At 71.7% G+C, this 57,549-nt stretch carries 51 protein-coding genes and 1 riboswitch (2 of these 52 cut by a window edge); of the genes, 7 read left to right on the top strand and 44 right to left on the bottom strand.

All coding sequences use genetic code 11. The annotated features are described in order from the left end of the window. The 4 genes in view from ribH to ACIF9R_RS01830 are tightly spaced (at most 21 nt apart) and all read right to left on the bottom strand, a layout consistent with a single transcriptional unit that may run on beyond the window. Positions 1-192, bottom strand: partial view of a 6,7-dimethyl-8-ribityllumazine synthase gene (gene ribH / locus ACIF9R_RS01845; RefSeq protein WP_399972865.1) — the beginning only. The gene continues 294 nt to the left of window position 1, outside the view; 192 of the gene's 486 nt are visible here — the first part of the coding sequence; it begins with the start codon at positions 190-192; its stop codon lies off the left edge, out of view. A gap of 21 nt (positions 193-213) precedes the next feature. Next, entirely contained in the window at positions 214-1,500 is a 1,287-nt protein-coding gene (locus ACIF9R_RS01840; RefSeq protein ID WP_399972863.1) for a bifunctional 3,4-dihydroxy-2-butanone-4-phosphate synthase/GTP cyclohydrolase II, read from the bottom strand. Then, complete coding sequence (locus ACIF9R_RS01835; RefSeq protein ID WP_399972861.1) at positions 1,497-2,138, bottom strand: nicotinamide riboside transporter PnuC; 642 nt, start codon at positions 2,136-2,138, stop codon at positions 1,497-1,499. The genes ACIF9R_RS01840 and ACIF9R_RS01835 overlap by 4 nt, the downstream gene beginning before the upstream one ends. After that, complete coding sequence (locus ACIF9R_RS01830) at positions 2,135-2,749, bottom strand: riboflavin synthase (protein WP_399972859.1); 615 nt, start codon at positions 2,747-2,749, stop codon at positions 2,135-2,137. Before ACIF9R_RS01830 ends, ACIF9R_RS01835 begins: the two co-directional genes overlap by 4 nt. A gap of 144 nt (positions 2,750-2,893) precedes the next feature. Next, positions 2,894-3,024: riboswitch (FMN riboswitch) on the bottom strand. A gap of 222 nt (positions 3,025-3,246) precedes the next feature. Here ACIF9R_RS01830 and ACIF9R_RS01825 point away from each other — a divergent pair. Continuing rightward, complete coding sequence (locus ACIF9R_RS01825) at positions 3,247-5,577, top strand: chitinase C-terminal domain-containing protein (protein ID WP_399972857.1); 2,331 nt, start codon at positions 3,247-3,249, stop codon at positions 5,575-5,577. A 215-nt stretch (positions 5,578-5,792) separates the two neighbouring features. Continuing rightward, positions 5,793-6,551 (top strand): SDR family oxidoreductase, encoded by a 759-nt coding sequence (locus tag ACIF9R_RS01820; RefSeq protein ID WP_399972855.1) that lies wholly within the window; start codon positions 5,793-5,795, stop codon positions 6,549-6,551. Between the two features lie 837 nt (positions 6,552-7,388). Here ACIF9R_RS01820 and ACIF9R_RS01815 read toward each other — a convergent pair. After that, complete coding sequence (locus ACIF9R_RS01815; protein WP_399972853.1) at positions 7,389-8,567, bottom strand: ROK family transcriptional regulator; 1,179 nt, start codon at positions 8,565-8,567, stop codon at positions 7,389-7,391. 152 nt (positions 8,568-8,719) lie between these two features. On the opposite strand from ACIF9R_RS01815, the gene ACIF9R_RS01810 reads away from it, so the two are divergent. Continuing rightward, a complete protein-coding gene (locus ACIF9R_RS01810) occupies positions 8,720-9,925 on the top strand; it encodes an MFS transporter (protein WP_399972851.1) in 1,206 nt (401 codons plus the stop codon). Here the strand turns inward: ACIF9R_RS01810 and ACIF9R_RS01805 are convergent. Next, positions 9,885-10,343: an acyl-CoA thioesterase gene (locus tag ACIF9R_RS01805; protein ID WP_399972849.1), complete on the bottom strand. Its 459-nt coding sequence runs from the start codon at positions 10,341-10,343 to the stop codon at positions 9,885-9,887. The two genes, ACIF9R_RS01810 and ACIF9R_RS01805, sit on opposite strands and share 41 nt — an antisense overlap. A gap of 174 nt (positions 10,344-10,517) precedes the next feature. Here ACIF9R_RS01805 and ACIF9R_RS01800 point away from each other — a divergent pair, with 174 nt between their 5' ends. Both ACIF9R_RS01800 and ACIF9R_RS01795 read left to right on the top strand, forming a co-directional pair. Further along, entirely contained in the window at positions 10,518-11,921 is a 1,404-nt protein-coding gene (locus ACIF9R_RS01800) for a uracil-xanthine permease family protein (RefSeq protein ID WP_399972847.1), read from the top strand. Positions 11,922-12,111: 190 nt separating this feature from the next. After that, on the top strand, positions 12,112-12,798 hold the full coding sequence (locus tag ACIF9R_RS01795; RefSeq protein ID WP_399972845.1) for a DUF5995 family protein: 687 nt from the start codon (positions 12,112-12,114) through the stop codon (positions 12,796-12,798). Positions 12,799-12,835: 37 nt separating this feature from the next. Here ACIF9R_RS01795 and ACIF9R_RS01790 read toward each other — a convergent pair whose 3' ends face one another. From ACIF9R_RS01790 to fmt, 10 genes are all read right to left on the bottom strand, one after another. Then, the gene (locus ACIF9R_RS01790; RefSeq protein WP_399972842.1) at positions 12,836-14,548 is read right to left on the bottom strand and encodes a flavin monoamine oxidase family protein; all 1,713 of its coding nucleotides are present in this window, start codon (positions 14,546-14,548) and stop codon (positions 12,836-12,838) included. 58 nt (positions 14,549-14,606) lie between these two features. Further along, entirely contained in the window at positions 14,607-15,395 is a 789-nt protein-coding gene (locus ACIF9R_RS01785) for a carbon-nitrogen hydrolase family protein (protein ID WP_399972840.1), read from the bottom strand. A 496-nt stretch (positions 15,396-15,891) separates the two neighbouring features. Further along, positions 15,892-17,088: an MFS transporter gene (locus ACIF9R_RS01780; protein ID WP_399972837.1), complete on the bottom strand. Its 1,197-nt coding sequence runs from the start codon at positions 17,086-17,088 to the stop codon at positions 15,892-15,894. Between the two features lie 179 nt (positions 17,089-17,267). Next, on the bottom strand, positions 17,268-17,720 hold the full coding sequence (locus ACIF9R_RS01775; RefSeq protein WP_399972834.1) for an Lrp/AsnC family transcriptional regulator: 453 nt from the start codon (positions 17,718-17,720) through the stop codon (positions 17,268-17,270). Between the two features lie 187 nt (positions 17,721-17,907). Next, the gene (locus ACIF9R_RS01770) at positions 17,908-19,350 is read right to left on the bottom strand and encodes a GuaB1 family IMP dehydrogenase-related protein (protein ID WP_399973030.1); all 1,443 of its coding nucleotides are present in this window, start codon (positions 19,348-19,350) and stop codon (positions 17,908-17,910) included. 239 nt (positions 19,351-19,589) lie between these two features. Continuing rightward, positions 19,590-19,775 carry a hypothetical protein gene (locus ACIF9R_RS01765; RefSeq protein ID WP_399972832.1) on the bottom strand — a complete coding sequence of 62 codons (186 nt, stop codon included), beginning with the start codon at positions 19,773-19,775 and terminating at the stop codon, positions 19,590-19,592. Between the two features lie 43 nt (positions 19,776-19,818). Beyond that, entirely contained in the window at positions 19,819-20,862 is a 1,044-nt protein-coding gene (locus tag ACIF9R_RS01760) for a sugar-binding transcriptional regulator (RefSeq protein ID WP_399972830.1), read from the bottom strand. A gap of 78 nt (positions 20,863-20,940) precedes the next feature. Next, positions 20,941-21,627 (bottom strand): ribulose-phosphate 3-epimerase, encoded by a 687-nt coding sequence (rpe, locus tag ACIF9R_RS01755; RefSeq protein ID WP_399972827.1) that lies wholly within the window; start codon positions 21,625-21,627, stop codon positions 20,941-20,943. Positions 21,628-21,886: 259 nt separating this feature from the next. After that, positions 21,887-23,305, bottom strand: a complete 1,419-nt coding sequence (locus ACIF9R_RS01750) for an RsmB/NOP family class I SAM-dependent RNA methyltransferase (RefSeq protein WP_399972824.1) — start codon at positions 23,303-23,305, stop codon at positions 21,887-21,889. A 67-nt stretch (positions 23,306-23,372) separates the two neighbouring features. Further along, a complete protein-coding gene (gene fmt, locus ACIF9R_RS01745) occupies positions 23,373-24,305 on the bottom strand; it encodes a methionyl-tRNA formyltransferase (protein WP_399972821.1) in 933 nt (310 codons plus the stop codon). Between the two features lie 278 nt (positions 24,306-24,583). Here fmt and ACIF9R_RS01740 point away from each other — a divergent pair, with 278 nt between their 5' ends. Further along, positions 24,584-25,159 carry a hypothetical protein gene (locus tag ACIF9R_RS01740; RefSeq protein WP_399972818.1) on the top strand — a complete coding sequence of 192 codons (576 nt, stop codon included), beginning with the start codon at positions 24,584-24,586 and terminating at the stop codon, positions 25,157-25,159. A gap of 556 nt (positions 25,160-25,715) precedes the next feature. Here the strand turns inward: ACIF9R_RS01740 and ACIF9R_RS01735 are convergent. The 14 genes from ACIF9R_RS01735 to pyrR all read right to left on the bottom strand — a co-directional run bounded on the left by ACIF9R_RS01735 (position 25,716) and on the right by pyrR (position 42,508). Next, on the bottom strand, positions 25,716-27,863 hold the full coding sequence (locus tag ACIF9R_RS01735) for a primosomal protein N' (protein ID WP_399972816.1): 2,148 nt from the start codon (positions 27,861-27,863) through the stop codon (positions 25,716-25,718). A gap of 205 nt (positions 27,864-28,068) precedes the next feature. After that, positions 28,069-29,277 (bottom strand): methionine adenosyltransferase, encoded by a 1,209-nt coding sequence (metK, locus tag ACIF9R_RS01730; RefSeq protein WP_399972813.1) that lies wholly within the window; start codon positions 29,275-29,277, stop codon positions 28,069-28,071. A gap of 237 nt (positions 29,278-29,514) precedes the next feature. Continuing rightward, positions 29,515-30,717, bottom strand: coding sequence for a bifunctional phosphopantothenoylcysteine decarboxylase/phosphopantothenate--cysteine ligase CoaBC (coaBC, locus tag ACIF9R_RS01725; RefSeq protein ID WP_399972810.1), 1,203 nt, complete (start codon positions 30,715-30,717; stop codon positions 29,515-29,517). A gap of 131 nt (positions 30,718-30,848) precedes the next feature. Continuing rightward, positions 30,849-31,121 (bottom strand): DNA-directed RNA polymerase subunit omega, encoded by a 273-nt coding sequence (gene rpoZ / locus ACIF9R_RS01720; RefSeq protein ID WP_004933985.1) that lies wholly within the window; start codon positions 31,119-31,121, stop codon positions 30,849-30,851. Positions 31,122-31,183: 62 nt separating this feature from the next. Then, positions 31,184-31,777 carry a guanylate kinase gene (gmk, locus tag ACIF9R_RS01715; protein ID WP_399972807.1) on the bottom strand — a complete coding sequence of 198 codons (594 nt, stop codon included), beginning with the start codon at positions 31,775-31,777 and terminating at the stop codon, positions 31,184-31,186. Between the two features lie 60 nt (positions 31,778-31,837). Further along, entirely contained in the window at positions 31,838-32,161 is a 324-nt protein-coding gene (locus ACIF9R_RS01710) for an integration host factor (RefSeq protein WP_003977346.1), read from the bottom strand. Positions 32,162-32,418: 257 nt separating this feature from the next. Then, on the bottom strand, positions 32,419-33,264 hold the full coding sequence (pyrF, locus tag ACIF9R_RS01705) for an orotidine-5'-phosphate decarboxylase (RefSeq protein WP_399972805.1): 846 nt from the start codon (positions 33,262-33,264) through the stop codon (positions 32,419-32,421). Beyond that, entirely contained in the window at positions 33,261-34,367 is a 1,107-nt protein-coding gene (locus tag ACIF9R_RS01700; RefSeq protein WP_399972802.1) for a quinone-dependent dihydroorotate dehydrogenase, read from the bottom strand. Before ACIF9R_RS01700 ends, pyrF begins: the two co-directional genes overlap by 4 nt. 170 nt (positions 34,368-34,537) lie before the next feature. Continuing rightward, complete coding sequence (carB, locus tag ACIF9R_RS01695; protein ID WP_399972799.1) at positions 34,538-37,846, bottom strand: carbamoyl-phosphate synthase large subunit; 3,309 nt, start codon at positions 37,844-37,846, stop codon at positions 34,538-34,540. Further along, entirely contained in the window at positions 37,839-38,996 is a 1,158-nt protein-coding gene (gene carA, locus ACIF9R_RS01690; protein ID WP_399972797.1) for a glutamine-hydrolyzing carbamoyl-phosphate synthase small subunit, read from the bottom strand. Before carA ends, carB begins: the two co-directional genes overlap by 8 nt. After that, positions 38,993-39,553, bottom strand: coding sequence for a hypothetical protein (locus ACIF9R_RS01685; RefSeq protein WP_399972795.1), 561 nt, complete (start codon positions 39,551-39,553; stop codon positions 38,993-38,995). The genes carA and ACIF9R_RS01685 overlap by 4 nt, the downstream gene beginning before the upstream one ends. Continuing rightward, the gene (locus tag ACIF9R_RS01680) at positions 39,550-40,836 is read right to left on the bottom strand and encodes a dihydroorotase (RefSeq protein ID WP_399972792.1); all 1,287 of its coding nucleotides are present in this window, start codon (positions 40,834-40,836) and stop codon (positions 39,550-39,552) included. The genes ACIF9R_RS01685 and ACIF9R_RS01680 overlap by 4 nt, the downstream gene beginning before the upstream one ends. 5 nt (positions 40,837-40,841) lie before the next feature. After that, the gene (locus tag ACIF9R_RS01675; protein ID WP_399972789.1) at positions 40,842-41,822 is read right to left on the bottom strand and encodes an aspartate carbamoyltransferase catalytic subunit; all 981 of its coding nucleotides are present in this window, start codon (positions 41,820-41,822) and stop codon (positions 40,842-40,844) included. 101 nt (positions 41,823-41,923) lie between these two features. Then, on the bottom strand, positions 41,924-42,508 hold the full coding sequence (gene pyrR / locus ACIF9R_RS01670; RefSeq protein ID WP_399972786.1) for a bifunctional pyr operon transcriptional regulator/uracil phosphoribosyltransferase PyrR: 585 nt from the start codon (positions 42,506-42,508) through the stop codon (positions 41,924-41,926). 265 nt (positions 42,509-42,773) lie between these two features. On the opposite strand from pyrR, the gene bldD reads away from it, so the two are divergent. Further along, the gene (gene bldD, locus ACIF9R_RS01665; RefSeq protein ID WP_189560231.1) at positions 42,774-43,274 is read left to right on the top strand and encodes a transcriptional regulator BldD; all 501 of its coding nucleotides are present in this window, start codon (positions 42,774-42,776) and stop codon (positions 43,272-43,274) included. Positions 43,275-43,544: 270 nt separating this feature from the next. Here the strand turns inward: bldD and nusB are convergent, their stop codons facing one another. The 14 genes from nusB to rpsD form a co-directional block, all read right to left on the bottom strand. Next, on the bottom strand, positions 43,545-43,973 hold the full coding sequence (gene nusB / locus ACIF9R_RS01660; RefSeq protein ID WP_399972782.1) for a transcription antitermination factor NusB: 429 nt from the start codon (positions 43,971-43,973) through the stop codon (positions 43,545-43,547). A gap of 2 nt (positions 43,974-43,975) precedes the next feature. Then, entirely contained in the window at positions 43,976-44,542 is a 567-nt protein-coding gene (efp, locus tag ACIF9R_RS01655) for an elongation factor P (protein WP_190100075.1), read from the bottom strand. 70 nt (positions 44,543-44,612) lie between these two features. After that, positions 44,613-45,719 carry an aminopeptidase P family protein gene (locus ACIF9R_RS01650; protein WP_399972780.1) on the bottom strand — a complete coding sequence of 369 codons (1,107 nt, stop codon included), beginning with the start codon at positions 45,717-45,719 and terminating at the stop codon, positions 44,613-44,615. Positions 45,720-45,870: 151 nt separating this feature from the next. Then, a complete protein-coding gene (locus ACIF9R_RS01645; RefSeq protein WP_399972777.1) occupies positions 45,871-46,707 on the bottom strand; it encodes a Pro-rich N-terminal domain-containing protein in 837 nt (278 codons plus the stop codon). Between the two features lie 125 nt (positions 46,708-46,832). Further along, positions 46,833-48,476, bottom strand: coding sequence for a 3-dehydroquinate synthase (aroB, locus tag ACIF9R_RS01640; protein ID WP_399972774.1), 1,644 nt, complete (start codon positions 48,474-48,476; stop codon positions 46,833-46,835). After that, on the bottom strand, positions 48,473-49,657 hold the full coding sequence (gene aroC, locus ACIF9R_RS01635) for a chorismate synthase (protein ID WP_399972771.1): 1,185 nt from the start codon (positions 49,655-49,657) through the stop codon (positions 48,473-48,475). The genes aroB and aroC overlap by 4 nt, the downstream gene beginning before the upstream one ends. A gap of 182 nt (positions 49,658-49,839) precedes the next feature. Further along, positions 49,840-50,226: a hypothetical protein gene (locus ACIF9R_RS01630; protein WP_399972768.1), complete on the bottom strand. Its 387-nt coding sequence runs from the start codon at positions 50,224-50,226 to the stop codon at positions 49,840-49,842. 51 nt (positions 50,227-50,277) lie between these two features. Further along, positions 50,278-51,105, bottom strand: a complete 828-nt coding sequence (locus ACIF9R_RS01625; RefSeq protein WP_399972765.1) for a shikimate dehydrogenase — start codon at positions 51,103-51,105, stop codon at positions 50,278-50,280. Next, on the bottom strand, positions 51,105-52,823 hold the full coding sequence (gene mltG, locus ACIF9R_RS01620; RefSeq protein ID WP_399972762.1) for an endolytic transglycosylase MltG: 1,719 nt from the start codon (positions 52,821-52,823) through the stop codon (positions 51,105-51,107). The genes ACIF9R_RS01625 and mltG overlap by 1 nt, the downstream gene beginning before the upstream one ends. Positions 52,824-52,952: 129 nt before the next feature. Continuing rightward, on the bottom strand, positions 52,953-53,417 hold the full coding sequence (gene ruvX / locus ACIF9R_RS01615) for a Holliday junction resolvase RuvX (protein WP_399973027.1): 465 nt from the start codon (positions 53,415-53,417) through the stop codon (positions 52,953-52,955). Between the two features lie 35 nt (positions 53,418-53,452). After that, positions 53,453-56,125: an alanine--tRNA ligase gene (gene alaS, locus ACIF9R_RS01610; protein WP_399972759.1), complete on the bottom strand. Its 2,673-nt coding sequence runs from the start codon at positions 56,123-56,125 to the stop codon at positions 53,453-53,455. Beyond that, positions 56,125-56,496, bottom strand: a complete 372-nt coding sequence (locus ACIF9R_RS01605; protein ID WP_399972756.1) for a hypothetical protein — start codon at positions 56,494-56,496, stop codon at positions 56,125-56,127. Before ACIF9R_RS01605 ends, alaS begins: the two co-directional genes overlap by 1 nt. A 7-nt stretch (positions 56,497-56,503) precedes the next feature. Beyond that, on the bottom strand, positions 56,504-56,956 hold the full coding sequence (locus tag ACIF9R_RS01600) for a DUF948 domain-containing protein (protein ID WP_399972753.1): 453 nt from the start codon (positions 56,954-56,956) through the stop codon (positions 56,504-56,506). A 202-nt stretch (positions 56,957-57,158) separates the two neighbouring features. Next, positions 57,159-57,549, bottom strand: the 3' portion of a protein-coding gene (gene rpsD / locus ACIF9R_RS01595) for a 30S ribosomal protein S4 (RefSeq protein WP_399972749.1). The gene runs 224 nt beyond the window's last position; only the last 391 of its 615 coding nucleotides appear in the window; its start codon lies beyond the right edge, outside the window; the stop codon is at positions 57,159-57,161.

Here is a 57,549-nt window from a genome sequence, read left to right as displayed (position 1 = left end):
GACGACGGGGAGTTCCCAGCTGCCGGGGACCCGGAGCAGGGTCGGCTCGTCGATGCCGAGGTCGTGCAGGGCGCGCAGGGCGCCGTCCACCAGTCCGTCCATCACCTTCTCGTGCCACTGTGCCGCGATGACGGCGACCCGCAGGTCGCCCACATCGCGTACCGACAGTTCCGGTGCACCCTTGCCGCTCACGTCTCTCCTCGGTGGTTCGTGTTACTGGTTGCCGCAGGCGGGCACGGTCGGCGTGTCCAGCCAGGGCAGGTCGTGGCCCATCCGGTCCCGCTTGGTGCGCAGGTAGCGGAGGTTGTGCTCGCTCGCCGTGACGGGCATCGGCACGCGCCGGATGACCTCGATGCCGTGGCGGACGAGCGCGTCGGACTTGTCGGGGTTGTTGGTCATCAGGCGGACGCCGCGGACCCCCAGGTCGGCGAGGATCTGCGCGGCGGCGGCGTAGTCGCGGGCGTCGGCGGGCAGACCGAGCTCGAGGTTGGCGTCGAGGGTGTCCCGGCCGCGTTCCTGGAGTTCGTAGGCGCGCAGCTTGGACATCAGTCCGATGCCGCGTCCCTCGTGTCCGCGCAGATAGACGACGACGCCCCGGCCCTCGGCCTGGACGCGGTCGAGGGAGGCGTCCAGCTGAGGGCCGCAGTCGCAGCGCCGGGAGCCGAAGATGTCGCCGGTGAGGCATTCGGAGTGCATCCGGACCAGGACGTCCTCGCCGTCGCCGATCTCGCCGTGGACGAGGGCGACATGCTCCACGCCGTCGACGGTGGAGCGGTATCCGTACGCGGTGAAGGTGCCGTGGGAGGTGGGCAGCCGTACCTCGGCCTCGCGGCGGACGGTGGGTTCGGCGGAGCGGCGGTAGGCGATCAGGTCCTCGATGGAGATGATCGTCAGGCCGTGCTTGCGGGCGAACGGGATCAGCTCGGGCAGCCGCAGCATGCGGCCGTCCTCACCGGCGATCTCGACGATGGCGCCGGCCGGGCGCAGTCCCGCGAGGCGGGCGAGGTCGACCGCCGCCTCGGTGTGGCCGTTTCGGACCAGGACGCCGCCGGGGCGGGCGCGCAGCGGGAAGATGTGGCCGGGGCGGACGAAGTCCGCGGGTGCGGCGGTGCCGGCCGCCAGCAGCCGGAGCGTGGCGGCACGGTCGGCGGCGGAGATGCCGGTGGTCACTCCATGGGCGGCACAGGCGTCGACGGAGACGGTGAACGCGGTCTTCATCGACTCGGTGTTGTCGTCGACCATCTGGGGGAGACGCAGCCGGTCCAGTTCGTCCCCCTCCATGGGGGCGCAGATCAGGCCGCGGCACTCGCTCATCATGAAGGCGACGATCTCCTCGGTCGCCATCTCGGCGGCGATGACGAGGTCGCCCTCGTTCTCGCGGTCCTCGTCGTCGACGACCACGACCGGCCGGCCGGCCGCGATGTCGGCGACGGCCCGCTCGACCGGGTCGAGCCCGAGGTCGAAGTCCTCGGTGTCGTAAAGGATCGGTGCCGCACTCATGCCGGCGCTCCTTCCAGGGCGGGCCGCGCGTCACGGGAGCGCAGCCACCAGTCGCGCAGGCCCCACAGGACCAGTGCGCCGTAGATGATGTAGACGAAACCGGAGAAGGCGAAGCCGTTGGCGAAGTTCAGCGGGACGCCGACCAGGTCGACCAGCAGCCAGGCGAACCAGAACTCGACCATGCCCCGGGCCTGGGCGTACATGGCGACGATCGTGCCGACGAAGATGTAGGCGTCCGGCCAGGGGTCCCAGGACAGGGACGGGTAGAGGGTGAAGAGTCCGCCGACGGCGAGGGTGCCGAGGACGGCCCCGGCGAGCAGGACGCCACGCTCACGCCACGTCGCGAACCGCACGGCGATGGATCCGTCCTGCGCCTGCTGCCGGCCGCGGTTCCACTGCGAGAAGCCCCAGGCGGCGACCAGCATGACGACGATCTGCTTGCCCGCGCTGCCCGAGAGGTGGGCGGTGGCGAACGCCGCGAAGAGGATCAGGCCGGAGACGAACTGGGCGGGCCAGGTCCAGATGGAGCGGCGCCAGCCGAGCGCGAGGGCGATCAGACCGACGACGTTGCCGATCATGTCCGACCACTTGATGTGCTGGTCGAAGAGGGTGAACGCCTCGGAGTTGAGCCAGGTCACCGGTCCACCCCCGCACTGATGACGCGGTCGCCGAGCATCCGCTCGACATACTTGGCGATGATGTCCACCTCGAGGTTGACCGGGTCGCCGGGCTGCTTGAGGCCGAGCGTGGTCAGGGCGAGGGTGGTGGGGATGAGGCTGACGGTGAAGTGGTCGTCGCCGGCGTCGACGACGGTGAGGCTGATGCCGTCGACGGTGATGGAGCCCTTCTCCACGACGTAGCGGGAGAGGTTCGCGGGGAGGGAGATCTTCACGATCTCCCAGTTCTCCGACGGCTCGCGCTCGAGGACCTCTCCCGTGCCGTCGACGTGCCCCTGCACGATGTGGCCGCCCAGGCGGGAGCCCACCGCTGTGGGGCGTTCGAGGTTGACGCGGGAGCCGACGGCGAGAGCGCCGAGGCTGGAGCGGTCGAGGGTCTCCGCCATCACGTCGGCGGTGAACTCGTCACCCTCGTGTTCGACGACCGTGAGACAGACGCCGTTGACGGCGATGGAGTCGCCGTGCCGTGCTCCCTGGGTGACGACGGGACCGCGCAGTCGGAAGCGACAGGCGTCGTCGAGCGTCTCGACGTCGGTGATCTCGCCCAGCTCTTCAACGATTCCGGTGAACACTTCCCGGGTCCTCCTGCCTCTTGGGCACGGACTCCGGGGCTGTCGATGACGACAGGAAGTACGAGCGAGAACACCGGGAGCGACGCCGGACGGAGCTCGCCTCCACGGCGAACCGGTACGGCGGCGCGCATGGATGCCCGCCCGCCGCGCACTGCCTCCCATCCGGACTTTAACCGTCGGTCCAGGAATTTCACCTGGTCAACCGGTCGCTGGAAGCGACCGGGTCGCGGACTGTAACCGCCGGTTCGGACTTTCACCGACCCCGGAGTGCGCTGCTACTGGTACAGGGCCAGTGTGCCACGACCGGACGGTCTCCATCCGGGCGAGGGGTGTGGGGTGCCTCACAGGCGATGACACCCAGGCCGCCGCGCGCCGCGCACCGGGCAACTCCCGTCACGGTGCCACCCCCTGACCGTATCGCAATTGGTCCATACCTATTGACGCTCTGGTCTAGTCCTCTTAGGGTCCGAGCCAACTTCCGTGGAGAGGAACCCACTGTGCCGTCCCCCTCACGCCCCGGGGCGAGACCCGCGCTGCTCGCCTCCGCTGCCGCGGTCACGGGTCTGCTGCTCGCCGCCCTGCCCGCCACCGTCTCGCACGCCGCCGACCAGGAGTCCTGCCGTCCCGACGGCCTGTACGCGACACCGGGTGTCGATGTCCCCTACTGCTCGGTCTACGACACGGCCGGCCGGGAGAAGATGGGCGCCGACCACCAGCGCCGGGTGATCGGCTACTTCACCGGCTGGCGCACCGGCAAGGACGGAAGGCCCGCCTACCTCGCGTCCGACATCCCGTGGGACAGGATCACCCACATCAACTACGCGTTCGCGCACGTCGACAAGGACAACAAGCTCTCCGTCGGCGCGGACGGCGCGGCAAATCCGGCGACCGGGACGACCTGGCCGGGTGTCCCCGGCGCGGAGATGGACCCGGCTCTGCCCTACCAGGGGCACTTCAACCAGCTGACCAAGTTCAAGAAGCAGCACCCGGACGTCAAGACGCTGATCTCGGTGGGCGGTTGGGCCGAGACCGGAGGCTACTTCGACACCGGCGGACAGCGGGTGGACTCCGGCGGCTTCTACGCGATGGCCACCCACGCCGACGGCTCGGTCAACCAGGCCGGCATCGACACGTTCGCCGACTCGGCGGTCGACTTCGTCCGCACGTACGGCTTCAACGGCGTCGACATCGACTACGAGTACCCGACGACGATGAAGGACGCGGGCAATCCGCTCGACTGGTCCTTCGCCAATGCCCGCCGGGCCGGGCTGGTCAAGGGCTACGCGGCGCTGATGAAGACGCTGCGCGAGAAACTGGACCGGGCGGGCGCGGCCGACGGCAGGCACTACATGCTGACGGTGGCGGCCCCCTCGTCCGGCTATCTGCTGCGCGGCATGGAGACCTTCCAGGTCCAGAAGTACCTGGACTACGTCAACATCATGTCGTACGACCTGCACGGCGCGTGGAACGAGTACGTCGGCCCGAACGCCTCCCTCTTCGACGACGGCAAGGACGCCGAACTGGCCGCTGCGGGGGTCTACACGACCTCGCAGTACGGCGGGACCGGCTACCTCAACACCGACTGGGCGTACCACTACTTCCGCGGCTCGATGCCGGCCGGCCGGATCAACATCGGGCTGCCGTACTACACACGGGGGTTCAAGAACGTCACGGGCGGCACGGACGGTCTCTGGGGCAGGGCCTCCTCGACCGACTGTCCGGCGGGTTCCGGGCTGACCAGGTGCGGTGACGGCGCGACGGGTATCGACAATCTCTGGCACGACCTGGACACGAACGGGGAGGAGTCCCCGGCGGGCTCCAACCCGATGTGGCACGCCAAGAACCTGGAGAAGGGTGTCGTCGGGGACTACGTCACGGACTACGGCTTCCCGGCCGGCACACGGCTGACCGGCACCTACGCCCGTAAGTACGACGCCACTCTGGTCGCGCCCTGGCTGTGGAACGCCGAGAAGAAGGTGTTCCTGTCCACCGAGGACGAGCAGTCGGTGAAGGCCAAGGCCGACTACGTCGTCGACCGCGGCATCGGCGGCACGATGGTGTGGGAACTGGCCGGCGACTACGACTGGAACGCGGCCGAGGGTCAGTACGAGCCGGGCTCCACCCTGACCACGGCGATGTACGAGACGTTCAGGTCGGCCTCCCCGTACGGTGCGACGCGCGCGACGACCGGGATGCCGTCCGAGGCACTGGACATCGGCGTCGACTTCGGGCAGTTCCCGCTCGGCGACTCCAACTATCCGATCAGCCCCAAGCTGAAGATCACCAACAACACGTCGGCGGTCCTGCCCGGCGGCACGGAGTTCCGGTTCGACTACGCCACCTCGGCTCCGGGCAACGCCAAGGATCAGTCCGGCTGGGGCACGACGGTGATCCGCTCCGACCACACGGGCGACAACGTGGGCGGCCTCGACGGCGACTACCACCGGGTGTCGCTGAAGCTGCCGGCCTGGCAGTCGCTGGCGCCGGGCGCGTCGGCGGAACTGGACTTCGTGTACTACCTGCCGGTGTCGACGCCGTCCAACTGGACGGTGACGTTCGGCGGGAAGACGTACGCCCTGGCCGGGGACCTGGCACGCGGGACCACGGTGGTGGATCCGGGTGAGGGCACGGAGACGGACCCGCCGACGACCCCGCCCGGTGAGGGCGGCGACTGCGCGGAACCGGCCTGGGACGCGACGACCGCGTACGGCGGGAGCAGTGTGGTGTCCCACGAGGGGCACCTCTGGAAGGCCCAGTGGTGGACGCGGGGCGAGGAGCCCGGCACCACCGGCGAATGGGGAGTGTGGCGGGACCAGGGAGCCTGCTGACCTCCACGTGAACCGGCCCGGCGGTGGTGACGACGGCCCTTGCCCACCGCCGGGCCTCACCATGCGCGGATGCGTGCGGTGCCGGACCCGGCGAAGCTGGACGGCGTACTGCGTCGGCCGGCACGCGTGGGGTCACCTCCGACGGTGGCCGATCCGTCCCGGCCGCGAAGCGCGCTCCACCGGGGAGCGCCGGGTGTCCGAAGGGGCTGAACAGCATGACCACGATCCTGGTGACCGGCGGTACCGGAACCCTCGGCCGGCATGTCACCGAGCGGCTGCGGGCGGGCGGGCACGAGGTGCGGGTGCTCAGCCGGCACACGCGGCCGTACGCCGTCGATCTCCGCGAGGGCGGAAGCGGACTGGAAGCGGCCCTCGCGGGGGTGGACACGGTGGTGCATTGCGCGACGTCACCGCGCGGTGGCGACGAGAAGGCCGCGCGGAATCTGATCGGCGCGGCGCGGCGGGCCGGGGTGATCCATCTCGTCTACATCTCTATCGTCGGCGTGGACCGGGTGCCGTTCGGCTACTACAGGTCCAAGCTGGCGGTGGAGCGGCTGGTCGAGGACTCGGGGATCGGCTGGACGGTGCTGCGCGCCACCCAGTTCCACGATCTGGTCGTCACCGTGCTCCAGGGTCTGGCGAAGCTGCCGGTCGTGCTGCTGCCGGCCCGGGTGAAGGACCAGCCCGTCGACGTCACGGAGGTCGCGGACCGTCTGGCCGAGCTGGCCCTGGACGCGCCGGCGGGGCGCGTCGACGACATGGGCGGCCCCGAGGTGCGGACGTTCGACTCACTGGCCCGCGCGTATCTCGAGGCCACGGGCCGCCGCCGCGCGGTGGTGGGCATCCCCCTGCGCGGTGCGGCCTACCGCGCCTTCCGCGACGGCGGCCATCTCGCCCCGGACCAGGCGGTCGGCAAGCGGACCTTCGACGAGTTCCTGAAGGGGCGATTCGCAGCGGACGTCACACGCCGGTGAGGAACCCGCGCCACACACCGGTGAGGAACCCGCGCCACCCGCCCGTCCCGAGCCGACCGCCTGCCGCCCGGCCGGCCCGAGCCGCACCGCCGGCCACCCGGCCGGGCCCCCGCCGGGCAGGCAGCAGCCGCAAGCCCCGGCCCGGGCCCACCCCTGAGTCCAGGCGCCTGCCCGCACGACCCGTGCCGGACAGACCGCCCGAGCCCTCACTCACCCTTCCCTGACACTTCAGCCGACGCCCGGCAGGCCGTCGGCTGCGCCGTGAGGCGGCATGGCGGGCGCCGTTCGCCGGGCAGTGGCGCGCTTCGGGACACTCGGCGCTCCGGACCGGCCGGGCTCAGAGAGTGGCAGCCGGTGGTACGGCGTGCCGGCAGGTTCGCCCCGCGCACCCCGGTCACGGACCGTCGGAAGGGGTTCCGGCGGCACCGCGCCACCGCCCGGGGGGCGGGCACGTACCTCGACGGCCCACGAGGACGTCGTCGCCGGACGCCCCCGTCCTCGATGCCTCGACGCCTCGACGCCTCGACGGCCAGGCGGCCCGGCGCGACGGTCGGTACCGCCCGGGCGCGGACCGTCACGGACGACGCGCGGGGCCGCGGGTGCGTACCCCGACGGGCGCCGATGACGTCGTCGCCGGACGTCCCCCGCGCTCGCGACGCCTCTCCGGCCAGGCCCGGCGCGACCGTCAGCACCGCCCGCGCCGAGCGGTTCCGCCCGGGCGCGGACCGTCACGGACGACGCGCGGGGCCGCTACGGGCACCGGTGGGATCGATCCCGCACCGGCCCTCCGCGGCCCGGCATCCGCGCAGGCCAGAGCCCGCGCCCCGCCCTCCACCGTCAGTGTTCGGGCGTACCGAAGAGTTCGTCCTGGGCTTGGTCGCGGGCTGTCAGAAGGGCTCCGCGCAGCACCGCGCCGCCGCCCAGGGTGCTGGGCCGTACGTCGGCGGGCAGCGGTGACATCACCGCCAGCCGCTCCCGCACCCGGGCGGCCAGCGCCTCACCGCCCGCCTGCCCGATCTCCCCGCCCAGGACCACGCATCCGGGGTCCAGCAGCGCGACCACCGAGGCGACGCCCACCGCGATCCGGTCGGCCAGGGTGTCGAGGAAGGCTGCCCCGGTGGAGGCGGCGACGGCTGTGCGTACCGCGACCGCCGCCTCGGGGGCCGTGCCCGGCTCCGCCACGATGCCGTGCTCCCGCGCCAGGTCCGCGACCGCCACCGCCCCCACCAGCGAGTGGAAGCCGCCCTCGCAGTCGGTGGCCGACGGCAGGCCGCGGGTGCCCGGGACCGGGAGGAAGCCGATCTCGCCCGTGCCGCCGGAGGCGCCCCTGCGCAGGGTGCCGTCGAGGATCACGGCCGCGCCGGTGCCGTGGCCCAGCCAGAGCAGGACGAAGGTGTCCCGGTCGCGGGCCGCGCCGTCGCGCTGCTCGGCGAGCGCGGCGAGGTTGGTCTCGTTCTCCACACTGACGCGGGCCTCGGGCCACCGTTCCTGGAGTGCGGCGACCAGGCGACGGTGCCATGCGGGCAGGCCGGTGGAGCCGCGCAGTTCACCGCTCGCCGGGTCGATCAGCCCGGGGGCGCCGATCCCGACGGTGTGCAGCCGGTCGGCGCCCGCCTCCTTCGCCGTCCGTTCGACCAGGGCGACCGCCCGGTCCACCGCCGGCCCCGTGCCCGCGTCGCCGGTGATGGGCAGGGAGGCCTCGGCCAGGACGTCACCGACGAGGTCGGAGACGACCACGGTGACACCCTCGGTGCGGACGTCCAGCGCGGCGAGGTGGGCCCGGTCCGCGACGAGGCCGTAGAGCCTGGCGTTGGGTCCGCGCCGCTGTTCCTTCGCCTCCCCGGCCACCGAGATGAGGCCGGCCGCGGTGAGACGTTCGACGAGGTCGGAGACGGTGGGCCGGGACAGACCGGTCAGCTGCTTCAACTGCCCGGCGGTCAGAGGGCCTTCCCGCTGGAGCAGGCGCAGGGCGAGCCGGTCGTTGATGGCTCTGGCGGTACTCGGGGATGCGGCCATGCCGGGATCCTTCCAGATCGGCGGGGCCGGTCGGCGCGAGGACCGGCTGCTCGGGACGAACGAGGACGGGCTCAAAACCGCTTAACTATCAGGCAAGGTTCCTGATAGTTTACGGCGCCGGAGAGATAGAACCCACGGGGAGGGGCTGGGCGATGAGTGCTGGGGTGTACGCACCACACGAGGTGAGGCGGGCGCGGTACGCCGTGGGGGCCGTGTTCGCCGTGCACGGCGCGGTCACCGGATCGTTCGCCACCCGCGTCCCGTGGATCCAGGACCACGCGGGCGTGAGTGCTGGGCAGTTGGGCCTCGCGCTCGCCTTCCCCGCGCTGGGCGCCTCCCTCGCGATGCCGCTGGCGGGGAGCATCAGTCACCGCTTCGGGGCGCGCAACGCGCTGCGCGGGCTGATCGCGCTGTGGACCCTCGCGCTGATCCTGCCGTCGGTCGCCCCCGGCCTGCTCACCCTCTGTCTGGCCCTGTTCGTCTACGGAGCCACGGCGGGCATGTCGGATGTGGCGATGAACGCGCTGGGCGTGGAGGTGGAGAACCGCCTCGACAAATCGATCATGTCCGGGCTGCACGGCATGTGGAGCGCCGGCGCCCTCATCGGTTCGGCGGCCGGCACACTCGCCGCCCACCTCGGTACGGACGCCCGGCTGCACCACGCGCTGGCGGCGGCCGTACTGACGGTGGCGGGTGTCGCCGCCTGCGCCTGGGTGCTCGATCTGCAGCCCGCCGAGGACGAGGATCCGCCGCCGCGGTTCGCGCTGCCGCCCCGCTCGACACTGCTCATCGGCGCGATCGGTTTCTGCGCGGTGTTCGCGGAGGGCGCGAGCCTGGACTGGTCGGCGGTCTATCTGCGCGACCAGTTGGAGACGTCGGCGGGTCTCGCGGCGGCCTGCACCACCGGCTTCACGCTCACCATGGCGGTCGCCCGGATCGCCGGGGACCGTGTGGTCGACCGTTTCGGCGCCGTGCGCACGGTCCGCACCAGCGGCGTCGTCGCCGTGCTCGGCGGGCTGCTGATCGTCCTCGCCGAGCACCCCGCGACGGCGATGACCGGCTTCGCCCTGATGGGGCTCGGCATCGCGGTCGTGGTGCCGCTGTGCTTCGCCGCCGCCGGCCGCAGCGGCGCCAACCCGAGCCTGGCCATCGCGGGCGTCGCGACCATCACCTACACCTCGGGACTGGTCGCCCCGAGCGCCATCGGCCTGCTGGCCCAGGCGACCAGCCTGATGGTGTCGTTCGTCCTGGTGACGGTGCTCTCGTGCGGCATCGCGGGGTTCGCGGGCGTGCTGCGCGCGGGAGACCGCAGAAAGGTCACGCCTCTGGACGCAGCAGTTCCCGGGCCGCGTCCCTGAACCTCTCGCTCCAGGGCGCCGGGCGGAGCGTCGCGGCGTCCAGCCGGACCAGCACCCGGCTGCCCCGGGCGTAGGTCACCGCCCCGTCCGCCGAGCAGAAGCGGAAGCCGTAGGTGAGCCCGGTGGTGCCGAGCCGGTCCAGCCAGAGGTGCACGGCGTAGGTGCCCGGCCGGGTCACGGGCGCTTCGTAGGTGACGCGCAGTTCCCTGACCGCGTTGCAGGCGTCCCCCGCCGCGGCCCAGTCGCCCTCGAAGCGGACGCCGTTGCCGTGCCACAGCTCGGTCCAGGCCCGCTCGACCAGCAGCGGATACCGGGCGTTGTGCAGCAGCCCCAGTGCGTCGAGGTCGTCGAAGTGGACGGTCACGGGGATCAGCCGGCCGTGGGAGAGGGCGGGGGCGAGCGTTGCTTCGGCGGTCACGGGTGGGACTCCTGGGGCGTGCGGATGAGTGCCGCTCTCCGGCGGACGACGGCGCGCCCTCATCCTAAGCAATCGCTCAGCGGGACCGGAGAGGCCCGACCCGCGTACGAAGCACTGCTGGTCAGCCCGCACAATGGTCCGGACACGCTGGCCCACGACGAAAGCGACAGCCCCATGGATCTCGGCGTCCGCTGGACACTGCACGGCGACGGACGCACCCCGGCGCCCGGCGCGGTGGTCCGCCCCGACGAACGGCTCTCCTGGCCCCGCACCGCCGGCCTGGGCGCCCAGCACGTCGTGGCGATGTTCGGGGCTTCCTTCGTCGCTCCGGTGCTCATGGGTCTCGACCCCAACCTGGCGATCATGATGTCGGGCGTCGCGACGATCGTCTTCCTGCTGGCGACGCGCGGCCGGGTGCCCAGTTACCTGGGCTGCTCCCTCTCCTTCGTCGGCGTCGCCGCGGTCATCCGGGCCCAGGGCGGGTCCAGCGCCACCGTCACCGGCGCGGTGTTCGTGGTCGGGGCCGCGCTGTTCCTGGTGGGTCTCGCGGTGCGGCGCTTCGGGGCGCGGATCATCCACGCGGCGATGCCGCCGATCGTGACCGGCGCGGTGGTGATGCTGATCGGCTTCAACCTGGCACCGGTGACCGCCGCCACCTACTGGCCGCAGGACCAGTACACCGCCCTGTTCGTGATGCTGTTCACCGGTCTGGCCGTGGTCTGTCTGCGCGGCTTCTGGTCCCGCGTCGCGATCTTCCTCGGGCTGGTCTTCGGATACGTTCTGTCCTGGGCGCTCGACCGCGTCTTCGGGCAGATCCACTCGGCGGACGCGAGCGGCACTATCACCGACCACTGGCGTCTGGACCTGTCCGGTGTCGGCCAGGCCGACTGGATCGGCCTGCCGAGCGTGCACGGGCCGTCCTTCGAGTGGTCGGCGATCCTGGTCGCCCTGCCCGTGGTCATCGCGCTGATCGCCGAGAACGCGGGGCACGTCAAGGCGGTCGGTGAGATAACCGGGGACAACCTCGACGACAAGCTCGGCACGGCCATCTCCGCCGACGGCGTCGGCTCCATGCTGTCCACCGCCGTGGGCGGCCCGCCGAACACCACCTACTCCGAGAACATCGGCGTGATGGCCGCGACCCGCGTCTACTCCACGGCCGCGTACTGGGCCGCCGCCGGCTTCGCCCTGCTCTTCGGTCTCTGCCCGAAGTTCGGCGCGGTCGTGGCCGCCGTCCCGGGCGGGGTGCTCGGCGGAATCACCGTCATCCTGTACGGCATGATCGGCCTGCTCGGCGCCCAGATCTGGATCAACGCCAAGGTGGATCTGCGCAATCCGCTGAATCTCGTACCGGCCGCGGCGGGCATCATCATCGGCGTCGGCAACGTCTCGCTGGAGTTCACCGACACCTTCTCGCTCAGCGGTATCGCGCTCGGCACGCTGGTGGTCATCACCGGCTACCACGCGCTGCGCGCCTTCGCGCCCGCCCACCTCAAGACGCAGGAACCGCTGCTCGACGAGGGCACCTCCTCCTACGACACGGACGGCGCCGCAGCGGATCAGCGCGCCAAGTCGTAGGCGTACGACGGGGTGAGGCGTAAGAGGGCTCCGGCGGCACGGCGGGCGGCGGAATCATCCCGGAGGCGGTACCGCACGCGAGCCCGACACGGTAGTGCCCTCCTTCCCCGCAACGGGTGCGTTCCCCCGTTCCGGGGAAGCGTCGGGCCCGCCGCCACGGGCGCCACCCCAAAGGTGCGACGCTGCGCTCATGGCGCGATGCGAGCAAGTCCTCACCCCGGTGGACGGGGTCATCTCCCGTATGCGCGCCCTCGACGCGGCTCTGCCCGCCCGGGACGGGGTCGCGGTCTTCAACCGTGTCTACCTCGCGGTGACCGAGGCCGTGGACCGGCGTATCGACGCCGGCCGGTTCCCGGACACCCACGCGGCGATCGCGCTGGACGTCCGCTTCGCGGAGCGCTATCTGGAGGCCGTCGACGCGGTGTCCGAGGAGCGTCGGCCGCCGGCCTGCTGGCGCCCGCTGTTCGCGTTCCGCCACCATCCGGGGGTGCGCCCGCTGCAGTTCGCCCTGGCGGGCATCAACGCGCACATCGGTCACGATCTCGCGCTGGCCGTCGTGGACACCTGTCGTACGCTCGCCTGCGAACCCGGCGACCTCGAGGACGAGTTCGACCGGGTGGGTGAGCTTCTGATCTCGCTGGAGGACCGTATCCGCGAGGAGCTGACGCCGGGCCCCGACCTGCTGCGGATCGCCGACCCGCTGACCCATCTGATCGGCGCGTGGAGTCTGGAGCGCGCCCGGGACGCCGCCTGGACGGCGGCCCGCGCGCTGTGGGCACTGCGCCGACTGCCCGATGTGGCTGGGGAGTTCACCGAGCGTCTGGACACGGCGGTGGGCTTCGCCGGACGCATGCTGCTCACCCCGTTGCCCGGCTGATCCGGCCGATGCGCCGGACCGCCGGTGCCGAGTGGGCTCAGTCCTCGGGGAGTTCGACGGGTGCGATCTCGTGGTAGACGTCGCCGGGGCCCGGGTTGGTCGGGTCGGTCTCGCCGCCGAAGTGGTGCATGACGCCCCAGACCGCGTTCAGCGCGGTCTGGACGGCACCCTCGGCCCAGCCGGCCGTCCAGGAGATGTCGTCGCCTGCGAGGAAGATGCCCCGCTTGTCGGCGGGCAGTTCCTCCTGCATGAAGTGGGTGAACAGGCGCCGCTGGTAGCGGTAGTGGCCGGGCAGATTGGCCTTGAACGCGCCCATGAAGTAGGGCTCGTTCTCCCAGGAGACGGTCACCGGGCTGCCGATGATGTGCTTTCTGATGTCGACGTCGGGGTAGATCTCGCCGAGCGACTTCAGCATGACCTCCATCCGCTCGTTCGCGGACAGCGGCAGCCACTTCAGACTGTCGTCGCACCAGGTGTAGGAGAGGCAGATGACGGCGGGCCGGTCCGGACCGTCGTCCAGGAGGTAGGTGCCGCGGGTCATGCGGTCGGTGAGCGTCATCGACATGACGTCCCGGCCCGTCGGGTTCCCCCTGTCGTCGACGGCCTTGTCCCGCCAGAACGGCCGGTCCACGGGCACGAACAGCTTGGAGCTCTCCATGTAGTGGGTGCGCTCGATCGCGGTCCAGTGGTCGATCGGGAAGAGCGAGTCGTCGCAGGCGATCTTGGAGAGCAGCATCCAGGACTGGGCGGTGAAGATCGCCGCCCGGTAGGTGCGGATGTCGCCGTCGGCGTCCGTCACCGTGATGCGGTTGCCGGCGGTGCGGTGGAGTCTGGTCACCGCCGGGCGCGGCTCGCCGTCCCGGTGCAGGGACTTCAGCGAGGTGCCGTACGGCCAGTGGACGATCTTCTCCGGCTCCCGCTCCCACATGCGCAGCGGCAGCTGCTGCGAGCCGCCGACGATACCGCGGTGGTGGTCGTCGGCCTCGGTGTACACGACCCGCAGGATCTCCAGGATGGAGTTGGGGAAGTCGGTGTCCCAGCCGCCGGTACCGAAGCCGACCTGGCCGAAGATCTCGCGGTGCCGGAAGGAGGTGAAGGCCTTCGAGTCGCAGAGAAAGCCGTAGAAGGTCTGGTTGTCGAGCTTCTCGACCAGCCTCGCCCAGATCTCACGGATGCGCGGGACGTCCCGCTCGCGCAGGGCGCGGTTCATGTCGGTGAAATCGGCGCCCTCCTCGAGGCACCTGGCCCAGGCCTCGGCGACGTCACGGTAGACCTGGGGCAGGTCGTCGAGGGTCTCGGCGTAGTGCGACTCGCCCTTGAGGTCGACGACGGTCGAGGGTGTCGCCTCGGCGAGGGGGTTGGGGAAGGGGCGCGTGGTCAGGCCCACCAGGTCGATGTAGTGCTGGAGCGCGGTGGAGGACGGCGGGAACCGCATCGCGCCCATCTCGGCGGTCAGTGACGCGTCGCAGCCCTCGAAACCCACGGTCCGCAGCCGCCCGCCGATCCGGTCGGCCTCGTAGACGACGGGCTTGAGGCCCATCTTCATCAGCTCGTACGCGGCGACGATGCCGGAGAGGCCCCCGCCGATGACCGCGACCTCGGTGCCGTGCTCGGTCGCCGGTATCTGCCCGAGCCCCGCGGGGTGGGCGAGATAGTCGTCGTACGCGTAGGGGAAGTCCGGGCCGAACATGGTGATCGGCGGCTGCTGCTCGCCGCTGTGCTCGATGGCGTTGGGCACCGTGGACGTCATGGGGTACGGACTCCTTGCGGGGGTGGTTCAGGGGTGGTTCAGGGGCGGAGCGGGAGGGTCAGACGAGGGACCCGTACAGGCCCGGGCGACGGTCCCTGAGATACGGGTTGTTCTCGCGGGAGGCGGCGAGGAGGACCGGGTCGACGTCGCCGAGGACGAGTTCCTCGGTGCGGCCGGCCCGGGTGCGGGCGATCCCGTCGGGCGCGGCGAGCGTCGACAGGCCCACGAACTCCAGGTCACCCTCCTGACCGACCCGGTTGACGTACGCGATGTACATCTGGTTCTCGAAGGCCCGCACCGGTACGACGGACTCGGCGACGAACTGGAACGGATGCATCTGCGCCGTGGGCACCAGGAGGAGGTCGGTGCCGGCCAGCGCGTGGGCGCGCACGTTCTCCGGGAACTCGACGTCGTAGCAGATCATCAGGCCGACGGTGAGGCCGCCGAGTTCGGCCTGGACGACGGTCCGCTCCGCCGGGGTGAACCGGTCCCGCTCGTAACAGCCGAAGAGGTGGGTCTTGCGGTAGTTCGCGAGACGGGTGCCGTCGGGGGAGACGAGCTGGACGGAGTTGTACACCGTGCCGCCGTCGCGTTCGGGGTAGCCGTAGGCGACGGCGAGGCCGTGCCGGCCGGCGGTGTCCGCGATCGCGTCGGCGGCGTCGCCGTCGGCGGGCTCGGCGAGGCGGCCGATGTCGCCGCCGATCGCGTACCCGGTCAGGAACAGCTCCGAGGTGACGAGCAGCCCGGCACCGGCGGCGGCGGCACGGCCGGCCGCTTCGTCGAGGACCTTGAGGTTCTCGGCGACGGATCCGGGCTGTCCGGAGCTCTGGAGCAGGGCGGTGCGCATGCGTGTTCCTCACCGGACGCGGGGGGTTTAGGGGGCCGGATAGAAGGTACGGTCGGGCGGCTCGGGTGGACAAGGAGGAGCCGTTGCGCGCCGGTGAGCGATTCGTTGCGTCCGCGGCGGGGTCGGCGGGGATTCGTTGCGCGCGGGTGGAGTCGCGGGTCGCGGCGCCCGTCTCCCGGGCCGGGCTGTCCCCGGCGACCGCCAGGCCCGGGCGGGGTCAGGTGCACGGCCCGGCCCGGGCAGGGCCAGGCGCACGGCCCCGCCCAGGCAGGGCCAGGCGCACGGCCCGGCGTTCACGCGGACGCCTACCCCGCTTCTCGGTCCCGCTCGAGCGTGAGGTGTCCCCGTCGCCCGCCCGCGCCGCCCTGAGGGCGGGCGACGATGGGCACGGCGCGCAGGGGGCGGGGCGGTGCGCCCGCACCTGCCGGGCGACCGTACCCGCACCCCCGAGTGACCTCATCGCGCGGTCAGCGGCCGGACACCCCGGCCCGAGGCACTACCGTGGCTCGGCCGCCCCCGCTCTCCTCCCGATGAGCAGCGCGGCCGTCGCCAGGTACGGAACCGCGAACACCACGAAGGCGGTGCTGTGGGCGTGGCCGGAGGCGATCAGGGCGTAGCCGCCGAAGGCCGCCACCGTGGCCAGCTCCGTGCCCAGTCCCGCGACCGAGGTCAGGGTGGCCCGCGCGGAGTCCTGGATGCGCCGCTGAAGCCGGGCGTCGGCCAGTACGGTCGCCGCCTGGAAGCCGCCGAAGGCGAGGGCGACGAGGGTCAGCCCCCACGGCGTCCCGTCGGCCGCGCCGAGGGCCAGGGCCAGACCGGCGCCGGCCAGCAGGGCGGCGAGACCGCGCGTCCCGAGCCGTTCGCCCTCCCCCGCCAGCAGGCTGCCGACGGTGGCGCCCGCCCAGATCAGCAGGAGCAGGTAGGGCACCGTTCCGTCGGCCACACCGGTGCCCCGCACCAGCAGCGGCGTGTACTCGTCGAGGGCGCCCCAGACCGCGCTCACGGCCGGGACCAACAGCAGCGCGCCCCGTACGGAGCGGTCGGCGCGGGCCTCGGCCAGACCGGTGCGCAGCGACCCGGTCCAGCTCTCCTGCCCGGCCGCCGGAGAGCGGTGCTCGGGGAACCGGAGTGCCACGGCCGCCGCCAGCAGACACACCAGGACGCTGGCCGCGCCGACGGCGGTGTGGCCGCCCCGGACGAGTACGGGGCCGGCGAGTCCCATCGCCGCCATCACCGCGACCAGCCCGGCCGCTCGGGCCCGGCCCATGATCCGGGCGTAGCGGCCGGCCGCGTCGAGCCGCTCCAGCTCGTCGTAGACCAGCGCCTCCAGCGCGCCGGAGGTGAGGGCTCCGCCGATGCCCCACAGGACGAAGCCGGCCGCGAAGGCCCCGTACGAGGGGAGCAGCACCCACAGGGCGAAGCCGGCGGCGGTCAGCAGCGGGCCGAGCCGGAGCAGCAGCCGCCGGGAGACGGCGTCCGCCAAGGCGCCGGAAGGTACCTCCAGGAGGACTGCGGTGACGGACCAGAGGGCGAACAGGGAGGACATCTGCCACACGGACAGGCCGGTGTCGCTGAACAGCAACGCGTACACCGGGTACAGCAGGATGAACTCTTCGAGGAACGAGTAGCCGTACAGCGTGGTCGTCAGCCGTCGCACGCGGACGTCGGAGGCACGCGTGGGCGTGAATGTCATGAGGCCTTCCCGAGGGGGCGGTTCGGACACCGGACGTGGAGGACGTACGGCGTCCGGGGCGGCCCTCGGGCGGCGCGGCCGGTGGATCAATGTCGCCAGGTCATGACACCCATGCTAGACCGGTCACCACGGGCCCTGCCCGGCAATTTCCGGCTCCCCGTACGGCCGGACCTGCCCTGTCAGGCGGGCGATCCGGACGAGAAACGCCGCAGCAGCGGGGAGAGCACCAGCACGGACTTGGTCCGTTCGACGAAGGGCTCGCCCGCGATGCGCTCCAGGACCCTCTCGAAGTGGCGCATGTCGGAGGCGAAGACCTGGGCGACCGCGTCCGCGTCGCCGGTGACGGTGGAGGCGGCCACGACCTCCTGGTAGCGCTCCAGGCCCCGCTGGATGGTCTCCGGGGAGGTGTTGCCGCGGCAGTAGATCTCGACGAACCCCTCCGTCTCCCAGCCGAGGGCGGCGGGGTCCACCCGTACGGTGAATCCGGTGATGGCCCCGGTGGCGCGCAGCCGGTCCACCCGCCGTTTCACGGCGGGCGCGGAGAGGCCGATCAACTGGCCGATGTCCGCGTAGGAGCGGCGGGCGTCCTCGGCGAGGGCGTGCACGATGCGTTCGTCGAGATCATTCAGCACTGCGGGTCGTTCACTTCGCTTCCGAGAAGGGCCGGTGCGGCGGCGAGCCGGGAGCGGCGGCAGCCGTACCGGAAGTAGACCACGAGCCCGACGGCCGGCCCGACGGCGAGGACCACCCGGGTCACGGCGCACGGGCCGGGTGCCGCTGCCGGTGGCGCCGGCGAGCCGGCCGGGCGGGGTCGCGCCGTCAGTTCCAGCTGGCGTGCAGGGGCTTGCCCTCGGCGTATCCGGCGGCGCTCTGGATGCCGACGACGGCCTTCTCGGCGAACTCCTCCAGCGTGCCGGCACCGGCGTAGGTGCAGGAGGAGCGGACGCCCGCGATGATCGAGTCGATCAGGTCCTCGACTCCGGGAGACACCGGGTCGAGGAACATGCGGGAGGTGGAGATGCCCTCCTCGAACAGCGCCTTGCGGGCACGGTCGTAGGCGGACTCCTCGGAGGTGCGGTTGCGCACGGCACGCGCGGAGGCCATGCCGAAGGACTCCTTGTAGGGGCGTCCGTTCGCGTCGTGCTGGAGGTCGCCCGGGGACTCGTACGTCCCGGCGAACCAGGAGCCGATCATCACGTTGGACGCGCCGGCCGCGAGGGCCATGGCCACGTCGCGCGGGTGGCGGACGCCTCCGTCGGCCCATACGTGCTTGCCGTACTTCTTCGCCTCGGCGGCGCACTCCAGGACGGCGGAGAACTGGGGGCGGCCGACGCCGGTCATCATGCGGGTGGTGCACATGGCACCGGGGCCCACGCCCACCTTGATGATGTCGGCGCCCGCCTCGATCAGGTCGCGGACGCCTTCGGCGGAGACGATGTTCCCGGCGACGACCGGCACGCGCGGGTCGAGGTCGCGCACGAGTTTCACGGCGCTGATCATCGACTCCTGGTGGCCGTGCGCGGTGTCGATGACGAGCGTGTCCACGCCCGCCTCGAGCAGTTGCCCGGCCTTGCCCGCCACATCGCCGTTGATGCCGACGGCGGCGGCGACGCGGAGTCTGCCCCGCGCGTCGGTGGCCGGGGTGTAGAGGGTGGCGCGCAGGGCTCCCTTGCGGGTGAGGATGCCGGCCAGGCGGCCGTCCTTGTCCACGGCGGGGGCGTAGCGGCGGTTGGCGCCGTCGAGGGTGTTGAAGGCCTCACGCGGGTCCATGTCCGCGTCGATGAGGAGGAGGTCCTTCGACATGACCTCCTCGAGCTGGGTGAAGCGGTCCACGCCGGACAGGTCGGTGTCGGTGACCACGCCCACCGGCCGGTGCCCGTCGTCGACGACGACGCCCGCGTTGTGCGCGCGCTTGGGCAGCAGGGCGAGCGCGTCCGCGACGGTCTGGTGCGGGGCCAGCACGATGGGGGTGTCCAGGACCAGGTGGCGGCCCTTCACCCAGGAGACGACCTCGGCGACGACCTCGATGGGGATGTCCTGCGGTATGACCACGAGACCGCCGCGCCGGGCCACGGTCTCGGCCATGCGGCGTCCGGCGATCGCGGTCATGTTGGCGACGACGAGCGGGATGGTGGTGCCCGTGCCGTCCGGGGAGCTGAGGTCCACGCCCTGCCGCGAGCCGACCGCGGAGCGGCTGGGCACCATGAAGACGTCGTCGTACGTCAGGTCGTACGGGGGCTGGATGTCGTTGAGGAAACGCACGTGCTGCACATCCCGGTCGATCAGAGGTGGCCCCCGGACAGGTCAGCCAGGGGGAAGAGCACGTACTTCATTGTCCCATGCCGCCCCGGGCGCCCTCCTCGGTCGGATCATCCAGCCCGGCCGGAGCGCTGCTCGGAGGATCCTCCGAGGGCGAGTGCCACGGTGCGGGAGGCGGTGCGGTCCGCCGCCTCGGCGAACATCTCCTGGGCGGTCGCCCACTCCCCGGGGCGCGCGGCCGCCTACCCCCGCCGGCCGTGCACGACGATCAGCAGCCCGCGCTCCACGGCTCCCTCGGGCCGGAGCGTGTGGTCGGGCATGCCGTCGGCCCACGCGGCAACCCCGGCGTCGTCACCCGCGGACGAGCAGCCGGCCGGCAGGACGAGCAGGCAGGCCAGAAGACGCGGGAGCAGGGCCCGTCTCAGCACCGTGCGGCCGATGCTGCCGGCCCCGCTTCCGCGTCACCCGCTGTCAGGGGCCGTCCGGGTCCGCGCGATTGAGCGCGGAGCGCGGGGTCGGTCCCGCCGTCATCAGATAGTCCGCGGCCGACGTGTCCGTCACCAGGCTGGTGACCAGTCCGGAGCGCAGTACGGCGTCGATCGCGGGGCCCTTGCGCTGCCCGCCCGCGATCGCGACGACCTCCGGGACACGGCGCAACTGGTCCGTCTTGACCGTGATGCAGCGCTCCCCGAGGTCCCGGCCGACCCGGCGGCCCTCGGCGTCGAAGAGGTGCGCGGACATCTCCGCGGCGACCCCGAGGGAGGCGTAGTGCGCCCGCTCCTCGTCGCTGAGCATGTCGTGCACCGTGGAGATGCCCGGCTCCCAGGAGCCGATGGACACACAGGCGACGGTGACCTTGTCGAAGTACTCGAAGGCCCGCGCGATCCCGGTCTGGTGGCGCAGCGCCTGCGCGGTGGCCGCGTCCGGCAGCAGCATCGGCGCGTAGATGGGGTGGGCGTCGCCGCCCGACACCTGCGCGGCGCGCCGCACGGCCTCCACCGAGCCGCGCTCGGCGGTCCCGGCGTCGTACACGCCCGTGAGCTGCACGACCGTGCACGGAGGCAGCCGGTCCAGGGCCGCCGCCATGTGGATGGTGGACCGGCCCCAGGCCAGACCCAGCACATCCCCTTCGTTGACCAGCTCGCCGAGCAGGTCGGCGGCCACCTCTCCCAGGTTCTCGGGGTCGGGTGTCTCCTCAGCCTCGGCCGGGGACTCCACCACGACGGCATGCCTGAGGCCGTAGCGGGCACGGAGCGCGTCGGAGCGCTCGGCGTCCAGCTCGGCCGGCACACGGATCTCGATCCGTACGAGATCCCGTTCGAGGGCGGTCTCCAGGACCCGGGCCACCTTGAAGCGGCTGACGCCGAACTCCTCGGCGATCTGGATCTTGGATTTCCCCTCGAGGTAGAAGCGGCGGGCCATGGCCGCCGCCTGCACCAGCTCAGCGGGTCCCATCCGCATGGCTGACCGGCCCGCCGACATACCCGACACGGCGATCTCCTCACTGCTGTTCACACTCTGGATTCGCCGTTCATCCTTGCAGATCCGGCGCGGTCGATCAGCCCTGCTGGGCGCCGTTCATGTTCCTGACGCTCAGTGGTCGCATGCCCACGCTGCCTTCGCCGTCGCGGCCTCCGCCTGCTTGCGCAATGCACGTACCGCTTCGGCCGGGTCCGATGCCCCGTACACGGCGGAACCCGCGACGAAGACATCGGCGCCGGCCTCCGCGCACCGCTCGATGGTGGAGGGCGAGACTCCGCCGTCGACCTGGAGCCAGAGTTCCAGACCGTGCCTGCTGATCAGGTCACGGGTGCGGCGGATTTTCGGAAGCATGATGTCGAGGAACGCCTGCCCACCGAAGCCGGGCTCAACCGTCATGATCAGCAGCATGTCGAGCTCGGGGAGCAGGTCCTCGTACGGCTCGATGGGCGTCGCGGGCTTGAGCGCCATGGACGCGCGGGCGCCCTTGGCCCGGATCTCGCGCGCGAGCCGCACGGGCGCGGCGGCGGCCTCGACGTGGAAGGTGACGGAACCGGCCCCCGCTTCCACGTACTGCGGCGCCCAGCGATCGGGGGCCTCGATCATCAGATGGCAGTCCAGCGGTGTGTCCGTCCCCCGGGCCAGCGACTCCACGACCGGCACACCGAGCGTGAGGTTCGGGACGAAATGGTTGTCCATGACGTCGACATGGAGCCAGTCGGCTCCCCCGACCGCCTTCGCCTCGTCCGAGAGGCGGGCGAAGTCGGCGGACAGGATGCTGGGGTTGATCTGCGGGGCCATGGACCAAGACTGCCATGCCCGCCGACGGGGGTGTGCGGCGGTGTCGGTGCGCGGACCTGGGGCCGCCGCACCCACGGGCGGTGCGGTCTTCAGGGCGTCGCCGCCCCACGCATGATCGCGCAGTTCCCCGCGCCCCTGGGGGTGGCTCGCGCCCGCACATCGCCGCCACACGTCGGCGCAGTCCCGCGCGTGGGGCCCGTATCCGTACGGCGGGCGCGGGTGGGCGTCCTCGTGCGCCCGTTCACTCGTGCCCGGAGGGTCAGCCGGTGCGGCGGATCAGGGCCAGGTACATCGCGTCGGTTCCGTGCAGATGCGGCCACAGCTGTACGTCGGGGCCCTCACCGAGGTCGGGGACGCCGGGCAGGAACGGACGGGCGTCGAGCAGTTCGGCCTCCGGGAACTGCTTGAGGAGGTCGGCGACCACGGCCCGGGTCTCGGCCAGGTGTGGCGAGCAGGTGGCGTAGCCGACGACCCCGCCCACGCGTACGGACTCCAGGGCGGTGCGCAGCAGCCCCCGCTGGAGCGGCGCGAAGCCGTCCAGATCCTCCGGGCGGCGCCGCCAGCGGGCCTCGGGGCGGCGGCGCAGGGCGCCCAGCCCGGTGCACGGCACGTCGACCAGTACCCGGTCGAAGCTGCCGGGCCGCCACGGCGGGCGCGTCCCGTCGGCGGCGAGCACCTGGTACGGGCCCGGGTTCCCGGCGAGCGCCTTGGCCACCAGTCCGGCCCGGTGCGGCTGCTTCTCCGAGGCGAGCAGCACGGCACCGCGCTCGGCGGCGAGTGCGCCGAGCAGCGCGGCCTTGCCGCCGGGACCGGCACACGCGTCCAGCCACCACCGGTCACGGCCCTCGACGGGCGCGGCCGCGAGGGCGAGCGCCACGAGCTGACTGCCCTCGTCCTGGACCCCGGCCCGGCCCTCGGCGACGGCCGTGATCGCGCCCGGCTCCCCTCCCTCGGCCAGCCGCACCGCGTGCGGGGACCAGCGGCCGGGGACGGCGGCCTCCTCGTCGAGCAGCTCGGTGACCGTCGCCCTCCCGGGGCGGGCGACCAGGGTCACCTCGGGCCGCTCGTTGTCGGCCCGCAGCAGGTCCTCGATCCCGGCGCGTGGGCCCCCGAGGGAGTCCCACAGCGCGGAGACCACCCAGCGGGGGTGGGAGTGCACGACGGCGAGGTGGTCCTCGGGATCCTCGTCGTAGGGCGGGGCGACCCGTTCCAGCCAGCCGTCGAGGTCGTCCTGCGCGATCTTGCGCAGGACGGCGTTGACGAACTTGGCCCGGCCGTCGCCGAGCACCACCCGCGCCAGTTCGACGGACGCCGACACCGCGGCGTGCGTGGGGATCCGCGTCCCGAGCAGCTGGTGCGCGCCGAGGCTCAGCACGTCGAGCACCGGCGGGTCCACCTCGCGCAGCGGCCGGTCGACGCACGCCGCGATGACCGCGTCGTACGTGCCCTGGCGGCGCAGCGTGCCGTAGACCAGCTCGGTGGCGAGGGCGGCGTCGCGGGCGTCGAAGTCGCCCTCCTCGCGCGCCTTGCGCAGCAGTGGGGGCAGGACGAGGTTGGCGTACGCGTCCCGCTCGTCCACGGCCCGCAGGGCCTCGAAGGCGAGAACGCGGACGGGGTCCTTCTGGGGCCGGCGGTAGGGCTTGGCGGGCCTGCGGGGCCGACGGGGCTGGTCGCTCACGAAAAAGGTGCTCCGGATGTGGGATGAAGTGCGCGCTCCAGCCTACGTCGTGCGGGTCCCGGGGACGTCAGGCGCCGACGCTCTCCCCGGCGGTGATCCGCACCCCGCGCGCCCAGTCCGCCGCCCGCATCGGCTTCTTGCCCTGGGGCTGCACCCACAGCAGCTCCACGGCGTACGAGGCGGTGCCCACGTACACGTTGTTCTTGCCGGCGGACAGCTGCCCGGGTGCCAGACCCGTCGTCTCCGGTACGGGGCGGGCCTGGACGATCTTCAGGCGCTCGCCCCGGAAGGTGGTCCAGGCGCCGGGGGCCGGGGTGCAGCCGCGCACCACGCGGTCCACGCGCAGCGCCGGGGTGTTCCAGTCGACGTGGGCGTCCTCGACGGTGACCTTGGGGGCGTGGCTGATGCCGTCGGCGGGCTGCGGTACGGCCTTCACGGTGCCGTCCTCGATGCCGTCCATGGTTGCGGCGAGCAGGCCGGCGCCGGCGAAGGCGAGCCGGGTGAGCAGATCGCCACTGGTGTCGGTGGGGCGGATCTCCTCGGTGACGGTGCCGTAGACCGGCCCGGAGTCGAGGCCCTCCTCGATGAGGAAGGTGGTGGCGCCGGTGATCTCGTCGCCCGCCATGATGGCGTGCTGCACGGGCGCGGCGCCGCGCCAGGCGGGGAGCAGCGAGAAGTGCAGGTTGACCCAGCCCCGGGCGGGAATGTCGAGGGCGGCCCTGGGGAGGAGGGCTCCGTAGGCGACGACGGGGCAGCAGTCGGGGGCGATCTCCTTGAGCCGCTCGAGGAACTCGGGGTCCCGGGGCCTGGCGGGCTTCAGCACCTCGATCCCGGCCTCCGCCGCACGCTCGGCGACGGGAGAGGCGATCAGTCTGCGACCCCGCCCGGCGGGCGCGTCGGGCCGTGTGACGACGGCGGCCACCTCGTGCCGACCGGAGGCGAGAAGAGCGTCCAGTGCGGGAACGGCGACCTCGGGGGTACCGGCGAAGACGAGCTTCATGGGGTGCTGGGGGCCTCTCGGGCGGGGTTGGCTGGGGCAGCGCACCAGTCTAGGACCTGGCGCCGGAGCCCTCGGCCGGGGACAACCGCGGACGGACGGCCGCGGACGGCCTCCGGGGAGCACTCGGGACGGGCACGCCCTCACAGGGGGCGTACGCATATGCCGCCACGCCCCCTCCCCGTGACCAGCGGAGCGCCGACGCGTTGGTCAAGGAAGAGTTGACCAACGGGCCCGGCAACGGGCTCATTCCTTTCAACGCCGGTTCGAGAGGCTTGTTCATGGCCGACCACGCAACCCACGACGCCCAGGCTCGGGCCAGCCTGCACTTGCTGGTGCGGGACATCGAGCGGGTCCGGCGGCAGGTGGACGCACTGCGCACGCTCACCGCCCAGCTGGGCAACGTCTACCGCCCGCGCCGCTCCGGTCCCTCCACGGGGTTCGTCGTCTACGGACGCGCCCCCGCTCCGACGGTCCGTCTCGCCCAGGAATTGCGGGACAGTGTCGAGACCCTGGTCACGGCGGCCGTGGACTTCGATCGCTCGCTCGGCTTCTCGTGGGACGCGGTGGGCTCCGCGCTCGGAGTCACCAAGCAGGCGGTGCACCGTCGCTACGGCGCCCGCCGTGCGGCCGACCGGACGCCTGCCGCCGCCGCCACCGCCACGGTCGGCGCCGAGACCGAGGCCGAGCGCACCCCTGACACGTCGGGCACCCGCACGGTCAATGTGGGCGCCGGTGTCTCCACGGCGCCGACGGTCCCCGCCGCCCGCTCCATGCCGACCCAGCCCACCGCCGGCAGCCCGTCCCTGCGTGAGGAGCCCCGCCCAGCGGTCTTCCCCGCACCGCGCAACGGCTGAGCCGCCCCTCCCCCGCCCTCCCGGACGCACCACCCCGGGAGGCGCGGCAGGTCCGCCCCGATCCGCCACCGGAGCACCCCCGCCCTTCGCCATGCACGCCGCCTGGGCCGCCTTCAACGCCGCGGCGAGCGCAGCACCACGGCCGGGCGGCAGGTCCGCCCCGATCCGCCACCGGAGCACCCCCGCCCCTCACCATGCACGCCGCCTGAGCCACCTGCAGCGCCGCGGCGAGCGCGGCACCACGGCCGGGCGGCACCCTGACCAGTGCGCGGTCCCGCCGCCCCAGCGCCCCGCGGGACCCAGCCCGGGACCCGCCACACCAGCACGTACCGACGCGGCCCTGTCAGCCGATGTCGAGCGGGTCGACGCGTACCCACACCGGAACGCCCCCGCCCTTCGCCATGCGCGCCGCCTGAGCCACCTGCAACGCCGCGGCGACGGGCGACGCGGCACCACGGCCGGGCGGCACCCCCACCCGCGCACCGTCGCGCCGCCCCAGCGCCCCGCGGGACCCAGCCCGGGACCTGCCACACCAGCACATACCGACGCGGCCCCCTCAGCCGATGTCGAGCGGGTCGACGCGTACCCACACCGGAACGCCTCCGCCCTTCGCCATGCGCGCCGCCTGGGCCGCCTTCAACGCCGCGGCGAGCGCGGCACCACGGCCGGGCGGCACCCTGACCAGTGCGCGGTCCCACTGTTCCCCCGGCGGGGGTGTGCCCGGGCGCCGTGGGCGGCCCGCCGCGGTGACCGGCAGGGGCACCGGGCCCAGGATCTCCGCCTCGGCCGGCAGCCGCACCGTACGGAGGAACTCGGTCACCGTCTCGCCCGGCCCCGAGACCGCCGCCATCCGCGACACCGGCGGGAAACCCAGTTCCCCCCGCTCGGCCAGTTCCCGCACCGCGTGCCCCACCGGGTCCCACCGCACCAGCGCCTGCACGGGCCGCAGCGTCGGCTCGGCGACCACCACCACCGTGCCGCCCGCCGACTGCGGACGGACCAGTGCCGCCGCGCCGATCCAGCGGCGCAGTGCGTCCTCCCCCGCACGCAGGTCGGGCCGGCCCACCATGGCCCACCCGTCCAGCAACAGCGCCGCCGCGTAGCCGCCCTCGGCCACCGGTTCCGCACCGGGCGTGCTCACCACCAGCGCGGGTGCCCCCGGCACCGTGTCCAGTACGTGCTCCCGGCCCGAGGTCCGCACCGGAACCGCGGGAAAGGCCCGGCCCAGCTCCTCCGCCGTCCGCCGCGCCCCCACCACCTGCGCGCGCAACCGGAACCCACCGCACTCCGGACAGTGCCAGCCGCTCTCGCCGCGGCCGCACCATCCGCACGCCAGATCGTCGGACCCCCGCGCCTCCAGCGGCCCCGAGCAGTGCCGGCAGCGGGCCGGAGCCCGGCAGTTCGCGCACGCCATCCGCGGCACATACCCGCGGCGGGGCACCTGGACGAGCACCGGGCCGTTCCGCAGCCCCTCCCGGACGGCCTGCCAGGCGAGCGACGGCAGCCGCGCCGCGCGGGCGGCCTCGTCCCGCGCGAGATCCTGGTCGCCCACGGTCCGCACCAGGGGCGCGGCCGCCCGGACCCGCTCCCTCGTGGCGATCAGCGGTCTGGCCCAGCCGGTGTCCACGAGCTGGGCGGCCTCCACGGTGCAGCTCCAGCCGCCCAGCAGGAAACCGCACTTGTCCTGCGCCGCCCGCAGCAGCAGCACCTCACGGGCATGCGGCTGGGGGGCGTGCTGCTCGCTGTGGCTGTCGTCCCCGTCGTCCCAGACGGCGACGAGCCCGAGGTCCCGCACCGGCGCGAACATCGCCGCGCGTGTCCCGATGACGGCTCGTACGGATCCCCGCCGCACCGCGAGCCACTGCGCGTACCGCTTCTCCGGCCCGGCGTCGGCGGTGAGGACCGCGTGCCGTCCCTCTCCCAGCAGCGCGGTGAGCGCCGCGTCGGCACGGGCCACGGCCCGTCCGTCCGGCAGGACGGCCAGCGCGCCGCGCCCGGAGGCCAGGGTCGCCACGACGGCCCGGGCCAGTTCCTCACTCCACTGCGGGCCGGGCAGGGCGCTCCACACGGCTCGTGGGGCGCCCTTCGCGGCCAGTGCCTCCAGGAACGCGGGCCCCTGCTCGTACCGCTCCCAGGAGCCGAGCAGGGGTGCCGGAGGCGGGGGCAGCGGAGGGGGCGAGGGACGCTTCTCGGCGCGGGCGTTACGAGGCGGCACCGCGAGCTGGAGAACGTCGGCGAGGCTGCCCGCGTACCGGTCCGCCACCGCGCGGGCGAGCCCCAGCAGCTCCTCGTCGAGCACCTGCTCCGGCGAGACGACCTGGGCCAGCGCCGCCAGAGGTCCCGAGTAGTCGGACTCGGCGAGCCGCTCGACGAGGAACCCGTCGATCAGCCCGCCGCCCTCGCGCCGCCCCTCGCGCACCCGGTGCCGCCCGGCGCCGAACCGCACCCGCACCCGCACACCCGGCTGCGCGTCCGCGTCCAGCTCCTCGGGCACGGCGTAGTCGAAGTAGCGGTCGAGATGGAGCACACCCTTGTCGACGAGGACCCGGGCGACGGGCAGCTCCCTGGCGAGCGCGGCGCCCCGCCAGGTGCGCGGCTTGGCCCGGGGGGCCTTGGCCTTGCGCACGCTCTCCCGGATGAGCGCGAGCTGCTCGGGCGGCGCGCCCTCCGCGCCGCCGTCCTGCTGTCCGTTCTCGCTGCTCACGCCTGCATTCTTACCAAACGCCACTGACAACGGCGTCGGCCCCGGGACCGGACCGGCCCTTCGTACCGGGCCGGGACGCCGCCGCGCCGCGAGCGCGGCCTTCCCGGGCGCCGGCGTGCACGGCTGTGACGGCGCTCGCCGCACGCCGAGGCCCGGCGGCCCTTCGGAAGGGGCCGCCGGGCCTCGGCGTGCGGGGCGGTGTGACCTACAGTCCCGCCGCCTTGCGCAGGGCGTCCACGCGGTCGGTGCGCTCCCAGGTGAAGTCGGGCAGCTCACGTCCGAAGTGACCGTAGGCGGCGGTCTGGGCGTAGATCGGGCGCAGCAGGTCCAGGTCGCGGATGATGGCGGCCGGGCGGAGGTCGAAGACCTCGTCGATGGCCTTCTCGATCTTCTCCGTGTCGAGCGTGGCGGTGCCGAAGGTCTCCACGAACAGGCCGACCGGCTCGGCCTTGCCGATCGCGTACGCCACCTGCACCTCGCAGCGCGTGGCCAGACCGGCCGCCACCACGTTCTTGGCCACCCAGCGCATCGCGTACGCGGCCGAGCGGTCCACCTTGGAGGGGTCCTTGCCGGAGAAGGCGCCGCCGCCGTGGCGGGCCATGCCGCCGTACGTGTCGATGATGATCTTGCGGCCGGTCAGGCCCGCGTCACCCATCGGGCCACCGATCTCGAACCGGCCGGTGGGGTTCACCAGCAACCGGTACTTCTCGGTGTCGAGCTTGATGCCCTCGTCGACGAGCGCCTTCAGCTCCGGCTCCACGACGAACTCGCGGATGTCGGGGGCGAGCAGCGACTCCAGGTCGATGTCGGAGGCGTGCTGGGAGGAGACGACCACGGTGTCCAGGCGGACCGCCTTGTCGCCGTCGTACTCGATGGTCACCTGGGTCTTGCCGTCGGGGCGCAGGTAGGGGATGGTCCCGTTCTTGCGCACGTCGGACAGGCGCTTGGACAGACGGTGGGCGAGGAAGACCGGCAGCGGCATCAGCGTCGGCGTCTCGTCCGTCGCGTAGCCGAACATCAGGCCCTGGTCGCCGGCGCCCTGCCGGTCCAGTTCGTCGTCGTCGCCCTCGACGCGGGCCTCGTAGGCGGCGTCGACACCCTGCGCGATGTCCGGGGACTGCGCGCCGATGGACACCGAGACGCCGCAGGAGGCGCCGTCGAAGCCCTTCTTCGAGGAGTCGTAGCCGATCTCCAGGATCTTGTTGCGCACCAGCGTCGCGATGTCCGCGTACGTCTTGGTGGTGACCTCACCGGCCACGTGCACCAGGCCGGTGGTGATCAGGGTCTCGACGGCGACCCGGGAGGCCGGGTCCTCGCGCAGCAGTGCGTCGAGGATGGTGTCGCTGATCTGGTCAGCGATCTTGTCGGGGTGGCCCTCGGTCACGGACTCCGAGGTGAACAGACGACGGGACACAATGCTCCCTGGGGTTGCAGCGGCTGCTGGCTGATCATTGGCGGACGGCGGGGGCTGCACCCTGACGCCGTCCGTCGGACAGTTTATCGGTCGGGCTCCGCCACGGGTCCCCTGTCTCGCCCACCGGGAGCGCTGTGACCTGCGGCACGAGCATTCTCCCCGGGCCGGGCGAGGTTCGCCAGAGGCGCCACACCCCGGTGGATGCGGTTTGAGAGGGTCTGAGAGCGGATCGCTCACTTATCCCAGGCGTTTGACCACCAGGTCCCAGACGGTTTCGGCCAAGATCTCCTTCGGGCCGTGGGCGACGGGGGTCTCGCTGCCGTCGGCGCCCAGCACCACGGCCTCGCTCTCGTCCTGGCCGAAGGTCTTGCGCTCCCCCACCTCGTTCACCACCAGCAGATCGCAGCCCTTGCGCTTCAGCTTGGCGCGGCCGTTGGCGAGCACGTCGTCGGTCTCCGCGGCGAAGCCCACGATCACCTGTCCGGACCGCACCCGGTCGCCGGAGATCTCGGCAAGGATGTCCGGATTCCGCACCAGGGTGATGGGCTCGGGTTCCTGACCGTCCTTCTTCTTGATCTTCCCGGTCGCGTAGGCCGCCGGGCGGAAGTCGGCGACGGCCGCGGCCATGACCACCGCGTCGGCGTCGGCGGCGGCGCGCAGGACGGCCTCACGGAGCTCCACGGCGGTTCCGACGGCCACGACGTCGACTCCCGCCGGGTCGGGGAGCGCGGAGTTGGCCGCGATCAGTGTGACGCGGGCGCCCCGGGCGGCGGCGGTGCGGGCGAGGGCGTAGCCCTGTTTGCCCGAGGAGCGGTTGCCGAGGAAGCGGACCGGGTCGAGGGGCTCGCGGGTGCCTCCGGCGCTGATGACGACATGCCGGCCCCTGAGGTCGGGCTCGGTGACACCGCGGGCGAGCACCCGGCGACAGACCTCGAAGATCTCGCCCGGGTCGGGCAGCCGGCCCTTGCCGGTGTCGACGCCGGTGAGGCGGCCCACGGCCGGTTCGACGACCACGGCGCCCCGGGCGCGCAGGGTCGCCACATTGTCCTGGGTGGCCGGGTGCTCCCACATCTCGGTGTGCATGGCGGGCGCGAAGACCACCGGGCAGCGGGCGGTGAGGAGGGTGTTGGTGAGCAGGTCGTCGGCCAGGCCGTGGGCCGCCTTGGCGAGCATGTCGGCGGTGGCAGGGGCGACGACCACCAGGTCGGCGTGCTGGCCGATGCGGACGTGCGGCACCTCGTGGACGTCGTCCCAGACCTCGGTGGAGACCGGGTGGCCGGAGAGGGCGGACCAGGTGGCGGCGCCAACGAAGTGCAGGGCGGAGGCGGTGGGGACGACCCGCACCTCGTGCCCCGACTCGGTCAGCCGCCGGAGCAGCTCACAGGCCTTGTACGCGGCGATGCCGCCGCTGACCCCCAGAACGACCTTCGGCTTGTCCACCGTTTCTCCCCGGACCTCGGAAAATGTGCGACCAGCACCCATGAGACACCACAGGCCCGGCAGACGTGCTGCCGGGCCTGTGGAAAGGTCAGCTGCGAACCGCTGATATGACGTACTGACCGGTTGACCGGTTACTGGCCGGGGCCTTCGACGGCCTCGGAGGTCAGCAGTCCCGCGTTGATCTCGCGCAGGGCGATCGAGAGCGGCTTCTCGTGGACATGGGTGTCGACGAGGGGACCGACGTACTCGAGCAGGCCCTCGCCGAGCTGCGAGTAGTACGCGTTGATCTGGCGGGCCCGCTTGGCCGCGTAGATCACGAGGCTGTACTTCGAGTCCGTGGCCTCGAGGAGCTCGTCGATCGGCGGGTTGATGATGCCCTCGGGCGCGGAGATGGAAGAGGACACGCTCTACCTTCCGATGGATGGGAAAGATTCAGTCGACCTGACCGGTGGACGATTGCCCACGATCACACGACGTTCACCAAGGCTAGCAGCTCGCGGGCGACGTCCCGGACGGAGGTGTTGACCAGGGTGGTGTCGAACTCCGGCTCGGCGGCCAGTTCCGTCTTCGCCGCCGCCAGCCGACGGCTGATGACCTCGGCCGACTCGGTGCCCCGGCCCGTGAGCCGGCGCACGAGCTCCTCCCAGGAAGGGGGAGCCAGGAACACCAGCTGGGCCTCGGCCATGGACTCGCGGACCTGCCGCGCGCCCTGGAGGTCGATCTCCAGCAGCACCGGCACCCCGGACTCCAGGTGCTCCAGCACCGCCGCGCGGGGCGTGCCGTAGCGGTTGCCGGCGAACTCGGCCCACTCCAGCAGCTCGCCGTTGGCGATCAGCTTGTCCATCTCCTCGTCACTGACGAAGAAGTAGTGGACTCCGTGCTGCTCACCGGGACGGGGCTGCCGGGTCGTCGCCGAGACGGAGAGCCAGACCTCCGGGTGTTCCTTGCGCATATGAGCGACGACCGTGCTCTTGCCGACCCCGGAGGGGCCGGAGAGCACGGTCAGCCGCGGACGTACGTCCGGGGGTACGGGGGACGTCCCCCGGGGTGTTGCAGCCATGCGGCGATTATTCCAGCAAACCCGGGGTGCCCGGGACGGCGGTCCCGGGCTGCCGGGCACTCAGGAGCCGGTGCTGCCGAACTCGCGCTCCAGGGAGGCGATCTGGTTGGAACCGAGACCGCGAACCCGGCGGCTCTCGGAGATGCCAAGACGCTCCATGATCTGCTTGGCGCGGACCTTGCCCACGCCGGGCAGGGACTCGAGCAGGGCGGAGACCTTCATCTTGCCGATGACGTCGTTCTCCTGGCCCTGCTTGATGACCTCGTGAAGGGAGGCGCCGGAGTGCTTGAGTCGATTCTTGACCTCGGCCCGCTCCCGGCGAGCCGCGGCGGCCTTTTCGAGCGCGGCTGCGCGCTGTTCAGGGGTAAGGGGCGGAAGAGCCACGCCTGCGTCACCTCGGATGTCGAACTGTCGGATACGGACCGGTGAGGAACCTGGTCGGCCCACACCTGGGGAGTCACGCGCGACACCGTCGCCCGTTCACTCTCCGTCGGAGACTAGCGGCCAAGTCCGCCTGAGTCAGCGAGAACTGCGGAAAAGTCCTGGTCAGCCTCCGCCAGGCCGGACATTTAAGACAAATGGTTGTGGATTTGAAGGTGTTTTCACAGCGCGACGACCACGGATTCCCTCGTCGGCCGCTCTCAGACTGCCGACAGCGCGGCCCGGATCTCCTCCGCGAACCGCTCCGCGGCGTCACGCAGAGCGACCACGTCGGGACCGTGGCGCAACACTCCCCGGCTGACGTTGGGCACGACATTGCGCACCGCGCTCCCGAACACCCCCGGGAGATCCGCCGCGGTGGCACCCTGCGCGCCGATGCCGGGGGCGAGGATCGGGCCTCCCGTGTGCAGGTCGTACGAGGACAGGTCGCCGAGCGTCGCGCCGACCACCGCGCCGAAGGACCCGAGCGGCTCCTCGCCGGCGTTCTCCAGGGCCAGGTGCCCGAGCACGGTCGCGCCGACGGTGCGCCCGTCGGCGCGGACCGCGTGCTGTACCTCGCCGCCCTCCGGATTGGACGTCAGCGCCAGGACGAACAGCCCGGTGCCGGTCTCGCGGGCCAGCGCGACGGCCGGGCTCAGCGAGCCGTATCCGAGGTACGGCGAGACGGTGAGCGCGTCGGAGAACAGGGGCGCGTCCTTGTGCAGGAAGGACTCGGCGTAGGCGGCCATGGTGGAGCCGATGTCCCCGCGCTTGGCGTCCATGACGACCAGCGCGCCGGCCGCCCGTGCCTCCTGCACCGTCTTCTCGAGAACGGCGATGCCGCGCGAGCCGAAGCGTTCGAAGAAGGCGCTCTGCGGCTTGAGCACGGCGACCCGGCCGGCCAGCGCCTCGACGACCGTACGGCTGAACGACTCCAGACCCGTCACATCGTCGTTCAGGCCCCACTCGGCGAGCAGGGAGGCGTGCGGGTCGATGCCCACGCACAGCGGGCCCCGCTCGTCCATCGCGCGGCGCAGGCGTGCACCGAAGGGTTCCAGGCCGGTCATACCGTTGTCCTCACGTCGGCGCCCACCGCGTCGGCGAGCGTGGTGTAGGGGCTGGTGCGCAGCCGCGCGGCGAGCCCCTTGTGCATGGCGCGGCCCCAGAAGGGACCCTCGTAGACAAGGGCGCTGTAGCCCTGGACCAGCGTGGCGCCGGCCAGGATGCGCTGCCAGGCGTCCTCGGCGTTCTCGATGCCGCCCACCCCGACCAGCGTGATCCGGTCGCCGACGCGCGCGTAGAGGCGGCGCAGCACGTCCAGGGAGCGTGCCTTGAGGGGGGCGCCGGAGAGACCGCCGGTCTCCTGGACGAGGGCGGGCGAGGAGGTCAGGCCGAGTCCCTCGCGGGCGATGGTGGTGTTGGTGGCGATGATGCCGTCCAGGCCGAGCTCCACGGCGAGGTCGGCGACCGCGTCGATGTCCTCGTCGGCGAGATCGGGAGCGATCTTCACCAGCAGCGGCACCCGGCGGGCCGGGACGCTGCGGTCTGCGGCCTCCCGTACGGCGGTGAGCAGCGGGCGCAGATGGTCCACCGCCTGGAGGTCGCGCAGTCCGGGCGTGTTCGGGGAGGAGACGTTCACGACCAGGTAGTCGGCGTACGGTGCGAGGCGCTCGGCGGACTTCACGTAGTCGGCGACGGCCTCGTCCTCGGGGACGGCCTTGGTCTTGCCGATGTTGACGCCGACGACCGTCCGGAAGACGGGCCTGCGGGAGGCCAGTCGCGCCGCGACGGCGAGCGAGCCCTCGTTGTTGAAGCCCATGCGGTTGATCAGAGCCCGGTCGGCGACCAGGCGGAACAGCCGCTTCCTGGGGTTGCCGGGCTGCGGTTCCCCGGTCACGGTGCCGATCTCGACGTGGTCGAAGCCGAGCATGGCCATGCCGTCGACACCGACCGCGTTCTTGTCGAAGCCGGCGGCGAGGCCGAAGGGGCTGTGCAGCCGCAGCCCGAGCGCCTCGGTGCGCAGCTCCTCGTGGCGCGGGGCGAGCACGGCGGCGACGAAGGTGCGCAGGACGGGGACGCGCGCGACGAGACGGATCCAGCGGAAGGCCAGGTGGTGGGCCTGTTCGGGATCCATGCGGCGGAAGATCAGACGGAAGAAGAGGTGATACATCAGGAGTCCTCATACCGAGGGGGGACACCGTTTCCGGGGTCCCCCCTCATCGGCGGCTGGGGTCCGCGCCCCGAGGGGGCGCGGGGCTGTGTCGATGGTGCGGCTCCGCCCCGCGGGCTCGACCGGCCACAGACGGCCCGCAGCGTCGCGACCGGCCTCTCCGCGGAGCGCTAGTCGCGGGCCGCGGTCAGATGGTGCGCGTGTTCCTGGAGCGAGCGGACGCCCACGTCACCGCGGTTGAGTGCGTCGATGCCCTGGACCGCCGCGGCGAGCGCCTGGACCGTCGTCAGGCAGGGCACGGACCGGGCCACGGCGGCCGTACGGATGTCGTAGCCGTCGAGGCGGCCGCCGGTGCCGTACGGGGTGTTGACGATGAGGTCGACCTCGCCGTCGTGGATGAGCTGGACGATGGTCCGCTCGCCGTTCGGGCCGGTGCCCTCGGACTGCTTGCGCACCACCGTGGCGTTGATGCCGTTGCGCTTGAGGACCTCGGCGGTGCCGGAGGTGGCGAGCAGCTCGAACCCGTGCGCCACCAGCTCCCGCGCGGGGAAGATCATCGAACGCTTGTCCCGGTTGGCGACCGAGATGAACGCGCGTCCCTTGGTCGGCAGCGGTCCGTAGGCACCCGCCTGCGACTTGGCGTACGCCGTGCCGAAGACCGAGTCGATGCCCATGACCTCGCCGGTGGAGCGCATCTCAGGGCCGAGGACGGTGTCGACGCCGCGGCCGTGGATGTCGCGGAAGCGCGACCACGGCATCACGGCCTCCTTGACGGAGATCGGTGCGTCCAGCGGCAGTTCGCCTCCGTCGCCCTTCGCCGGGAGCAGGCCCTCGGCGCGCAGTTCGGCGACGGTCGCGCCGAGCGAGATCCGCGCGGCGGCCTTCGCCAGCGGCACCGCGGTCGCCTTCGAGGTGAAGGGCACGGTGCGCGAGGCGCGCGGGTTGGCCTCGAGGACGTAGAGGATGTCGCCGGACAGCGCGAACTGGATGTTGATCAGGCCGCGTACCCCGACGCCGCGTGCGATGGCCTCCGTGGAGGCACGCAGCCGCTTGATGTCGTACCCGCCGAGCGTGATCGGCGGCAGGGCGCACGCCGAGTCGCCGGAGTGGATGCCGGCCTCCTCGATGTGCTCCATGACGCCGCCGAGGTACAGCTCGTCGCCGTCGTAGAGGGCGTCGACGTCGATCTCTATGGCGTCGTCGAGGAAGCGGTCGACGAGCACCGGCCGGGAAGGGCTGATCTCGGTCGACTCGGCGATGTACGTCCCCAGCCGGGTCTCGTCGTAGACGATCTCCATGCCGCGGCCGCCGAGCACGTAGGACGGCCGGACGAGGACCGGGTAGCCGATCTCGTCGGCGATGGCCTTGGCCTCGGCGAAGGTGGTGGCGGTCCCGTGCTTGGGGGCGGGCAGGCCGGCCTCCTTGAGGACCCGGCCGAAGGCCCCGCGGTCCTCGGCGGCGTGGATGGCCTCCGGGGAGGTGCCGACGATCGGCACGCCGTTGTCCTTCAGCGCCTGCGACAGGCCGAGCGGGGTCTGGCCGCCGAGCTGGACGACGACGCCCGCGACCGGTCCGGCCTGCCGTTCGGCGTGGACGATCTCCAGCACGTCCTCCAGGGTGAGCGGCTCGAAGTAGAGCCGGTCGGAGGTGTCGTAGTCGGTGGAGACGGTCTCCGGGTTGCAGTTGACCATCACGGTCTCGTAGCCGGCTTCGGACAGTGCGAAGGAGGCGTGGACGCAGGAGTAGTCGAACTCGATGCCCTGGCCGATGCGGTTCGGTCCCGAGCCCAGGATGATCACCGCGGGCTTCTCGCGGGGCTCGACCTCGGTCTCCTCGTCGTAGGAGGAGTAGAAGTACGGCGTGCTCGCGGCGAACTCGGCGGCGCAGGTGTCTACGGTCTTGTAGACCGGGCGGATGCCCAGCGCGTGCCGGACCTCGCGGACGACGTCCTCGCGCAGGCCGCGGATCTCGCCGATCTGCTGGTCGGAGAAGCCGTGCCGCTTGGCCTCGGTGAGCAGGTCGCGGGTCAGCTCGGGTGCGGCGGCCAGCTCGTCGGCGGTCTCCTTGATGAGGAAGAGCTGGTCGACGAACCAGGGGTCGATCTTCGTGGCGTCGAAGACCTCCTCCGCGGTGGCACCCGCGCGGATGGCGCCCATGACGGCGTTGATGCGGCCGTCGGTCGGGCGGACCGCCTCGCGCAGCAGCTCGGCCTTGTCGCCCGCCTCCCCGACGAAGGTGAACTGGCTGCCCTTCTTCTCCAGCGAGCGCAGCGCCTTCTGGAAGGCCTCGGTGAAGTTGCGGCCGATGGCCATGGCCTCGCCGACCGACTTCATGGTGGTGGTGAGGGTGGAGTCGGCGCTGGGGAACTTCTCGAAGGCGAACCTCGGGGCCTTGACGACCACGTAGTCGAGGGTCGGCTCGAAGGAGGCCGGGGTCTCCCGCGTGATGTCGTTGGGGATCTCGTCGAGGGTGTAGCCGACGGCCAGCTTGGCGGCGATCTTGGCGATCGGGAAACCGGTCGCCTTGGACGCGAGCGCCGAGGAGCGCGACACACGCGGGTTCATCTCGATGACGATGACCCGGCCGTCCTCGGGGTTCACCGCGAACTGGATGTTGCAGCCGCCGGTGTCGACGCCGACCTCGCGGATGACCGCGATGCCGATGTCGCGCAGGATCTGGTACTCGCGGTCGGTGAGCGTCATCGCCGGGGCGACGGTGATGGAGTCACCGGTGTGCACGCCCATGGGGTCGAAGTTCTCGATGGAGCAGACGACCACCACGTTGTCGTGCTTGTCGCGCATCAGCTCCAGCTCGTACTCCTTCCAGCCGAGGATGGACTCCTCCAGGAGCACCTCGGTGGTCGGCGAGAGGGTCAGGCCCTGTCCGGCGATGCGGCGCAGCTCGTCCTCGTCGTGGGCGAAGCCGGAGCCGGCACCGCCCATGGTGAAGGAGGGCCGGACGACGACCGGATAGCCACCGAGGGTGTCGACGCCCCCCAGGACGTCGTCCATGGAGTGGCAGATGACCGAGCGGGCGGACTCGCCGTGGCCGATCTTGGCGCGCACGGCCTCGACGACGTCCTTGAACAGCTCGCGGTCCTCGCCCTTGTTGATGGCCTCGACGTTGGCGCCGATCAGCTCGACGCCGTACCGCTCGAGCGTGCCGGCCTCGTGCAGGGAGATCGCCGTGTTGAGAGCCGTCTGGCCGCCCAGGGTGGGCAGCAGCGCGTCCGGCCGCTCCTTGGCGATGATCTTCTCGACGAACTCGGGGGTGATCGGCTCGACGTAGGTGGCGTCGGCGATCTCCGGGTCGGTCATGATCGTCGCCGGGTTGGAGTTGACCAGGATCACCCGCATGCCCTCGGCGCGCAGGACGCGGCACGCCTGGGTGCCGGAGTAGTCGAACTCGGCGGCCTGACCGATGACGATCGGGCCGGAGCCGATGACCAGGACGGACTGGATATCGGTGCGCTTAGGCACGCTGGCCCTCCATCGGGACTGTGCTCATCAAAGACGTGAAGCGGTCGAACAGGTAGGCGGCGTCGTGCGGGCCCGCTGCCGCTTCCGGGTGGTACTGGACGCTGAAGGCCGGCCTGTCGAGCAGCCGGAGGCCTTCCACCACGTTGTCGTTCAGGCACACGTGGGACACCTCGGCGCGCCCGTACGGGGTGTCGGAGATCTTGTCGAGCGGGGCGTCGACGGCGAAGCCGTGGTTGTGCGCGGTCACCTCGACCTTGCCGGTCGTACGATCCTGCACCGGCTGGTTGATGCCGCGGTGGCCGTACTTCAGCTTGTAGGTGCCGAAGCCGAGGGCCCTGCCCAGGATCTGGTTGCCGAAGCAGATGCCGAAGAGCGGGGTGCCGCGTTCCAGGACCGCCCGCATGACCGAGACCGCGTGGTCGGCGGTGGACGGGTCGCCGGGGCCGTTGGAGAAGAACACGCCGTCCGGTTCGACGGCGTAGACGTCGTCCACGGTCGCCGTGGCCGGCAGGACGTGCACCTCGATGCCGCGCTCGGCCATGAGCTGCGGGGTCATCCCCTTGATGCCGAGGTCGACGGCGGCGACGGTGAAGCGCTTCTCACCGACCGCCGGGACGACGTACGGCTCGGTCGTGGCGACCTCGGCGGACAGGTCGGCGCCGCTCATCCCGGGGGCCTTGCGCACCTCCGCGAGCATCGCGGCCTCGTCGGTGACCGCGTCGCCGGAGAAGATGCCGACGCGCATCGCGCCCCGCTCGCGCAGATGGCGGGTGAGCGCGCGGGTGTCGATGCCGCAGATGCCGACGACGCCCTGGGCGGCCAGCTCCTGGTCCAGCGAGCGCGTGGAGCGCCAGTTGGAGGGCACGCGCGCGGGGTCGCGGACGACGTAGCCGGAGACCCAGATCTTCCGGGACTCCATGTCCTCGTCGTTGACCCCGGTGTTCCCCACGTGCGGGGCGGTCATCACGACGACCTGGCGGTGGTAGGACGGGTCGGTGAGGGTCTCCTGGTAACCGGTCATGCCGGTGGAGAACACCGCTTCGCCGAAGGTCTCCCCCACCGCCCCGTAGGCACGGCCGCGGAAGATCCGGCCGTCCTCCAGGACGAGTACGGCAGGAACCTTGCCGGTTCCCCTGGTGGAGGTTGTCATCGTGCGCCTTCCGTCTTGTTGATCATGTGGTGGAGGGTTTCCACCCACTCGTTGTGCTCGGCCGCGTGGTCGGAGCGGAAGCCGGAGTCGATCAGCCGCTCGCCGTGCGCCCAGGTGACGACCAGCAGACCGCCCTCGGTGAGGACCTTGCCGGCGATGCCCTTGTCGAGCCGGGCCCCGCGCAGCGCGTCCGCCGGGACGAAGAAGTCGTCGGCGCCGGGCCGTACGACGACCAGTCCCGCTTCGGTGAGCGTCAGCTCGGCCCGGCTGCGGGTGCCCAGACCGCGCGCCACGATGCGGTCGAGCCACTGACCGGCGGTGGTGGAACCGTGGTAGCGGCCGCTCAGCCTCAGTTTCGCCGGGCCGGGGTCGTCCGGCGCGTCGTGCAGCTCCGGCAGGTCGCCCTGGAGGGTGGCGCGCCACTTCCAGCCCTCGCGCATCAGCCAGTAGACGAGTGCGACGAAGAGGCCGAGTCCGACGACCCAGCCGATCCGGGCGGCCCAGTCGGTCACTTCCGCCGATTCCTTCGCGGCGGCCAGCAGGATTACAGGTGTCACGTGAGCTTCCCGTCGACGAGCGTGGCCTTGCCCCGTAGCCAGGTGTGCGTGACACGGCCCGGCAGCTCACGGCCCTCGTACGGGGTGTTGCGGCTGCGCGAGGCGAAGCCCGCGGGGTCCACGGGACCACGGTATGCCGTGTCGACGAGGGTGAGGTTGGCGGGCTCACCTGCCGAGACGGGACGTCCGTGGCCCTCGGCCCGCCCGATGCGCGCGGGCGTGGAGGACATGCGGTCGGCGACGCCGGCCCAGTCCAGCAGGCCCGTGTCGACCATCGTCTCCTGGACCACCGACAGCGCGGTCTCCAGACCGACCATGCCCATGGCGGCGGCGGCCCACTCGCAGTCCTTGTCCTCGTGCGGGTGCGGGGCGTGGTCGGTGGCGACGATGTCGATCGTGCCGTCGGCGAGCGCCTCACGCAGGGCCATGACGTCCCGCTCGGTGCGCAGCGGCGGGTTGACCTTGTAGACCGGGTTGTACGTCCGCACCAGCTCGTCGGTGAGGAGGAGGTGGTGCGGGGTGACCTCGGCGGTGACGTCGATGCCGCGGGATTTGGCCCAGCGGACGATCTCGACGGACCCGGCGGTCGACAGGTGGCAGATGTGGACGCGGGAGCCGACGTGCTCGGCGAGCAGGACGTCCCGCGCGATGATCGACTCCTCGGCGACGGCGGGCCAGCCGCCGAGACCGAGTTCGGCGGAGACGACGCCTTCGTTCATCTCGGCGCCCTCGGTCAGCCGCGGCTCCTGCGCGTGCTGGGCGACGACCCCGCCGAACGCCTTCACGTACTCCAGCGCACGGCGCATGATCACGGCGTCGTGCACGCACTTGCCGTCGTCCGAGAAGACGGTGACACCGGCCGCGGACTCGTGCATCGCGCCCAGTTCGGCGAGCTTGCGACCCTCCAGGCCGACGGTGACGGCGCCGATGGGCCGTACGTCGCAGTAGCCGTGCTCCCTGCCGAGCCGCCAGACCTGCTCGACGACACCGGCGGTGTCGGCGACCGGGAAGGTGTTGGCCATGGCGAACACGGCGGTGTAGCCCCCGCTCGCCGCCGCGCGGGTGCCGGTCAGTACGGTCTCGGAGTCCTCGCGGCCGGGCTCGCGGAGGTGGGTGTGCAGGTCGACCAGGCCGGGCAGGAGGATCCGGCCGGCGGCCTCGACGACCTCGGCGCCCTCGGCGGACAGTCCGGTGCCGACGTCCGCGACGGTCTCGCCGTCGATCAGGACGTCCTGCGGCTCGCCGCCGAGGACCTTCGCACCGCGGATCAGGGTCTTGCTCATGATGGCTACTTCTCCTCGGTGGTACGGGCGTGGGTCACGGCGGGTTCGTTGCCGCCCAGCAGCAGGTAGAGGACGGCCATGCGGATGGAGACGCCGTTGGTGACCTGCTCGATCACGGTGCAGCGGTCGGAGTCCGCGACGTCGGCGGTGATCTCCATTCCGCGGACCATCGGGCCGGGGTGCATCACGATGGCGTGCTCGGGCATCCGCGCCATACGGTCGCCGTCGAGGCCGTAGCGGCGCGAGTACTCCCGCTCCGTGGGGAAGAACGCGGCGTTCATCCGCTCGCGCTGGACGCGCAGCATCATCACGGCGTCGGACTTGGTCAGCGTGGAGTCGAGGTCGTAGGACACCTCGCAGGGCCAGCTGCCGACGCCGACCGGCAGCAGGGTCGGCGGGGCGACGAGGGTGACCTCGGCCCCGAGGGTGTGCAGCAGGTCGACGTTGGAGCGGGCGACCCGGCTGTGCAGGACGTCGCCGACGATCGTGATGCGGCGGCCGGAGAGGTCCTGTCCGATCCCGGCGTCCCGGCCGACGAGCCGGCGCCGCATGGTGAAGGCGTCGAGCAGGGCCTGGGTGGGGTGCTGGTGGGTGCCGTCGCCCGCGTTGATGACGTGCGCGTCGATCCAGCCGGAGGTGGCCAGGCGGTACGGGGCTCCGGAGGCGCCGTGCCGGATGACCACGGCGTCCACGCCCATGGCCTCCAGGGTCTGGGCGGTGTCCTTCAGCGACTCGCCCTTGGAGACGCTGGAGCCCTTGGCGGTGAAGTTGATGACGTCCGCGGACAGCCGCTTCTCCGCGGCCTCGAAGGAGATCCGGGTGCGGGTGGAGTCCTCGAAGAAGAGGTTCACCACCGTGCGGCCGCGCAGGGTCGGCAGTTTCTTGATCGGCCGGTCGGCGACCCGGGCCATCTCCTCGGCGGTGTCGAGGATCAGGACGGCGTCGTCGCGGGTGAGGTCGGCGGCCGAGATGAGATGACGCTGCATCTGTCAGGCTCCGTAAGGCAGTTCATGAGGCGAAATCGGGCAGACGGGTACGCGCGCGGGCGTGCCCAGCCGGCGCACACCGTCGGTGTGCGCCCGAAGTGCTACTGGGCGGTCCGCTTGGCGCCGAGCAGCACGGTGTCGCGACCGTCCTCCTCGGCGAGCAGGACCTTGACCGTCTCCCGCAGCGACGTGGGGAGGTTCTTGCCGACGTAGTCGGCGCGGATGGGCAGTTCGCGGTGGCCGCGGTCGACGAGGACGGCGAGCTGCACCGCGCGGGGGCGCCCGATGTCGTTCAGCGCGTCGAGGGCGGCGCGGATGGTACGGCCGGAGAAGAGCACGTCGTCGACGAGGACGACCAGCCGGCCGTCGATGCCGTCACCGGGGATCTCGGTGCGGGCCAGCGCACGCGGTGGGTGCATGCGCAGGTCGTCGCGGTACATCGTGATGTCGAGCGAGCCCACCGGGACCTTGCGCTCGGTGATCTGCTCGAGCTTGGCGGCGAGCCGCTGGGCGAGGAAGACGCCTCGGGTCGGAATACCGAGGAGCACCACGTCGTCGGCGCCCTTGGCGCGTTCGACGATCTCGTGGGCGATGCGGGTCAGCACACGCGCGATGTCGGGGCCTTCGAGAACGGGCCGGGCGTCGGGCTGTGCCTGCTGCGTGTCCTGCGGGTTCTGCTTGTCCATACGAAACGGACCTCCTTCTCCGCCTCACGGGACGGACCTTAAAGGACGTCGGATGTGCCGAGCCCACGCTATCAGGTCGCGATCCGCACGGAGCGACACCCCCTATCACCCCAATGGCGTAGCCGATCTTCGCTACCACGGAAGAGTCGGTGTGGACCATTCGGCTTGACGAGCCAGAGTAACGCTGCGTAACCTCACAGTGAGTTACCAGCCGCGCGGCATGGAAAACGGCCAGAGCCGCGTAGACACAGTGCCGGGGAGCTATATGTCCAGCGAATACGCCAAACAGCTCGGGGCCAAGCTCCGGGCGATCCGCACCCAGCAGGGCCTTTCCCTCCACGGTGTCGAGGAGAAGTCCCAGGGCCGCTGGAAGGCGGTCGTGGTCGGTTCGTACGAGCGCGGCGACCGCGCCGTGACCGTGCAGCGCCTCGCGGAGCTGGCGGACTTCTACGGTGTCCCGGTGCAGGAGCTGCTGCCGGGTACGACCCCGGGAGGCGCCGCCGAGCCCCCGCCGAAGCTGGTCCTCGACCTGGAGCGGCTGGCCACGGTGCCGGCCGAGAAGGCGGGCCCGCTGCAGCGCTACGCGGCGACGATCCAGTCCCAGCGCGGGGACTACAACGGCAAGGTGCTCTCGATCCGTCAGGACGACCTGCGCACCCTCGCCGTCATCTACGACCAGTCGCCCTCGGTCCTCACCGAGCAGCTGATCAGCTGGGGCGTCCTGGACGCGGACGCGCGCCGCGCGGTGGCGTCGCACGAGGACTAGCACCGCGGGTCGCGCAGAAACGTGCCGCCGGGGGGGGGGGGGGGGGGGGGGGGGGGGCCCCCCCCCGGGGGGGGGGGGGGGGGGGGGGGCGGGCGGCGGGGGGGGGGGGGCGCCCCCGCCCCCCCCCGCGGGGGGCCCCCCCCCCCCCCGCGGGGGGGGGGGGGCGCCCCGGGGCCCCCCCCCCCCCCGGCGGTTTTCGCGAATCGGCGGTCTCGGCCCGGCCGCGGGCCGTGGTGGGGTGCGCGCGGTTTTCCGGGCCTCGCGGGATGGTTACTCCCGGCGCAGAGACGGCTTGAGTTCCTTGAGTCGGCCCAGCAGGCCGTTCACGAAGGAGGGCGACTCGTCCGTCGAGAACTCCTTCGCCAGCTGCACCATCTCGTCGAGGACGACCGCGTCCGGGGTCTCGTCGACCCAGATCAGCTCGTAGGCGCCCAGACGCAGGATGTTGCGGTCGACGACCGGCATCCGGTCCAGGGTCCAGCCGACCGAGTACTGGGCGATCAGCTCGTCGATGCGCTTCGCGTGTTCCGCGTAGCCCTCCACGAGCTGCATCGTGTACTCGCTCACCGGCGGCTGCCGGGTGTCGGTCCGGGAGTGCCGGATCCAGTCGGCGAGGACCGTCAGGACCTCGGTGCCGCGCTGGTCGCCCTCGAAGAGGATCTGGAAGGCACGTTTGCGGGCCGTGTTGCGGGCAGCCACGGTTAGCTGTTCACCCGGCCGAGGTAGTCGCTGGTGCGGGTGTCGACCTTGATCTTCTCACCGGTGGTGATGAAGAGGGGAACCTGGATCTGGTGGCCGGTCTCCAGGGTCGCCGGCTTGGTGCCGCCGGTGGAACGGTCACCCTGCACGCCCGGCTCGGTCTCCTGGATGGTCAGCTCGACCGCGGCGGGCAGCTCGACGAAGAGCACCTCGCCCTCGTGCTGCGCGACCGTGGCCTCGAAGCCCTCGACGAGGAAGTTCGCGGCGTCGGCGACCGTCTTGCGGTCGATGTGCAGCTGGTCGTAGGTCTGCATGTCCATGAAGACGAAGTACTCGCCGTCCATGTACGAGAACTGCATGTCGCGCTTGTCGACGGTGGCCGTTTCGACCTTGACGCCGGCGTTGAAGGTCTTGTCGACGGTCTTGCCGGACAGCACGTTCTTCAGCTTGGTACGCACGAAGGCCGGACCCTTACCGGGCTTGACGTGCTGGAACTCGACGACGGACCAGAGCTGGCCGCCTTCGAGCTTGAGTACCATGCCGTTCTTGAGGTCGTTCGTGGAAGCCACGGTTGCGGAATCTCCTGGACTGGACTGACGTGGACGACGGCCGGGGCGGGGGCAGGCGCACAGCACGGGGCTAGAGCGCGAGCAGCTCCTTGGTCGTGATGGTGAGTAGCTCGGGTCCGCCGTCCGCCTCGGGGCGCACGACGAGCGTGTCATCGATCCGGACTCCGCCCCGGCCGGGGAGATGGACCCCCGGCTCGACAGTGACCGGCACACAAGCGTCCAGTTTACCCATGGCCGCGGGGGTCAATTGAGGGTCCTCGTCGATTTCCAGTCCCACACCGTGACCGGTGAGCGCGGGAAGGGCCTCGGCGTACCCCGCGGAATCCAGCACATGGCGCGCCGCACGGTCCACGTCGCGGTACGCGGTGCCCGGCACCAGGGACTCGCGGCCGGCCCGCTGGGCCGAGAAGACCAGGTCGTAGAGCTCGATCTGCCAGTCCGCGGGAGCCGTGCCGATGACGAACGTACGGCCGATCTCGCAGCGGTAGCCGCGGTAGGTGGCGCCGAGGCAGACGGAGAGGAAGTCGCCCTCCTCCACCCGGCGGTCGGTGGGGCGGTGACCGGGCCGGCCGGCGTTCGGGCCGGTGGCGACGGAGGTGGGGAAGGCGGGGCCGTCGGCGCCGTGATCGACCAGACGCCGTTCCAGTTCCAGGGCGAGGTGGCGCTCGGTGCGGCCCACGAGGATCGACTCCAGGAGTTCGCCCAGGGCCTGGTCGGCGATCTCCGCGCCGATACGGAGGCAGGAGATCTCCTCCTCGTCCTTGACGACCCGGAGCCGTTCCACGGCACCGGCGATGTCGGCGAGGCGCAGTCTCGGGGCGACGGAGTGGATCCGGCGGTGCCGGGTCACGGTGAGATGGTGCTCCTCCACGGCGAGGGAGTCGACGTCCTGGGCGACGGCCAGGTCGGCGGCGGTGGCGGCGGGGTCGCCGCCGATGCCGCTCGTCACGTGCAGGCGCAGTGCTTCGTCGGGGCGGCTCTGCGGGGACCGGTCGTCCGGCGGGCCGGCACACACCAGGACGTCCTCGGTCCTGCCGAGCAGTAGTACGGCGCCCTCGGGGGCGGCGCCGGCGAGGTAGCGCACATTGGCGGGGCGGGACACCAGCGCCGCCGCGCTGCCGACCGCGTTGCAGCATTCCCGTAGCCGCGCCCGGCGGATCGCGTAGACCTCTGACATTCTTCGAGCGTAGGAGCGGTGGCTGGATGTTGCCGGTCGAGTGGGGCCGAGTGGGGGGCGGGCGGGGCGCGGGAGGGGGCGGGCGCGGGCAGTCCCACACCCGCTCGGAACGGTCCCTCATCCCCTCAGGGCGGTCCCTCCACGGCGGTGGTTACCACTGTGGAGGGCTGGCTATCGAGCGGGCCAGGACGTCGTCCAGGATGCGGGCCGTTTCCGGTATGTCCAGCTGGGAGTTGTCGATGATGGGCAGGCCGGAGCCGTACCAGCCGGCCATACGGCCGTGGATGCGGGCCACCTCCTCGTCGCCGAGGCGGCGATTGCCCGTACGTTCCGCGTTGCGTTCCAGGACGATGTCCAGCCCGGGGAGCAGGACGACGGGCAGCAGACCGGGGCCCACGTGCCGCTTCCAGCCGCCGAGCCCGACGACCGGGCGGTCGGGGAAAACGGCGTCGTCGAGGATGCAGGAGATGCCGTTGGCGAGGAAGTTGCGTGCGGCGAAGCCGCAGGTGCGCCGGGCCAGGCGGTACTGGGCTTCGGAGTGGTCGTTCCATCCGGACTGCGGGTCGGCGAAGCCGGAGCGGACCCACTCGCGTACGTCGTCCAGGCTGATGTGGGCGGTCGGGACCCGGCGATGATCCGCCCAGTACTTGGCCACACTCGTCTTGCCCGCGCCCGCGGGCCCTATCAGCAGCACCGCCATGATCGTCCCGGCCGGATCGGGCGCCGCGGGGGACTGTGGCGGGCTGGGCATGGCGACGGGGCCGCCGGGCGGCAGCGGCACATGGCCGGTGGTGTCCGGCGGCGGGGGCATCGAGGCGTGCTGCGGACCCGCGGCGGGGCCGGGCGGAGGGGCGGGATAACCCGGTGCCGGAGGAGGCACGGGCAGCGGGTGCCCGCCCGGATGGTGTGCGGCCGGTGACCAGCCGACGGCCGGTCCATGCCCCGGCTGATGGGGCGGCGGCAGCGGAGAACCCCCTGCGTGCTGCATCCGGTGCCACTCCGTCTCGTCCAGGCGATGGGGCGCTGACCGCGGGGGTGTCCCGCGTGCTACCGAACGGTACCGCCCCCTGCCGTCGTTGTGTGAACGGCCGGGGGCAGTGATGAGTGCCCGCGTTACTCCCCCACCTCGCCGTACGCGGCGAGCAGGACGGCAGGGTCGGGTCCTTCGAGCACCGTGGGCTTGGCCAGACCGTCGAGGACGATGAAGCGCAGCATGTCGCCGCGGGACTTCTTGTCGACCTTCATGGCCTCCAGAAGCTTCGGCCACTGGTCGTGACGGTAGTGCAGGGGCAGGCCGACCGATGCGAGGACCGTGCGGTGGCGGTCCGCGGTGGCGTCGTCCAACCGGCCCGCGAGACGGCCCAGTTCGGCGGCGAAGTGCATACCGACCGAGACGGCCGCGCCGTGCCGCCACGTGTAGCGCTCGTTCTTCTCGATGGCGTGGCCGAGCGTGTGGCCGTAGTTGAGGATCTCGCGCAGACCCGCTTCCTTCAGGTCGGAGGAGACCACGTCCGCCTTCACCCGGATCGAGCGCTCGATCAGTTCCGCGGTGTGCGGGCCGGCCGGGGTACGGGCGGCCTCGGGGTCGGACTCGATCAGGTCCAGGATGACCGGGTCGGCGATGAAGCCGGCCTTGATGACCTCCGCCAGGCCGGACACGTAGTCGTTGACGGGGAGGGAGTCCAGCGCGGCCAGGTCGCAGAGGACGCCGGCGGGCGGGTGGAAGGCCCCGACGAGGTTCTTGCCCTCGGCCGTGTTGATGCCCGTCTTGCCGCCCACGGCCGCGTCGACCATGGCCAGGACGGTGGTCGGGACGGCGATCCAGCGGACCCCGCGCAGCCACGTGGCGGCGACGAATCCGGCCAGGTCGGTGGTGGCACCACCGCCGACGCCGACGATCACGTCGGTGCGGGTGAAACCGGACTGGCCGAGCGCCTTCCAGCAGTAGGCGGCGACCTCGGCGGTCTTGGCCTCCTCCGCGTTGGGCACCTGGACGGCGATCGCCTCGTAGCCCTGTCCGGCGAGGTCCGCGCGGAGCGCGTCGCCGGTCTCGGCGAGAGCCTCGGGGTGCACGACCGCGACACGCTTGGCCCGGTCGCCGATCAAACCGGCCAGCTCACCGAGGAGCTGACGGCCCACCAGAACCTCGTAGGGCTCGGACCCCGCGGTACCGCCGATCCGGATCCTCGTCACATCGTTCACCACAGCGTCCTTTGGCCGGGGGCCCGGGGGACGTGCCCCCGGAGATACGGTCTTCAGCTCCAGCGCGTCCAGGACGGCCTCGGTGACCTCCTCGGGCGCACGTCCGTCGGTCGCCACCACGGCCGTGGCGACCTCCTCGTACAGGTGCCGACGGGCCTCCATCAGTTCGCGCCACTGCTTGCGCGGGTTGACGGCGAGCAGCGGCCGCGCGACGTTGAGGCCGGTGCGCCTGACCGCCTCCTCCACGTCCATCGACAGATAGACGACCTGCTGGGGGGCCAGCAGGGCGCGGGTGTCGGGGTCGAGGACCGAGCCGCCGCCCAGCGCCAGGACACCCTCGTGCTCGGTGAGCGCCGTCTGCACCGCTCGCTTCTCGACGGCTCGGAAGGCGGCCTCGCCCTCGTCGACGAAGATGTCGGCGATGGTCCTGCCCTCGGCGCCGACGATGTCGTCGTCGGTGTCGCGGAAGCCGACGCCCAGCCGCTCGGCCAGCAGACGGCCGACGGTGGACTTGCCCACCCCCATCGGGCCGACCAGCACGATCCGCGGGCTCATCGGATGGCCAGGTTGTCGAGGTAGGACCGCACGTTGCGGGCGGTCTCGGTGACGCTGTCGCCGCCGAACTTCTCCGCGACCGCGTCCGCGAGGACCAGCGCCACCATGGCCTCGGCGACGATGCCGGCGGCCGGCACCGCGCAGACGTCGGAGCGCTGGTGATGGGCGGCCGCCTCCTCGCCGGTGGCGACGTCGACGGTCCTCAGCGCGCGCGGCACCGTCGCGATCGGCTTCATCGCCGCGCGGACGCGCAGCAGCTCACCGGTGGTCAGCCCGCCCTCGGTGCCGCCGGAACGGCCGGAGGCGCGCTTGATGCCGTCGGGGGTGGTGAGGATCTCGTCGTGGGCCTTCGAGCCGGGTACCCGGGCGAGGCCGAAGCCGTCTCCGACCTCCACACCCTTGATGGCCTGGATGCCCATGAGGGCGGCGGCCAGGCGTGCGTCCAGTCGGCGGTCCCAGTGGACGTGGGAGCCGAGACCGACGGGAACGCCGTACGCCAGGACCTCCACCACGCCGCCGAGGGTGTCGCCGTCCTTGTGGGCCTGGTCGATCTCCGCGACCATCGCCTCCGAGGCGTCCGCGTCCAGGCAGCGCACCGGGTCCGCGTCCAGCCGCTCCACGTCGGCGGGCGTCGGGTACACGCCGTACGGAGCCTTGGCCGCGGCCAGCTCGACGACATGGCTGACGATCTCGATGCCGGCCGTCTCCTTGAGGTACGAGCGGGCCACCGCGCCCAGCGCCACACGGGCGGCGGTCTCACGGGCGGACGCGCGCTCCAGGATCGGGCGAGCCTCGTCGAAGCCGTACTTCTGCATTCCGGCCAGGTCGGCGTGGCCGGGGCGGGGACGGGTCAGCGGGGCGTTGCGCGCCAGGCCGGCCAGAACCTCGGGGTCGACCGGGTCGGCCGCCATGACCTGCTCCCATTTCGGCCACTCGGTGTTGCCCACCATGACCGCGACCGGGGAGCCGAGGGTCAGACCGTGCCGGACGCCACCGAGGAAGGTGACCTCGTCGCGTTCGAACTTCATCCGGGCACCGCGTCCGTAGCCCAGCCGCCGCCTCGCGAGGTGGTCCGCCACCATCTCCGTGGTGATCGGTACGCCGGCGGGAAGACCCTCCAGCGTCGCGACGAGTGCGGGACCGTGGGACTCCCCCGCGGTCAGCCAGCGCAACCTGCTCAACGGTGCTCCTCCGTGCTTCGCGCCCCGGTATGCCCTGCGTACGCGTCCGTTCGCGTACCGCTGTGGCGTGACGGGGTGCGCGGCCCCGGTCCGCCACCTCCGATCCTCCCACGTCCGGGCGGGGCGACCGGCCGCCGGTCCATCAGACGGACGACGCGGCCGGGACCCGGGCGGAGACAGGATCAGGCCGTACCCTCGCCCCGGCGCCGCGGGGGCGCGTAGGCACCGAGGAAGTCCGCACCGCTCGGCCGCTGTCGCGCGGCCGGAGTCGTGGGCCCCGGTGCCTGGGCGCCGAGGGGGTCCGCCCCGCCGCTCTGCCGCTGCGGCGCGTACTCGCCCAGGTAGTGGGCGCCGCTGTCCTCGCCGTACTGGGCAGCCGTCCGGACCGGCGGGCCCGAGCGGACGGCACTGCGGTGAGCGATCCTGCGGTTGATCCTGACGGACCAGGAGGCCACGACCGCGAGCACGACCAGGGCCAGCGCGGTGATCTGCAGCCAGTCGGGCAGGAAGCCCAGCACGGACTCGAATATCTGGGTCTTCCACGACGCCAGCGGCGTGCTCTCGGACATGGATCGCGTTCCCCTCCCGTGTTCCGCCCCCTGCGGAACCGAAGGTGGATCCTAGCGGGCGGCGAGGGCCCGTTCCGCTGCTTTTCGGACGGCGTCCAGCGGGGCCGGCGACCGTCCCGTCATCTGCTCCACCTGGAGCACCGCCTGGTGCACCAGCAGGTCGAGCCCGCTGATCACGGCACCTCCGTTCGCGGACCAGCGCTCGGCGAGGACGGTCGGCCAGGGGTCGTAGAGCACGTCGAACAGCGCCGCCGGGCGTTCCGGGACGGCCCGGGCGAACAGGTCGGTGACGCCGGCCGGGGTGGTGCTGACGACCAGCGGTGCGCGCAGGGCCTGCTCGGCGTCGTCCCATGCGGCGATGCGCACCGCGACGTCGAGCCGCTCGGCCCACTGCCTCATCTCGGACGCCCGGGTCTCGCTGCGGACATAGACGGTGATCTCGCCCCGGCAGATCCGGGCCAGGGCCGCCAGGGCGGAGGAGGCGGTGGCGCCGGCGCCGAGGACGGCCGCGTGCTCCACCGTGTCGATGCCGTGCTCGCGCAGGGCGGCGGCCATGCCGGGGATGTCGGTGTTGTCACCGGTCCTGCGGCCGTCCTCGTGGAAGACGACCGTGTTCACCGCGTCCACGGAGGCCGCCGTCCCACTGATCTCGTCGAGCAGCGGGATGACCGCCCGCTTGAGCGGCATGGTCAGGGAGAGCCCCGCCCACTCGGGGCCGAGCGTCTCGAAGAACCCCGGTAGCGCCTTCTCGTCCACGTCGAACCGGTCGTACGTCCAGCCCTCGAGCCCCAGCTCCGCGTACGCGGCTCGGTGCAGCACCGGGGAGAGGGAGTGGGCAATCGGGGAGCCGAGTACGGCGGCACGGCGGAACTCGGCCATCAGTTGTTCCTCGAAGCGTTGAATTCCCTGACCAGCTCCGCGTGTTCGGCATTGGTCCTGGTGAACTTGCTGGTCTTCCCGTCGAGGGAGATGAAGTAGTACCAGCCGTCGTCCGTCGGGTTGAGCGCCCCCTCGACGGCGTCCTTGCCGGGGTTGCTGATCGGTCCGGGCGGCAGCCCCTTGTAGAAGTACGTGTTGTACGCGTTGTCGTAGTTCCTGAGTTCCGCGAGGGTCAGGTCGATCTTGCTCTGGTTCTTGATGTAGTTGTACGTGGAGTCGAACTCCAGCATGCCGTTGGTCTCGGTGTTGCCGGCTTCCAGGCGGTTGTAGATGACCTCCCCCATCTTGCGGAAGTCGCTGTGGCTGGTGCCCTCCGCCTGGACGAGGCTGGCGACGGTGACCAGCTGCCACGGATCCTCGAGTCCGAGGCTCTCGGCCTTCTCCTCGACCTTCAGTTCGTCGTAGACCTCGGTGGCCTGCGCGACCATGCGGGTGAGAACGTCCTCGGGCGTCTGCCCCTTGGACACTCCGTAGCTGGACGGGAAGAGGAATCCTTCCAGCGGGTCCTTGACGTTCTTGTGGTTCTGGGCCCACTCGGGCAGACCGAGCTTCTCCCAGTCCTCCTTGGCCACTTTCGCGGTCGTACCCGCCTCGACCCCGAGGCGGGTGTCGATCAGCTTGTAGATGTCGGCGTTGCGTTTGCCCTCGGCGATGATCAGGTTGTTGCGGCTCTTCGGGCTGAGCATCAGCTCGACCGCGCTGGCGGCCGACATCTCCTTCTGCAGCGTGTACACGCCGTCCTGGATGGTTCTGCCCTGTTCGTTGGCGGCCTGGGCCGCGACGAAGGCGTCGACGCTCTTGACGACGCCCTGCTTCTTGAGCTCCTGGCCGATGGCGTAGCCGCCGGAGCCCTTGGGGATCGTGACGGTCACCTCCTCGCCGTTGCCGGTTCCCGCGAAGTCCGGCGCGCTGCCGAAACGATCCTGGTAGAACTGGTAGCCGAAGTAGGTGACGCCGGCCAGGCCGCCGCCGAAGACCGCGACCACCACGAGACAGGCCAGGCCGCTGCGCCGCTTCTTCTCCTTGCCGCCCCGCCGCTCGCCGCTTCCGCGCCGCTCGCCGCTTCCGCGCCGTTCGGCCGGTTCGTCGTCGCGGTCGTCATCGTCGTCGCCGCCCGCGAAGAAGGCGTGTTCTCCCTGATCGGGACCTGGATCCCAGTCCGGCTCGGGCTCCGGCTCGGGCTCGGCGCGGCGGCGGCCGGGGGGCTCGGGCGGCGGGTATGCCTCGGGGGTGCCGTAGGCGTCGGCCTGTTCCCCGCCGTACCCCCCGGGCTGCTGCCCGTACGGATTCGTCGGGTCGGCGGCATACGGGTCCTGCGGGTGGTGCTGCGCGCCGCTGGGCCAGCCGTTCTGGTCGTACTGCGGCTGGTGCTGCTGCTGAGGGGCGTACTGCTGGTCGTACGGCGACTGCTGCTGCCCGTAGCCCTGCTGCTGGTCGTACTGCGGATACTGCTGCTGCCCGTAACCGTTCTGGTCGGGGGTGCCCCAGTCTCCGTACTGCGCCTGCGCCTGCGCTTGCTGCGGCTGCTGCGGATAGTACTGCGGCTGACCGCCGTAGGGGGACTGCGGGCCCTGCTGCCCTCCCCATCCGCCGTCCCCGTACAACGGGTCCTCCGGATGCCACGGTTCGGAGCCTGGACCCCGGCCATACTCAGTCATCGATCCCCTAGAGCCGCGAGGCGACGGTCACCCCGGCCACCTGAAGACCACGGCTTCCGTCCCGCCTCTCTCTGTGCGGCGGCTGTTCGAAACACCGTCCGCATCGCGCGGAACGTTACCGTACCGCGATCAGAGGGCCACTTCGACGCCCTCACCGGGTGGTCTGCCTGACACCCGTTCGGATTCCAGGGCCTGCTGGAGGATGATCACAGCGGCCGCCTGATCGATGACGGAGCGCCCCTTCCTCGACCTCACCCCGGAGGCGCGCAGTCCCTGACTCGCCGTCACCGTCGTCATGCGCTCGTCGATGAGCCGCACCGGAACGGGCATGACCAGGCGGGCCAGTTCGCGAGCGAACCCGCGGACCTTGGCCGCGGCCGGCCCCTCGCCCCCCTTGAGGGAGCGAGGGAGGCCGACGACGATCTCGATCGGCTCGTACTCCTCGACGAGCTGCTTCAGTCTGCGGTGCGCTGCCGGGACGTCCCGGCCGGGGACCGTCTCGACCGGCGTGGCGAGGATCCCGTCGGGGTCACAGGAGGCCACCCCGATGCGGGCGTCCCCGACGTCGACCGCGAGACGGCGGCCGCGGCGCATCGCCGGGCCGTCCGTCCGCTCCTGAGCGGGGCCGTTCACTTGGCGGTGTCCGCCACGAGGCGCTCGACGGCGTCGACGGCCTCGCCGACGGCGGCCGGGTTCTGGCCGCCGCCCTGGGCGAGGTCCGGCTTGCCGCCGCCACCGCCGCCGAGCGTCTTGGCGGCGGTGCGCACCAGGTCACCGGCCTTGAGGCCGCGCTCGCGTGCGGCCTCGTTGGTGGCGATGACCGTCAGCGGCTTGCCGTTGTTCACGGTGAACAGGGCGACGACGACAGCCCTGCCGCCCTGGATGCGGCCCCGCACGTCGAGGACCAGCTTGCGCAGGTCGTCCGGTGTGGTGCCGTCGGGGACCTGGCCGGTGACGAGGGCGACACCGCGGACGTCCTTGGCGGACTCGGCGAGACCGGCGGCCGCCTGGAGTACCTTCTCGGCGCGGAACTTCTCGATCTCCTTCTCGGCGTCCTTGAGCTTGCCGAGCATGGCGGAGACCTTCTCCGGAAGCTCCTCCGGGCGGCCCTTGATCAACTCCTGGAGCTGGGCGACGACCGTGTGCTCCCGGGCGAGGAAGTTGTAGGCGTCCACGCCCACCAGGGCCTCGATACGGCGCACACCGGAGCCGATGGACGACTCGCCCAGCAACTTCACCAGGCCCAGCTGGGCGGTGTTGTGCACATGGGTGCCGCCGCACAGCTCCTTGGAGAAGTCGCCGATGGTCACGACGCGCACGCGCTCGCCGTACTTCTCACCGAACTCCGCGATGGCGCCCTGCTTCTTGGCCTCGTCGATGCCCATGACGTCGGCGCGCACGTCGAGGTCGCGGGCGAGCACCTCGTTGATCTTCTGCTCGACGTCGGTCATCACGGCCGTCGGTACGGCGGACGGCGAGCCGAAGTCGAAGCGGAAGCGGCCGGGCTGGTTCTCGGAGCCGGCCTGGGCGGCCGTCGGGCCCAGGGCGTCGCGCAGCGCCTGGTGGGTGAGGTGGGTGGCCGAGTGGGCGCGGGCGATGGCCGTACGGCGGCGCCCGTCGATGGCGGCGTGGGCCTTGGCACCGACGGTGACCTCGCCGACCTGGACGACACCCTTGTGGACGTACACACCCGGGACCGGCTTCTGACAGTCACGGATCTCGATGACGGCACCGGTGTCGACCTTGATGCGGCCGGTGTCGCCGATCTGGCCGCCGCCCTCGGCGTAGAAGGGGGTGCGGTCCAGGACGATCTCGACCTCGTCGCCCTCGGTGGCGGCCGGGGAGGAGGCGCCGTCGACGAGGATGCCGACGATCGTGGACTCGCTCTCGGTGTCGCTGTAGCCGACGAAGTCGGTGGCACCGGACTGGTCGGCGATCTCGCGGTAGGCACCGGCGCCCGCGTGGCCGGTCTTCTTGGCCTGGGCGTCGGCCTTGGCGCGCTCCCGCTGCTCCTTCATCAGCCGGCGGAACCCGTCCTCGTCCACGGAGAGACCCTGCTCGGCGGCCATCTCCAGGGTGAGGTCGATCGGGAAGCCCCAGGTGTCGTGGAGCAGGAACGCCTTGTCGCCGGCCAGGACGGTACCGCCGGCGGACTTGGTGTCGCTCACGGCGGCGTCGAGGATGTTGGTGCCGGCCTTCAGCGTCTTGAGGAAGGCGTTCTCCTCGGCAAGGGCGACCTTCTCGATGCGCTCGCGGTCGGTGACCAGCTCGGGGTACTGCTGTCCCATCATCTCGATCACCACATCGATCAGGTCCTTGACGACCGGACCGGTGGCGCCGAGCAGGCGCATGTTGCGGATGGCGCGGCGCATGATGCGGCGCAGCACATAGCCGCGGCCCTCGTTGCCGGGGGTGACGCCGTCACCGATGAGCATCACGGAGGTGCGCATGTGGTCGGTGACCACGCGCAGCGAGACGTCCGAGGCCTGGGCGTCGCCGTAGGCCACGCCGGTCAGCTCGGTGGCCCTCTTGATCACGGCCATGGAGGTGTCGATCTCGTACATGTTCTGCACGCCCTGCAGAATCATGGCGAGGCGTTCCAGGCCGAGACCCGTGTCGATGTTCTTGCTCGGCAGTTCGCCGAGGATCTCGAACTCCTCCTTGCCGGTGCCCTCGCCCCGCTCGTACTGCATGAAGACGAGGTTCCAGATCTCCACGTACCGCTCGTCGTTGACGGCGGGGCCGCCCTCGGCGCCGAACTCGGGGCCGCGGTCGTAGTTGATCTCGGAGCAGGGGCCACAGGGACCGGGGACGCCCATGGACCAGTAGTTGTCCTTCTTGCCGAGGCGCTGGATGCGCTCGGAGGGGACACCCACGACGTCGTGCCAGATGCGCTCGGCCTCGTCGTCGTCCTGATAGACGGTGATCCACAGCCGCTCGGGGTCGAGGCCGTAACCGCCCTTGTCCTGAGGGCTGGTGAGCAGCTCCCAGGCGTACGTGATGGCGCCTTCCTTGAAGTAGTCGCCGAAGGCGAAGTTGCCGCACATCTGGAAGAACGTGCCGTGGCGCGTGGTCTTGCCGACCTCTTCGATGTCCGGCGTACGCACGCACTTCTGCACGCTGGTGGCGCGGTCGAAGGGCGGCTTGACCTCGCCCAGGAAGTAGGGCTTGAAGGGCACCATGCCGGCCGGCACGAGCAGCAGAGTCGGGTCGTCCGCGATGAGCGACGCCGAAGGGACGACGGTGTGCCCGCGCTCCTCGAAGAAGCTCAGCCAGCGGCGGCGGATCTCGGCCGACTCCATCAGTGGTCCTCATTCCGGTTGTACGGGTTCGTCGTGTACGTCGACGCGCGCGCCGGGCCCTCGACGTACTTGCTGCTGTTGCGGTTCTCGATGACGGCGTAGCCCCGGGGCGGGGGGAGTTCGCGGTCGACGGGGGCGCCCAGCCCGAGCGCGTCGCCCAGTTCCGCCTCGCGTCGGGCCATGTTGTCGCGGACCTCGAGGGCGAAGTCCACCGCGCGGTCCTTGAGCCGGCCGCCGGCGTCGATCGCCTTGTTCGCCGCGGTGACGGCGAGGCTTTCGGGTGTCAGCTGCTTCAGCTTGCGGTTGACCTTGGTGGTGGCCCACACGCCGGCGGCGACGCCGGTGGTGAACCAGAACGTTCGGCGGAACATCGCTGGGTCAGTCCCTCTTTCCCCGGGTCCGCTTTTCCCGCCGCGCCCCCGGGACGGTACGGCCCACGATCACGGGACGCCTCGACGACTTGGCCGGGGCGTCGTCCTTGCGGCCGCTGACGGCCCGGCGTACGCCGTAGCCGAAGGCTGCGACCTTGACCAGGGGGCCGCCGAAGGTGGAGGCCACGGTCGTCGACAGCGCGGAGGCATTGGAGGTGACCTCCTGGACGTCGGAGGCGATCGCGTCGACCCGCTCGATCTGGGTCTGCGCGGAGCGCACCGCCGTGGAGGCGTCGGCCAGCAGCGGGACCGCCTGATCGGTCACCTCCGCCACGAGCCTGGTGGTCGCCCGGAGCGTCTGGGCCAGCCTCGCCAGCGCGACGGCGAGGAAGGAGACCAGGATCGCCCAGAACACGGCCACCAGGATTCCGGCCACCTCGCCACCGGACACTGTGTGCACCCGCTCCCTTGAAACGCGCCTGAACAACGGACAAGTCGTGTGCCCGAGCCTATCGCGCCGGTGACGTCGCTCCGTACCGGATTACCGGGCGCCACCGGCGAAGTCGCGGGAGCGGACGGGTCGGGCGAAGACGAGCCCGCCGCCTCGTCCGCCCACAGGGGCGGGGAGACGGCGGGCTCGGAACACCGCGTGCCTGCTGGGATCAGCGGGCGTAGTACTCGACGACGAGCTGCTCGTCGCAGATCACCGGGATCTCCTTGCGGTTCGGCTCACGGTCCAGGCGGAACGCCAGGGCCTTGAGGTTCACCTGGAGGTAGCGCGGGATCTCACCGTCGGGGGCGAAGCCGCCTTCACGGGCGATCGTGAAGAGGGTCTTCTCCTTGCTGCGCTCGCGCACCTGCACGACGTCGTCCGGACGGACACGGAAGGAGGGCTTGTCGACCTTCTTGCCGTTGACCGCGATGTGGCCGTGGACGACCATCTGACGGGCCTGGTAGATCGTGCGGGCGATACCCGAACGCAGGACCAGCGCGTCGAGACGGCGCTCGAGCTCGATGACCAGGGCCTCACCGGTCTTCATCGAGGTCTTGGAG

This window comes from Streptomyces sp. NPDC086080, from assembly GCF_044540255.1.
Lineage (GTDB): Bacteria > Actinomycetota > Actinomycetes > Streptomycetales > Streptomycetaceae > Streptomyces.
The sequence above is the reverse complement of the archived record's forward strand: the minus strand, read 5'-3'. Positions and strand labels throughout refer to the sequence as shown.

Bases quoted from the DNA above. Each gene is read 5' to 3' on its own strand.
- ACIF9R_RS01790 (WP_399972842.1), bottom strand. From the start codon at position 14,548: ATGACGTCCACGGTGCCCAACGCCATCGAGCACAGCGGCGAGCAGCAG.
- ruvX (WP_399973027.1), bottom strand. From the start codon at position 53,417: ATGCGCCGCGGCCGCCGTCTCGCGGTCGACGTCGGGGACGCCCGCATC.
- pyrR (WP_399972786.1), bottom strand. From the start codon at position 42,508: ATGGACAAGCAGAACCCGCAGGACACGCAGCAGGCACAGCCCGACGCC.
- ACIF9R_RS01740 (WP_399972818.1), top strand. From the start codon at position 24,584: ATGGCCGACCACGCAACCCACGACGCCCAGGCTCGGGCCAGCCTGCAC.
- ACIF9R_RS01810 (WP_399972851.1), top strand. From the start codon at position 8,720: ATGAGTGCTGGGGTGTACGCACCACACGAGGTGAGGCGGGCGCGGTAC.
- gmk (WP_399972807.1), bottom strand. From the start codon at position 31,777: ATGGCTGCAACACCCCGGGGGACGTCCCCCGTACCCCCGGACGTACGT.
- ACIF9R_RS01605 (WP_399972756.1), bottom strand. From the start codon at position 56,496: ATGTTCCGCCGAACGTTCTGGTTCACCACCGGCGTCGCCGCCGGCGTG.
- ACIF9R_RS01700 (WP_399972802.1), bottom strand. From the start codon at position 34,367: ATGTATCACCTCTTCTTCCGTCTGATCTTCCGCCGCATGGATCCCGAA.
- carA (WP_399972797.1), bottom strand. From the start codon at position 38,996: ATGACAACCTCCACCAGGGGAACCGGCAAGGTTCCTGCCGTACTCGTC.
- ACIF9R_RS01625 (WP_399972765.1), bottom strand. From the start codon at position 51,105: ATGGCCGAGTTCCGCCGTGCCGCCGTACTCGGCTCCCCGATTGCCCAC.
- ACIF9R_RS01645 (WP_399972777.1), bottom strand. From the start codon at position 46,707: ATGCAGCACGCAGGGGGTTCTCCGCTGCCGCCGCCCCATCAGCCGGGG.
- ACIF9R_RS01820 (WP_399972855.1), top strand. From the start codon at position 5,793: ATGACCACGATCCTGGTGACCGGCGGTACCGGAACCCTCGGCCGGCAT.
- mltG (WP_399972762.1), bottom strand. From the start codon at position 52,823: ATGACTGAGTATGGCCGGGGTCCAGGCTCCGAACCGTGGCATCCGGAG.
- ACIF9R_RS01800 (WP_399972847.1), top strand. From the start codon at position 10,518: ATGGATCTCGGCGTCCGCTGGACACTGCACGGCGACGGACGCACCCCG.
- alaS (WP_399972759.1), bottom strand. From the start codon at position 56,125: ATGGAGTCGGCCGAGATCCGCCGCCGCTGGCTGAGCTTCTTCGAGGAG.
- ACIF9R_RS01680 (WP_399972792.1), bottom strand. From the start codon at position 40,836: ATGAGCAAGACCCTGATCCGCGGTGCGAAGGTCCTCGGCGGCGAGCCG.
- pyrF (WP_399972805.1), bottom strand. From the start codon at position 33,264: ATGACCGGCCTGGAACCCTTCGGTGCACGCCTGCGCCGCGCGATGGAC.
- ACIF9R_RS01675 (WP_399972789.1), bottom strand. From the start codon at position 41,822: ATGCAGCGTCATCTCATCTCGGCCGCCGACCTCACCCGCGACGACGCC.
- ACIF9R_RS01780 (WP_399972837.1), bottom strand. From the start codon at position 17,088: ATGACATTCACGCCCACGCGTGCCTCCGACGTCCGCGTGCGACGGCTG.
- ACIF9R_RS01650 (WP_399972780.1), bottom strand. From the start codon at position 45,719: ATGTCAGAGGTCTACGCGATCCGCCGGGCGCGGCTACGGGAATGCTGC.
- fmt (WP_399972821.1), bottom strand. From the start codon at position 24,305: ATGAAGCTCGTCTTCGCCGGTACCCCCGAGGTCGCCGTTCCCGCACTG.
- bldD (WP_189560231.1), top strand. From the start codon at position 42,774: ATGTCCAGCGAATACGCCAAACAGCTCGGGGCCAAGCTCCGGGCGATC.
- ACIF9R_RS01630 (WP_399972768.1), bottom strand. From the start codon at position 50,226: ATGTCCGAGAGCACGCCGCTGGCGTCGTGGAAGACCCAGATATTCGAG.
- ACIF9R_RS01785 (WP_399972840.1), bottom strand. From the start codon at position 15,395: ATGCGCACCGCCCTGCTCCAGAGCTCCGGACAGCCCGGATCCGTCGCC.
- ACIF9R_RS01815 (WP_399972853.1), bottom strand. From the start codon at position 8,567: ATGGCCGCATCCCCGAGTACCGCCAGAGCCATCAACGACCGGCTCGCC.
- ACIF9R_RS01840 (WP_399972863.1), bottom strand. From the start codon at position 1,500: ATGAGTGCGGCACCGATCCTTTACGACACCGAGGACTTCGACCTCGGG.
- aroB (WP_399972774.1), bottom strand. From the start codon at position 48,476: ATGAGCCCGCGGATCGTGCTGGTCGGCCCGATGGGGGTGGGCAAGTCC.
- ACIF9R_RS01795 (WP_399972845.1), top strand. From the start codon at position 12,112: ATGGCGCGATGCGAGCAAGTCCTCACCCCGGTGGACGGGGTCATCTCC.
- rpe (WP_399972827.1), bottom strand. From the start codon at position 21,627: ATGGCCCCGCAGATCAACCCCAGCATCCTGTCCGCCGACTTCGCCCGC.